The sequence below is a fragment of the Jiangella sp. DSM 45060 genome (genome assembly GCF_900105175.1).
Lineage (GTDB): Bacteria > Actinomycetota > Actinomycetes > Jiangellales > Jiangellaceae > Jiangella.
The window spans coordinates 7427800-7484245 of sequence record NZ_LT629771.1; the positions used below are offsets into that span (position 1 = coordinate 7427800).

At 73.0% G+C, this 56446-nt stretch carries 55 protein-coding genes (2 of these 55 running past the window's edge); 26 read left to right on the forward strand and 29 right to left on the reverse strand.

From position 1 onward, the window contains the following. From pstB to BLU82_RS33635, 9 genes are all read right to left on the reverse strand, one after another. Positions 1-290 carry the beginning of a phosphate ABC transporter ATP-binding protein PstB gene (gene pstB, locus BLU82_RS33595; RefSeq protein WP_092625142.1) on the reverse strand. 490 nt of this gene lie to the left of the window's left edge, so 290 of the gene's 780 nt are visible here — the first part of the coding sequence; its start codon is at positions 288-290; its stop codon lies beyond the left edge, outside the window. A gap of 18 nt (positions 291-308) precedes the next feature. Further along, complete coding sequence (pstA, locus tag BLU82_RS33600) at positions 309-1421, reverse strand: phosphate ABC transporter permease PstA (protein ID WP_092625144.1); 1113 nt, start codon at positions 1419-1421, stop codon at positions 309-311. Next, positions 1421-2374, reverse strand: a complete 954-nt coding sequence (gene pstC / locus BLU82_RS33605) for a phosphate ABC transporter permease subunit PstC (protein ID WP_069109700.1) — start codon at positions 2372-2374, stop codon at positions 1421-1423. The genes pstA and pstC overlap by 1 nt, the downstream gene beginning before the upstream one ends. 123 nt (positions 2375-2497) lie before the next feature. Next, positions 2498-3643: a phosphate ABC transporter substrate-binding protein PstS gene (pstS, locus tag BLU82_RS33610; RefSeq protein WP_197682639.1), complete on the reverse strand. Its 1146-nt coding sequence runs from the start codon at positions 3641-3643 to the stop codon at positions 2498-2500. A 1102-nt stretch (positions 3644-4745) separates the two neighbouring features. Next, entirely contained in the window at positions 4746-5642 is an 897-nt protein-coding gene (locus BLU82_RS33615; RefSeq protein ID WP_172885757.1) for an NUDIX domain-containing protein, read from the reverse strand. Next, positions 5639-7183 (reverse strand): CYTH and CHAD domain-containing protein, encoded by a 1545-nt coding sequence (locus tag BLU82_RS33620; RefSeq protein ID WP_172885758.1) that lies wholly within the window; start codon positions 7181-7183, stop codon positions 5639-5641. Before BLU82_RS33620 ends, BLU82_RS33615 begins: the two co-directional genes overlap by 4 nt. Then, entirely contained in the window at positions 7180-9255 is a 2076-nt protein-coding gene (locus tag BLU82_RS33625; protein ID WP_092625150.1) for an RNA degradosome polyphosphate kinase, read from the reverse strand. Before BLU82_RS33625 ends, BLU82_RS33620 begins: the two co-directional genes overlap by 4 nt. Before the next feature lie 46 nt (positions 9256-9301). Next, entirely contained in the window at positions 9302-9946 is a 645-nt protein-coding gene (locus BLU82_RS33630; protein ID WP_092625152.1) for a response regulator transcription factor, read from the reverse strand. Further along, a complete protein-coding gene (locus BLU82_RS33635; RefSeq protein WP_092625154.1) occupies positions 9934-11244 on the reverse strand; it encodes a sensor histidine kinase in 1311 nt (436 codons plus the stop codon). The genes BLU82_RS33630 and BLU82_RS33635 overlap by 13 nt, the downstream gene beginning before the upstream one ends. A 141-nt stretch (positions 11245-11385) precedes the next feature. Here BLU82_RS33635 and BLU82_RS33640 point away from each other — a divergent pair, with 141 nt between their 5' ends. From BLU82_RS33640 to BLU82_RS33650, 3 genes are all read left to right on the forward strand, one after another. Further along, complete coding sequence (locus BLU82_RS33640; RefSeq protein WP_092626744.1) at positions 11386-12117, forward strand: ABC transporter ATP-binding protein; 732 nt, start codon at positions 11386-11388, stop codon at positions 12115-12117. A 2-nt stretch (positions 12118-12119) separates the two neighbouring features. Next, positions 12120-14639 carry an FtsX-like permease family protein gene (locus BLU82_RS33645; RefSeq protein ID WP_092626745.1) on the forward strand — a complete coding sequence of 840 codons (2520 nt, stop codon included), beginning with the start codon at positions 12120-12122 and terminating at the stop codon, positions 14637-14639. Between the two features lie 460 nt (positions 14640-15099). Beyond that, positions 15100-16329: an IS256 family transposase gene (locus BLU82_RS33650; RefSeq protein ID WP_092622249.1), complete on the forward strand. Its 1230-nt coding sequence runs from the start codon at positions 15100-15102 to the stop codon at positions 16327-16329. Positions 16330-16713: 384 nt separating this feature from the next. On the opposite strand, the gene mshD is transcribed toward BLU82_RS33650, so the two are convergent. Continuing rightward, positions 16714-17652, reverse strand: a complete 939-nt coding sequence (mshD, locus tag BLU82_RS33655; RefSeq protein ID WP_231947653.1) for a mycothiol synthase — start codon at positions 17650-17652, stop codon at positions 16714-16716. Between the two features lie 93 nt (positions 17653-17745). After that, the gene (locus BLU82_RS33660; protein ID WP_092625158.1) at positions 17746-18510 is read right to left on the reverse strand and encodes a response regulator transcription factor; all 765 of its coding nucleotides are present in this window, start codon (positions 18508-18510) and stop codon (positions 17746-17748) included. A 91-nt stretch (positions 18511-18601) separates the two neighbouring features. Here BLU82_RS33660 and BLU82_RS33665 point away from each other — a divergent pair, with 91 nt between their 5' ends. Then, positions 18602-19435 (forward strand): alpha/beta hydrolase, encoded by an 834-nt coding sequence (locus tag BLU82_RS33665; RefSeq protein WP_197682641.1) that lies wholly within the window; start codon positions 18602-18604, stop codon positions 19433-19435. Positions 19436-19483: 48 nt separating this feature from the next. Continuing rightward, positions 19484-19759, forward strand: a complete 276-nt coding sequence (locus BLU82_RS33670; RefSeq protein ID WP_092625160.1) for a MoaD/ThiS family protein — start codon at positions 19484-19486, stop codon at positions 19757-19759. 13 nt (positions 19760-19772) lie between these two features. On the opposite strand, the gene BLU82_RS33675 is transcribed toward BLU82_RS33670, so the two are convergent. Next, a complete protein-coding gene (locus tag BLU82_RS33675) occupies positions 19773-21185 on the reverse strand; it encodes a PQQ-binding-like beta-propeller repeat protein (protein WP_092625162.1) in 1413 nt (470 codons plus the stop codon). 194 nt (positions 21186-21379) lie between these two features. On the opposite strand from BLU82_RS33675, the gene BLU82_RS33680 reads away from it, so the two are divergent. From BLU82_RS33680 to BLU82_RS33700, 5 genes are all read left to right on the forward strand, one after another. Next, a complete protein-coding gene (locus BLU82_RS33680; RefSeq protein WP_092625164.1) occupies positions 21380-22222 on the forward strand; it encodes a hypothetical protein in 843 nt (280 codons plus the stop codon). Between the two features lie 42 nt (positions 22223-22264). Then, positions 22265-22669, forward strand: a complete 405-nt coding sequence (locus BLU82_RS33685; RefSeq protein WP_092625166.1) for a thioredoxin family protein — start codon at positions 22265-22267, stop codon at positions 22667-22669. A gap of 250 nt (positions 22670-22919) precedes the next feature. Further along, positions 22920-23363 carry a DUF4395 domain-containing protein gene (locus tag BLU82_RS33690; RefSeq protein WP_092625168.1) on the forward strand — a complete coding sequence of 148 codons (444 nt, stop codon included), beginning with the start codon at positions 22920-22922 and terminating at the stop codon, positions 23361-23363. Further along, the gene (locus tag BLU82_RS33695; RefSeq protein WP_092625170.1) at positions 23360-24208 is read left to right on the forward strand and encodes a sulfurtransferase; all 849 of its coding nucleotides are present in this window, start codon (positions 23360-23362) and stop codon (positions 24206-24208) included. The genes BLU82_RS33690 and BLU82_RS33695 overlap by 4 nt, the downstream gene beginning before the upstream one ends. Position 24209: 1 nt before the next feature. Then, positions 24210-24506: a DUF1416 domain-containing protein gene (locus BLU82_RS33700; protein ID WP_092625172.1), complete on the forward strand. Its 297-nt coding sequence runs from the start codon at positions 24210-24212 to the stop codon at positions 24504-24506. Between the two features lie 72 nt (positions 24507-24578). Here BLU82_RS33700 and BLU82_RS33705 read toward each other — a convergent pair whose 3' ends face one another. Next, positions 24579-24941: a DsrE family protein gene (locus BLU82_RS33705; protein ID WP_092625174.1), complete on the reverse strand. Its 363-nt coding sequence runs from the start codon at positions 24939-24941 to the stop codon at positions 24579-24581. A gap of 44 nt (positions 24942-24985) precedes the next feature. On the opposite strand from BLU82_RS33705, the gene BLU82_RS33710 reads away from it, so the two are divergent. The 3 genes from BLU82_RS33710 (at position 24986) to BLU82_RS33720 (ending at position 27050) form a co-directional block, all read left to right on the forward strand. Next, positions 24986-25414: a nuclear transport factor 2 family protein gene (locus tag BLU82_RS33710; protein ID WP_092625176.1), complete on the forward strand. Its 429-nt coding sequence runs from the start codon at positions 24986-24988 to the stop codon at positions 25412-25414. 107 nt (positions 25415-25521) lie between these two features. Continuing rightward, a complete protein-coding gene (locus BLU82_RS33715; RefSeq protein ID WP_092625178.1) occupies positions 25522-26040 on the forward strand; it encodes an FABP family protein in 519 nt (172 codons plus the stop codon). A gap of 29 nt (positions 26041-26069) precedes the next feature. Then, positions 26070-27050, forward strand: a complete 981-nt coding sequence (locus tag BLU82_RS33720) for a folate-binding protein YgfZ (RefSeq protein WP_092625180.1) — start codon at positions 26070-26072, stop codon at positions 27048-27050. On the opposite strand, the gene BLU82_RS33725 is transcribed toward BLU82_RS33720, so the two are convergent. Both BLU82_RS33725 and dtd read right to left on the reverse strand, forming a co-directional pair. After that, positions 27038-27883: an NAD(P)-dependent oxidoreductase gene (locus BLU82_RS33725; protein WP_092625182.1), complete on the reverse strand. Its 846-nt coding sequence runs from the start codon at positions 27881-27883 to the stop codon at positions 27038-27040. The two genes, BLU82_RS33720 and BLU82_RS33725, sit on opposite strands and share 13 nt — an antisense overlap. Positions 27884-27893: 10 nt before the next feature. Then, positions 27894-28325 carry a D-aminoacyl-tRNA deacylase gene (gene dtd, locus BLU82_RS33730; RefSeq protein ID WP_092625184.1) on the reverse strand — a complete coding sequence of 144 codons (432 nt, stop codon included), beginning with the start codon at positions 28323-28325 and terminating at the stop codon, positions 27894-27896. Positions 28326-28399: 74 nt separating this feature from the next. Here dtd and BLU82_RS33735 point away from each other — a divergent pair, with 74 nt between their 5' ends. The 4 genes from BLU82_RS33735 to BLU82_RS33750 are packed head-to-tail and all read left to right on the forward strand — an operon-like array spanning position 28400 to position 31197. Continuing rightward, positions 28400-29149 carry an SDR family NAD(P)-dependent oxidoreductase gene (locus BLU82_RS33735; RefSeq protein ID WP_092625186.1) on the forward strand — a complete coding sequence of 250 codons (750 nt, stop codon included), beginning with the start codon at positions 28400-28402 and terminating at the stop codon, positions 29147-29149. A gap of 55 nt (positions 29150-29204) precedes the next feature. Further along, positions 29205-30176, forward strand: coding sequence for an asparaginase (locus BLU82_RS33740; RefSeq protein WP_092625187.1), 972 nt, complete (start codon positions 29205-29207; stop codon positions 30174-30176). Then, entirely contained in the window at positions 30173-30751 is a 579-nt protein-coding gene (locus BLU82_RS34900; RefSeq protein WP_092625189.1) for a TetR/AcrR family transcriptional regulator, read from the forward strand. The genes BLU82_RS33740 and BLU82_RS34900 overlap by 4 nt, the downstream gene beginning before the upstream one ends. Positions 30752-30777: 26 nt before the next feature. Continuing rightward, positions 30778-31197: a DUF6463 family protein gene (locus tag BLU82_RS33750; RefSeq protein WP_092625191.1), complete on the forward strand. Its 420-nt coding sequence runs from the start codon at positions 30778-30780 to the stop codon at positions 31195-31197. Here BLU82_RS33750 and BLU82_RS33755 read toward each other — a convergent pair. Then, positions 31154-32401: an APC family permease gene (locus BLU82_RS33755; RefSeq protein ID WP_231947655.1), complete on the reverse strand. Its 1248-nt coding sequence runs from the start codon at positions 32399-32401 to the stop codon at positions 31154-31156. The two genes, BLU82_RS33750 and BLU82_RS33755, sit on opposite strands and share 44 nt — an antisense overlap. A gap of 104 nt (positions 32402-32505) precedes the next feature. Between BLU82_RS33755 and BLU82_RS33760 the strand changes: the two genes are divergently transcribed. Beyond that, entirely contained in the window at positions 32506-33825 is a 1320-nt protein-coding gene (locus BLU82_RS33760; RefSeq protein WP_157741426.1) for a hypothetical protein, read from the forward strand. 126 nt (positions 33826-33951) lie between these two features. Here the strand turns inward: BLU82_RS33760 and BLU82_RS34615 are convergent, their stop codons facing one another. Next, positions 33952-34230 carry a hypothetical protein gene (locus BLU82_RS34615; RefSeq protein WP_157741427.1) on the reverse strand — a complete coding sequence of 93 codons (279 nt, stop codon included), beginning with the start codon at positions 34228-34230 and terminating at the stop codon, positions 33952-33954. Positions 34231-34239: 9 nt separating this feature from the next. Here BLU82_RS34615 and BLU82_RS33765 point away from each other — a divergent pair, with 9 nt between their 5' ends. From BLU82_RS33765 to BLU82_RS33775, 3 genes are read left to right on the forward strand one after another with little or no spacing between them, the layout of a single operon-like run. Continuing rightward, positions 34240-34629, forward strand: a complete 390-nt coding sequence (locus BLU82_RS33765) for a helix-turn-helix transcriptional regulator (RefSeq protein ID WP_197682642.1) — start codon at positions 34240-34242, stop codon at positions 34627-34629. A 5-nt stretch (positions 34630-34634) separates the two neighbouring features. Then, positions 34635-35096: a hypothetical protein gene (locus BLU82_RS33770; RefSeq protein ID WP_092625197.1), complete on the forward strand. Its 462-nt coding sequence runs from the start codon at positions 34635-34637 to the stop codon at positions 35094-35096. A 37-nt stretch (positions 35097-35133) separates the two neighbouring features. After that, entirely contained in the window at positions 35134-35472 is a 339-nt protein-coding gene (locus BLU82_RS33775) for a DUF2516 family protein (protein WP_092625199.1), read from the forward strand. Here the strand turns inward: BLU82_RS33775 and BLU82_RS33780 are convergent. Next, positions 35457-36479, reverse strand: a complete 1023-nt coding sequence (locus tag BLU82_RS33780) for a serine hydrolase (RefSeq protein WP_092625201.1) — start codon at positions 36477-36479, stop codon at positions 35457-35459. The two genes, BLU82_RS33775 and BLU82_RS33780, sit on opposite strands and share 16 nt — an antisense overlap. A 237-nt stretch (positions 36480-36716) precedes the next feature. Between BLU82_RS33780 and BLU82_RS33785 the strand changes: the two genes are divergently transcribed. Then, positions 36717-39260 carry an ATP-dependent Clp protease ATP-binding subunit gene (locus BLU82_RS33785; protein ID WP_092625203.1) on the forward strand — a complete coding sequence of 848 codons (2544 nt, stop codon included), beginning with the start codon at positions 36717-36719 and terminating at the stop codon, positions 39258-39260. Between the two features lie 66 nt (positions 39261-39326). Here the strand turns inward: BLU82_RS33785 and BLU82_RS33790 are convergent, their stop codons facing one another. Beyond that, positions 39327-39695: a hypothetical protein gene (locus tag BLU82_RS33790; protein ID WP_092625205.1), complete on the reverse strand. Its 369-nt coding sequence runs from the start codon at positions 39693-39695 to the stop codon at positions 39327-39329. Between the two features lie 143 nt (positions 39696-39838). Here BLU82_RS33790 and BLU82_RS33795 point away from each other — a divergent pair, with 143 nt between their 5' ends. Further along, entirely contained in the window at positions 39839-40579 is a 741-nt protein-coding gene (locus tag BLU82_RS33795; protein ID WP_092626749.1) for an HAD-IIA family hydrolase, read from the forward strand. Here BLU82_RS33795 and BLU82_RS33800 read toward each other — a convergent pair. The 4 genes from BLU82_RS33800 to BLU82_RS33815 form a co-directional block, all read right to left on the reverse strand. Next, positions 40563-42299, reverse strand: coding sequence for a serine hydrolase domain-containing protein (locus BLU82_RS33800; protein WP_092625207.1), 1737 nt, complete (start codon positions 42297-42299; stop codon positions 40563-40565). The two genes, BLU82_RS33795 and BLU82_RS33800, sit on opposite strands and share 17 nt — an antisense overlap. Continuing rightward, positions 42296-43576, reverse strand: a complete 1281-nt coding sequence (locus BLU82_RS33805) for an exo-beta-N-acetylmuramidase NamZ domain-containing protein (protein ID WP_092625209.1) — start codon at positions 43574-43576, stop codon at positions 42296-42298. Before BLU82_RS33805 ends, BLU82_RS33800 begins: the two co-directional genes overlap by 4 nt. Positions 43577-43605: 29 nt before the next feature. Then, positions 43606-45411, reverse strand: a complete 1806-nt coding sequence (locus tag BLU82_RS33810) for a glycoside hydrolase family 3 protein (protein ID WP_197682643.1) — start codon at positions 45409-45411, stop codon at positions 43606-43608. 267 nt (positions 45412-45678) lie between these two features. Continuing rightward, positions 45679-46551 (reverse strand): A/G-specific adenine glycosylase, encoded by an 873-nt coding sequence (locus BLU82_RS33815; protein WP_092625212.1) that lies wholly within the window; start codon positions 46549-46551, stop codon positions 45679-45681. Between the two features lie 212 nt (positions 46552-46763). On the opposite strand from BLU82_RS33815, the gene BLU82_RS33820 reads away from it, so the two are divergent. Both BLU82_RS33820 and BLU82_RS33825 read left to right on the forward strand, forming a co-directional pair. Further along, positions 46764-47990 (forward strand): hypothetical protein, encoded by a 1227-nt coding sequence (locus tag BLU82_RS33820; protein WP_157740439.1) that lies wholly within the window; start codon positions 46764-46766, stop codon positions 47988-47990. Between the two features lie 120 nt (positions 47991-48110). Further along, on the forward strand, positions 48111-48725 hold the full coding sequence (locus tag BLU82_RS33825) for an alpha/beta fold hydrolase (protein WP_092625214.1): 615 nt from the start codon (positions 48111-48113) through the stop codon (positions 48723-48725). A gap of 174 nt (positions 48726-48899) precedes the next feature. Here BLU82_RS33825 and BLU82_RS33830 read toward each other — a convergent pair whose 3' ends face one another. The 5 genes from BLU82_RS33830 to BLU82_RS36490 form a co-directional block, all read right to left on the reverse strand. Next, on the reverse strand, positions 48900-50132 hold the full coding sequence (locus BLU82_RS33830; RefSeq protein WP_092619626.1) for an IS256 family transposase: 1233 nt from the start codon (positions 50130-50132) through the stop codon (positions 48900-48902). A gap of 888 nt (positions 50133-51020) precedes the next feature. Continuing rightward, a complete protein-coding gene (gene disA / locus BLU82_RS33835) occupies positions 51021-52151 on the reverse strand; it encodes a DNA integrity scanning diadenylate cyclase DisA (RefSeq protein ID WP_370246347.1) in 1131 nt (376 codons plus the stop codon). A gap of 120 nt (positions 52152-52271) precedes the next feature. Further along, positions 52272-53663 (reverse strand): DNA repair protein RadA, encoded by a 1392-nt coding sequence (gene radA / locus BLU82_RS33840; protein ID WP_092614061.1) that lies wholly within the window; start codon positions 53661-53663, stop codon positions 52272-52274. A gap of 92 nt (positions 53664-53755) precedes the next feature. Next, the gene (locus tag BLU82_RS33845) at positions 53756-54460 is read right to left on the reverse strand and encodes a class I SAM-dependent methyltransferase (protein ID WP_197682644.1); all 705 of its coding nucleotides are present in this window, start codon (positions 54458-54460) and stop codon (positions 53756-53758) included. Between the two features lie 125 nt (positions 54461-54585). Further along, entirely contained in the window at positions 54586-56106 is a 1521-nt protein-coding gene (locus tag BLU82_RS36490; protein WP_370246348.1) for a pentapeptide repeat-containing protein, read from the reverse strand. Between BLU82_RS36490 and BLU82_RS36495 the strand changes: the two genes are divergently transcribed. Next, positions 56080-56187, forward strand: a complete 108-nt coding sequence (locus tag BLU82_RS36495; protein ID WP_370246349.1) for an LPXTG cell wall anchor domain-containing protein — start codon at positions 56080-56082, stop codon at positions 56185-56187. The two genes, BLU82_RS36490 and BLU82_RS36495, sit on opposite strands and share 27 nt — an antisense overlap. 116 nt (positions 56188-56303) lie before the next feature. Here BLU82_RS36495 and BLU82_RS33855 read toward each other — a convergent pair whose 3' ends face one another. Beyond that, positions 56304-56446 carry the 3' end of a hypothetical protein gene (locus tag BLU82_RS33855; protein ID WP_092614066.1) on the reverse strand. The gene runs 577 nt beyond the window's last position, so only the last 143 of its 720 coding nucleotides appear in the window; its start codon lies off the right edge, out of view; its stop codon occupies positions 56304-56306.

A 56446-nucleotide genomic window follows, 5' to 3' on the forward strand; every position in this document is an offset into this window, starting at 1 on the left:
AACGGGTTGGGCCGCTGGAACACCATGCCGACCTGGCGCCGGACGGTGACGGGGTCGACGGTGGGGCCGTAGAGGTCCTCGCCGTCGAGCAGCACCTTGCCCTGCACGCGCGCGCCCGGAATGACCTCGTGCATGCGGTTGAGGGTGCGGATGAAGGTCGACTTCCCGCAGCCGGACGGGCCGATGAAGGCCGTGACCGAACGGGGCTCGATGGCCATCGACACCCCCTCGACCGCGAGGAAGTTGCCGTAGTAGACGTTGAGATCGCCGACGTCGATGCGCTTGGACATAAGGGCGGTTTCCTTGCTCTAGCGGCCGGTCTTCGGGGCGAACAGGCGGGCGATGAGTCGGGCGACCAGGTTCAGCAGCATGACGATCAGGATGAGCGTCAGCGCCGCGGCCCAGGCCCGGTCGAAGCTCGGCTGCGGCGACGAGCCCGACAGCGGCCGCATGGCCTGACTGTAGACGTACGCCGGCAGCGACATCATCCAGTCGGAGAACGGGTTGCTGTTGATCGACGAGGTGAAGCCGGCGGTGACGATCAGTGGCGCGGTCTCGCCGACGACGCGGGCGATGGCCAGCGTCACGCCCGACGCGATGCCGGAGATCGCCGTCGGGATGACCACCCGGACGATGGTGCGCCACTTCGGCACGCCCAGCGCGTACGCCGCCTCGCGCAGCTCGTTCGGGACGATCCGCAGCATCTCCTCGCTGGAGCGCACGACCACCGGGATCATCAGCACCGACAGCGCGACGGCGCCGGCGAAGCCGTTGCGGGTGCCGACGCCGAACAGCACCGCGAACAGCGCGGCGGCGAACAGGCCGGCCACGATCGACGGGATGCCGGTCATGACGTCGACGAAGAACGTGATCGCCTTGGCCAGCCGGCCGCGTCCGTACTCGACCAGGTAGACCGAGGTGAGCAGGCCGATCGGCACCGAGATGACGGTGGCCAGGCCGGTGATGAGGAAGGTGCCGAGGATGGCGTGGTACGCGCCGCCGATGTACGGCGCGGCGCCCTCCAGCGCCTGCTGGTCGTTCAGGCCGGTGACGTTGCGCATCGACGTCGTCAGGAAGTCGATGCTGAACCGCGCCATGCCGTTGTCGATCACCGACCAGATGACCGAGACAAGCGGCACCAGCGCGATGCCGAACGCGGTGTAGACGAGCCCGGTGACCAGCTTGTCGGTGGCCTTGCGCCGGCCCTCGACCACTGCCGAGAGGACGGTGTTGACGACCAGGAAGGCCAGTACCGAGAGCACGGCGAAGGAGACGACGGAGAACCCGCCGAAGATCGCGGACAGTCCGGCGCCGGCCGCGATCGACAGCACCAGGACGATCTGCGTGGTGTAGCGGGGCAGCTGGTTCTGGGCCAGCGAGCTGCTCCCGGCCGGCGGCGCGGGCTTCGTGACGACGGACATCAGTTGGCCCCCGAGAACTCACTGCGGCGCGACACGATCCACCGCGCGAACATGTTCACGGCCAGCGTGATGGCGAACAGCACCAGGCCGGCGGCGATGAGCGTGTTGGTCTTGAGCCCCGACGACTCGGGGAAGTCCAGGGCGATCTCGGCGGCGATGGTGTTGTTGCCGGCGGTGACCATGGACCACGTGAAGCCGCCGGTCGAGAGCACCATCGCGACGGCCATCGTCTCGCCGAGCGCACGGCCCAGGCCGAGCATGATGCCGGAGATGATGCCCGGCCGGCCGAACGGGATGACGGCCATGCGGATCATCTCCCAGCGGGTGGCGCCCAGCGCCAGCGCGGCCTCCTCGTGCAGCGTCGGCGTCTGCAGGAACACCTCGCGCGAGATGGCGGTGATGATCGGCAGGATCATCACCGCGAGCACCAGGCCGGCCGTCATCATCGTGCGGCCGGTGGCCGAGGCCGGGCCGGAGAAGAACGGGATGAAGCCGAGGTTGTCGGCCAGCCAGCCCCAGGCCGGCTGCACCTGCGGCGCCAGCCACTGGATGCCCCATAGGCCGAACACGACGCTCGGGATGGCGGCGAGCAGGTCGACGATGTAGCCGAGGCCCTGCGCGAGCCGCCGCGGTGCGTAGTGCGAGATGAACAGCGCGATGCCCAGCGCCAGCGGCGTCGCCACGATCAGCGCGATGACCGCCGCGGCGAGCGTGCCGAAGACCAGCGGCCAGACGTAGGAGAAGAAGCCCTCGCCACCGTCGATCTCCGACGGGTCGGCCGTGAACGTGGGCAGCGCCTCCCGGACCAGGAAGGCGGCCACGCCGGCGAGGATGACCAGGATCAGGATGCCCGCGACCTGCGCGGACCGGGAGAAGATGCGGTCGCCGGGGCGCGTCTTCGCCCGCCGGGCTACGACGGGCCGCTCGGTCGGCGGTGGTTCGGTGGTGGTCACGGCGTCAGCTCCGGGTCGTGGAGGTCTCGCGGTTCATGCCGGTGTCGTGCGGACGCCGGGCGGTCCGTCCCGCATGGGAACGAGCCGCCCGGCGACGTGGAACTCCGTGGCACAGGATAGGACTCAGCCGACCTCGATCGACTCGACGACGGCCTGCACCTCGGCCTGCAGCTCCGGCGAGATCGGAGCCGAGCCCGCGGCGGCGGCCGCGGCCTGCTGGCCCTCGTCGCTCGCGACGTAGCCGACGTACGCCTTCACCAGGTCACCGACCGCCGGGTCGGCGTACGAGGTGCAGACGACGGTGTACGAGACCAGCACGATCGGGTAGGCGCCGGACTCCGTGGTGTCGCGGGCCAGCTCCAGCACGATGTCGTTCTCGGCCCGGCCCTCGGCGCGCGGCGACGCGTCGACGACGGCGGCAGCGGCCTCGGCCGAGTACTCGACGAACTCCGCGCCGACGCCGATGGCGGCGGTCTGCAGGTCGCCGACGGCGGCGGCGCTGGCGTAGCCGATGGTGCCCTCGGCGGCCTGGACGGCGGCGATGACGCCCGGGGTCTGTGCGCCCGCCTCACCCGGCAGGTCGCCCGGCCACTCGCCGCTGACCTCGTACGTCCACGCCTCCGGCGCGGCCGCGGCCAGGTACTCGACGAAGTTCTCGGTGGTGCCCGACTCGTCCGAGCGGTGCACCGGCGTGATGGTGGTGTCCGGCAGCGTGGCGTCCGGGTTGTCCGCGACGATGGCCGGGTCGTTCCAGGTGGTGATGGTGCCGTTGAAGATGTTCGCCAGCGTCACCGGGCCCAGCTGCAGGTTGTCGACACCCGGCAGGTTGTACGGCACGGCGATCGGGTCGATGAACAGCGGCAGGTCGACGGCCGGGGCGCCACAGGCGGTCTCGGCGGCCGCCAGCTCCTCCTCGTCGAGGGCGGCGTCGGAGCCCGCGAACGCAACCGCGCCGGAGGTGAACTGCTCGCGGCCGGCGCCGGAGCCCTCGGGAGCGTAGTTGACGGTGACGTCGGGGTACTGGCCCTGGAAACCGGCGATCCAGGCCTGGACCGCGGACTCCTGCGAGCTGGCGCCGGCGCCGTTCAGCGTGCCGGACAGGTCGCCGCCGGCGTCGCCGTTGGGCTCCTCACTGCTCCCGCCGCCGGGGCTCTCTTCGTTCGACGAGTTGTCGGTGTCGGGGTCCGAGCCGCAGGCTGCCAGCACGAGGGCGGCCGCGCTGGCGACGGCTACGGGTGCCAGCGTGCGGCGCACGATGCTGAGGTTCACGTCTGGTGTCCTTCCTGGACCTATTCGTCCTTGCGTATCGCCTAGAAACGTAGATTTCGGAGGTGACGCCGTTCCCCGCTGAGAGTGAACGGGGCATGAACGCCTGGCGCAGAGCAGACGACGGATCGCTGTCCGTGTGATGGCTGTCACGTGAACAGGCCGCGTGGTCGGTTGCGAGACGGTCACGACCTGCCGATGAGAGGGGTCACAGGTCGGTAACCAGCGGCGGGGCAGCTTCGCGCACTCGGCGGTCGGCGGGCGCCGGCTTCGCGGCTTGGGCGCGAGGCGGGCGGCTTCGCGTAGGCGGCGGGCGCTGGCTTCGTGCGGGAGACCGTCGGCTTCGTCCGGGCGGTGGGGCCGGCTTCGTGCGGGAGACCGTCGGCTTCGTCCGGGCGGTGGGGCCGGCTTCGTGCGGGAGACCGTCGGCTTCGTCCGGGCGGTGGGGCCGGCTTCGCGCGGCTCGGGCGCGAAGCGGGGCCGCTTCTCGCGGCGCGGCGAGGTTGTCGGTGCCCGCCCGTAGGGTGGGCCCCACCCGGGCCGGGAGGGTCATGCCTACCACGCCGCCACTCGCTCGGCTCCCGTCCACCACCACTCCCGCTCGCGCGCCGGCGGTGAACGGTCAGCGGCTAGATGTACCCGGCCGTGAGGTTGGTTGCGGGCGGCGCGACAGCTTCGCGCGGGAGGGCGTCGGCTTCGCACTGGCGGCCCGGGACAGACTCGCGCGGGCGGACCGGCGGCCCGCCGGCTTCGGGCGCGAGGCGGGGCTGCTTCGCGCGGGCGGACGGGCGGCCCGCCGGCTTTGGGCGTGAGGCGGGGCTGCTTCGCGCGGGCGGACGGGCGGCCCGCCGGCTTTGGGCGTGAGGCGGGGCTGCTTCGCGCGGGCGGACGGGCGGCCGCCGGCTTCGGGCGCGAAGCGGGGCAGCTGCGCACGGCGCGGCGAGGTTGTCGGTGCCCGCCCGTAGGGTGGGCCCCACCCGGGCCGGGAGGGGCCTACCTACCACGGCGCAACTCGCGCGGCCCGCATCCACCGCCCGTCCAGGCGCCCGGCCGGGACGCAACGCCCAGCCAGGACAATGCGCCCAGCCGGGCCACAGCGCTCTCCCTAAGTCCCGCCCGAACCAGGCGGAGCGTGCCGTTCCACCGCGACGACCTGGCCGTGGTCGTGGTGGACCACAGCGAACGCGGCCGGCTCGAGGCCGCCATCGGCGTCGGCGCCGGCGGCCTCGAAGAGCAGCGGCAGCACCGGGCGGTGCGAGCACACGACGGCCGCGCCGTTGCGTAGCAGCGACGTGATGAGCTCCGCGGCCGGGTGCTGGCCGGCGGTCACCCGCAGACTCTCCTCCGACAGATGCGGCTCCAACTCGACGACCAGACCCAGCTTGCGGGCGAACGGGCGCACCGTCTCGGCGCACCGTACGGCGTCGCTGGACAGCACGCGCCGCGGGCTGAGCGTCGCGAGCGCCTCGCCGAGCGGCTCGACATCGGCGAGGCCGTCCGGCGCCAGCGGCCGTTCGAGGTCCGGGCCGGACCACGATGACCGGGACACCGCCTTGGCGTGGCGCAGCAGCACCAGCGCGGTGGTGCGCAGCGGCCCGGCCAGCGCGGCCTCGACGAGGTCCGCGTCACGCTCGTGGGTCAGCCGCCGGACCGCCTCGTCGGCGGGCAGGAACACCACCTCGTCGACCTCGTGGTCGGGCAGCCGCGGCGCCGCGTGCGGGTCGGCCTCGGCCAGCCAGTAGTGCACCGTCTTCGGCCGGCCGGCGACGGGATAGTGCTGCTGCGGCAGCGGCCGGCCCAGCGTCACCCGGTGCCCCGTCTCCTCGAACACCTCGCGGACTGCGCACACCAGCAGCGACTCGCCCGGCTCCCGTTTCCCCTTGGGCAGCGACCAGTCGTCGTACCGGGGACGGTGGACGAGGCACAGCTCGACCCCGCCGTCGGGCCGCGCGCGCCAGAGCACGGCCCCGGCGGCGAGCACCGGGCCGCGCCTGGACGTCACGGTTCCATCCATCGGCGCCACTTCGCCCGTCGCACGTGCCGCCAGGTGTCCGCGAACGCCGCGCGCGCGGCGTGCACGTGGGCCCGCTCGTTCGAGGCCAGCACGCCGAGCGCGAACGCGACGTCGGCGGAGGCGTGCTCGGAGTTGGCCAGCTCGCGGGCACGGGCGGCGGCCAGCGCGGCGTCTTGGTGCTCGCCCAGGACCTCGGTGACCTTCTCGAGCTGCTTGGCGAACGCCTTCGCGCCGGAACCGAGCACGGGCGCGACGGCCTCGGCGGCGTAGCGGGCGCGCTTCGCGGCCAGCCGGGCGACGTGCCAATCGTCGTCGGGAGAGGCGTCGGTGAGGTCGTCGGCCGCGCCCGCGAGCTTCGCCCACGCCTTCGCGACCAGCCCCGGCAGGACGTCGCGGGCGGGACGCTCGGCGTCGGCGCGGGTCAGTGGCTGGGCGACGGCGCGGACCAGGCTGTCGTGCAGGGCGAGGTAGCGGTGGTCGTCGAGCAGCTCGCCGACCCGGATGCGAGCGTCGGCCACCGAGCCGCCCAGCACCTCGGCCAGCAGCTGCTTCACCTCGGTGGCGGGAAGGTCCGGCGGGAGGTCGCCGCAGTGGCGCTCCAGCCGCTCGCGCAGCACGTCACCCTCGCGCAGCTCACCCAGCGAGCGGGCGAACCACGCCAGCTCGGCGCGCAGCTCCTCGGCCCACGGCCGGTCCAGGAGCGGCCGGAACGTGCGCAGCCCGCTGCGCAACCGGCGCGCGGCCACCCGCAGCTGGTGGACGGCCTCGGGATCGGCCGGCTCGCGGCGGAACGCGACGTCGGCCGCGCGCAGCGCCCGCACGTGCAGCGCGAGGTACGCGACGAGCGCGTCGTGGGCCGGGTCCTTGGGCCGCGGCACCGGCAGCTCCGGCACCTCCGGCGGCGCCGCAGCGTTGGGACCGAGCGCCCGGACCACCTTGGCGACGAACTCGCCGCCGACCGCGCCGGCCTCCGTCAGCGCCGCCGCGACGGTCGCGATGAGCGGGCCGCCGCGGCGCTCTTCCAGCTCCAGCTCGCGGAACCGGGCGGCGACGGCGCCGTCGGCCCCGACCACGTGGACGGTGTCGTCGACCAGCTCGCCGGCGTCGCCGTCGCCGTCGGCGGCGCGGATCAACTGCCGCGCCCGCGTCGTGCGCAGCGTCGAGACCAGCCGCAGCGGCTCCGTCCGCGTGATCACCCGGACCAGCGCGGTCAGCGCTAGCGGCGGGACGTCACCGGCGTCGAGCGGCAGCCGCACCTCGTCGCGGGCGCCGACGCCACCGGCCGGCAGCTTCAGGTGCCAGCCTTCGTCGTCGCCGCCGCGACGGCGCAAGGTGATGCCCTCGCGGGCCAGCCGGAGGTCGTCGGTGTCGTAGTAGGCCGATTCCAGCTCGACGACGCCGAGGTCGTCGACGCCGCCCACGCCGGGCAGGGTGGAGAGGTCGGGGATGCGGAACAGTCCGTGCACGCGGAACTTCTGCTCGACCTCACGCGCGGTGTGCGGCCGGGCGGTCTGCTCCGCACGGTTCACGTGGTGGACCTCCGGCGCTGTTTGCGTTCGATGAGCACCTGTTGCATGTCGGACAGCGGTTGGCCGTCGGGGTCGGTGTGCACGCGGTCCCACGTCCCGTCGGGGCGCAGGTGCCAGGACGCCGTCCCGGGATCGAAGGCGAGGTCGAACAGGCCCTCGACCTCGTGACGGTGCTCCGTCCGGCTCAGCCGCACCAGCGCCTCGACGCGGCGGTCGAGGTTGCGGTGCATGAGGTCGCCCGAGCCGATCCAGTGCTCGGCGTCGCCGCCGTTCTCGAACGAGTAGACGCGCGAGTGCTCGAGGAACCGGCCGAGGATGCTGCGCACCCGCACGTTCTCGGACAGCCCGGGCACGCCGGCCCGGATGCTGCAGATGCCGCGCACCCAGATGTCGATGGGCACGCCCGCCTCGGACGCCTCGTACAGCGCGTCGATGATCGCCTCGTCGACGATGCTGTTCATCTTGAACCGGATGCGGGCCGGGAGTCCGGCGCGGTGGTGCTCGATCTCGCGCTGGATGCGGTCGACGATGCCGCCGCGCAGCGCGTGCGGCGCCACCAGCAGCCGCTTGTAGTCGGACTCCAGCGAATAGCCGGACAGCGTGTTGAACAGGTGGTTGAGGTCTTCGGCGACGTCGGCGTCGGCGGTGAGCAGGCCCATGTCCTCGTAGATGCGGGCCGTGCGCGGATGGTAGTTGCCGGTGCCGATGTGGCTGTAGCGCTGGATGCCGCCGGCTTCGTCGCGCACCACCAGGCACAGCTTGCAGTGCGTCTTCAGCCCGACCAGGCCGTACACGACGTGGACGCCGGCCTGCTCGAGCTTGCGCGCCCAGGTGATGTTGGCCTGCTCGTCGAAGCGCGCCTTGATCTCGACCACGGCGAGCACCTGCTTGCCCGCCTCGGCGGCGTCGATCAGCGCGTCGACGATGGGGGAGTCGCCGCTGGTGCGGTAGAGCGTCTGCTTGATCGCCAGCACCCGGGGGTCGGCGGCGGCCTGCTCGACGAAGCGCTGCACGCTGGTGGAGAACGAGTCGTACGGGTGGTGCACCAGCACGTCGGCCTTCGAGATGGCCGCGAACATGTCCGCCGGCGACGCCGACTCGACGTCGCGGAGATCGCGGTGGGTGGCCGGCAGGAACGGCCGGTAGCGCAACTCGGCGCGGTCGAGGTCGGCGATGGCGTTGAGGCCGGTGAGGTCGAGCGGGCCGGGCAGCATGAACGTCTCGCCGTCGCTGACGCCGAGCTCGCGTTGCAACAGGTCGAGGACGTGCGGGTCGACGGTCTCCTCGACCTCGAGCCGGACCGCCGGGCCGAACCGCCGCCGCATGAGCTCGCGCTCCATGGCGGTCAGCAGGTTCTCGGCGTCGTCCTCCTCGACCTCGACGTCCTCGTTGCGGGTGACCCGGAACATGTGGTGCTGCAGCACCTCCATGCCCGGGAACAGTTGCGCGAGGTGCGCGGCGATGACGTCCTCGAGCGGCACGAACCGCTGCTCGGCCACCGGCAGGAAGCGCGGGAAGTTCGGCGGCACCTTGACCCGGGCGAAGTGTTCGGTCGAGTTGCGCGGGTTGCGCACGACGACGGCGAGGTTCAGCGACAGCCCGGAGATGTACGGGAACGGATGGGCGGGGTCGACGGCCAGCGGGGTCAGCACGGGGAAGATCCGCTCGCTGAACAGCCGCCGCAGCCTGACGTGCTCGGCGTCGTCGAGGTCGTCCCACCGGGCGATGTCGATGCCCTCCTTGACCAGCGCCGGCAGCACGTCGCTGCGGAAGCACTTGGTCTGCCGGGCCATCAGCTCGCGGGTGCGTTCGAGCGTGCGCTCGTGCACCTCGCGCGGCATCATGCCGCTGACCGACGGGAACGCGACGCCGGCCGCCATGCGCCGCTTCAGCCCGGCCACGCGGATCATGTAGAACTCGTCGAGATTGCTGGAGAAGATGGCCAGGAACCGGGCGCGTTCCAGCAGCGGGACGTCGGGGTCCTCGGCCAGTTCGAGCACGCGGTGGTTGAAGGCGAGCCACGACAACTCGCGGTCGAGATAGCGCTCTTCCGGCTTGGTCGGTTCCGCCATGTCCCCATGCTGACACGGGCGAGTGAACACTGGGTAGCGGCGATGATCAGGACTTCAGATAGGCGAGGACGGCCAGCACGCGGCGGTGCCCGGTGTCGCCGTGCGCCAGGCCGAGTTTGGCGAAGATGTTGCGGATGTGTTTGCTCACCGCGGTCTCGGTGACCACCAGCCGCGCCGCGATGTCGGGGTTGGCCAGGCCCTCGGCCATCAGCGCCAGCACCTCGCGCTCGCGCGGGGTGAGGCTGCGGATGGGGTCGTCGGCGCGGCGGCGGACCATGAGTTGCGAGACCACCTCGGGGTCCATGACGGTGCCGCCGCGGGCCACCCGGTGCAGCGCGTCGAGGAACTGCTCGACCTTGCCGACCCGCTCCTTGAGCAGGTAGCCGACGCCGTCGGCGCCGTTGGCCAGCAACTCGGTGGCATAGCTGTCCTCGACGTAGGCGGACAGCACGAGGACGGGCAGCCCGGGCCGCTCGCGCCGGGCCGCTGCGGCCGCCTCGATGCCCTCGGCCTTGAAGTCGGGCGGCAGCCGCACGTCGACGACGGCGGCATCGGGCCGCTCGGCGCGCACCGCCGCGAGGAAGTCGACGGGGTTGTCGACGGCGGCGGCCACCTCGATGCCCTCGCCGGCCAGCAGCAGCACCAGACCCTCGCGCAGCAGGGTGTCGTCCTCGGCGATCACGACGCGCACGGGATCACCGCCTCGACCACCGTGGGGCCGCCGAGCGGGCTGGTCACCGAGGTGTGCCCGTCGAACGCGGCGACCCGGCGGCGGATGCCGGCCAGCCCGCTGCCGCCGGACTCGTCGGCGCCGCCGTGGCCGTCGTCGCGAACCTGGATCACCAGCGTCTCCTCGTCGCCCCGGACGGCCGGGGGCCGCAGTGTCAGCGTCACGTCGACGTGGTCGGCGCCGCTGTGCTTCGAGGCGTTCGTCAGCGCCTCGGCGACGACGAAGTACGCGGCCGCCTCGAGCGCGGCGGGCAGCCGGCGCAACCGGTCGACGCGCAGCGTGCACGGTATGGCGCAGCGGGCCGCCAGCGCCGCCAGCGCGCCGTCGAGGCCGCGCTCGGCCAGCACGGGCGGGTAGATGGTGCGGACGACATCGCGCAGCTCGGTGAGCGCGTCGCCGGCCTGGTTCTGCGCCTGGAGCAGCAACGGCAGGGCGGACGTGGGGTCGCGGCGCAGCGCCCGTTCGGCGATGCCGAGGTGCATGATGACGCCCATCAGACGGTTCTGGGTGCCGTCGTGGAGGTCGCGCTCGATGCGCCGCAGCTCGGCGCCGTGCGCCTCGAGCGCGGCCGCGCGGGTGGCCGTCAGCTCCGTGACGCGTTCGGACAGCCGCGCGTCCTTCGTCGGCCGTAGCAGCTGGCCGGCCACCCCTGCCTGCCACCTGGCCAGCAGCGGCACCAGCGTCAGCGTCAGCACCAGCCAGCCGAAGCCGAGCGGCAGCATGCCCAGCGCACCGGCCCAGGACGTCACCGGGTACGGCGACTGGACGGGGTCGTCCGCCGGCATCGCCGACCAGTAGATGGGCACCACGGCGGCGTTGACGACGCTCAACGGCAGCAGCACCGCCACGACGCCGACGACCAGCCCGGTGAGGCCGTGGAACAGCACCCAGGCGACGTCGCGCCAGGTGGCGGGGTCGGCGAGCAGCGTGCGGGTGGCGACCTTCGGCGCGGCGGCGCCGGGCCCGGGCGCGTCCGGGGTGGCCTCGTCGGTCGTGCGCGGAGGGTCGGGGGACGTGTAGGGCCGCGGGACCGGGCGGCCGGTGTAGGTCGCGACGCGGTGGCGCTCGTCGCCGGCCCAGCGGCGCACCGCCCGCACCGTGGACGGGATGGCCAGCCAGCCCACGCCGACGAGTGTGAACGCGGCCACCAGCAGCACGCGGATGAGCAGGACGAGCGCCACCGCCGAGCTGACGAGACCGCGCAGCAGGAACGGCAGCGCCCGCCGCGTCGCCCGGTACGCCGCTCGCACTCTGTCCATGTGTTCAGCATGCCCGAGCGAGCGCCGCCAGACGGTATACCCAGCACCACCATTGATCGGGGCGCCAGCGGGATCGTTCCCGCCGCCCTCGATCCATAACGTCGTGACCAGGCCCTACAAGGAGGACGCGACGTGCACACCATGACGGCACCGGCGGTCCGGCTCGACGCCGTGACCAAGATCTACGGCAGCGGCGAACAGCGGGTCACGGCGCTGCGCGAGGTCGGCGTCGACCTCGCCATCGGCACCTTCACCGCGGTCATGGGCCCGTCCGGGTCCGGCAAGAGCACGTTCCTGCACTGCGCGGCCGGGCTCGACCGGCCGACGTCGGGCTCGGTCCGGCTGGGCGACACCGAGCTGTCGACACTGTCCGACAACGAGCTGACGGTGGTCCGCCGCGACCGCATCGGCTTCGTGTTCCAGGCTTACAACCTGCTGTCGTCGCTGACGGTCGAAGACAACGTGTCGCTGCCGCTGCGGCTGGCCGGACGCGAGATCGACGCCGGCTGGATCGCCCGCGTGGCCGGGTCGGTCGGCCTCGGCGACCACCTCCAGCGCCGCCCGGCCCAGCTCTCCGGCGGCCAGCAGCAGCGGGTCGCCATCGCGCGGGCGCTGGTCACCCAGCCCGACGCGGTCTTCGCCGACGAACCCACCGGCGCGCTCGACACCCGCACCGGGCGGCAGGTGCTCGAGCTGCTGCGCCGCATCGTCGACGACAGCGGCCAGACGGTCGTCATGGTCACGCACGACCCTGTCGCGGCGTCGTTCGCCGACCGCGTGCTGTTCCTGGCCGACGGCCGGGTCACCGGGGTCATGGACGCGCCGACGGCCGAGCTGGTGGCCGAGCGCATGACGAAGCTCGGGGCGTGGTGACCATGCGCGACATCGCCCGCAAGACCATCAAGGGACGCAAGGCCGGGTTCATCGGCGCGTTCCTCGCCGTCCTCCTCGCGTCGGTGCTGGTCACGTCGCTCGGTGTGCTGGTCGAGTCCGGCATCCGCGGCGGTCTGCCGCCGCAGCGCTACGCCGGCGCCGACGTCGTGGTCAGCGGCGTGCAGGCGCTCCCGGTGGCCGAAGACACCGACATCGCACTGCCCGAGCGGGTGCGACTGCCGGCCGACGTGGTCGACGCCGTGGCCGACGTGCCGGGGGTGGCCGAGGCGGCCGGCGACGTCAATGTCCCGGTCGGCGTGGTGGCCGACGGCGCCGTGGCAGAGCTGTCCCGCCCGGTCGTCGGGCACGGCTGGTCGGCGGCCGCGCTCGCACCGTTCACGGTCGACGGCGGCGACGGTCCGCGCCGCGACGACGAGGTGGCGCTCGACGCCGACCTCGCGTCGTCCCTGGGCGTCGCGGCCGGCGACCACGTCGAGCTGGCGGTCGGCGGGGTCGCGTCCGGCTACACGGTGAGCGGCCTGGTGTCGCGGCCGGGCGACGCGCGGGAGTCGGCGGTGTTCCTCACCGACGAGCGGGCCGGCGAACTGGCCGGGTCGGGTGGGCGGTGGGACGCCGTCGTGGTGGTCGCCGACGGCGGGGTGTCCGCCGGCGAGCTGGCCGGCCGCATCGCCGACGCCGTGCCCGACGTGCGCACTCACACCGGCGACGCCCGCGGTCACGTCGAGTTCCTCGACATCGGCCAGGCCCGCGGCGAACTGACGGTCATGGCGATGTCGCTGGCCGGCACCACGGTGCTCATCGCGATGTTCGTGGTGGCGGGCACGCTGGCGCTGTCGATCCAGCAGCGACGGCGCGAGTTCGCGCTGCTGCGTGCGGTCGGCGCGACGCGCGGGCAGGTCCGGCGGCTGGTCGGCGCCGAGGTCATGCTGCTGGCGGTCACGGCCGCGGTGCTCGGCGCCCTGCCCGGGTACCTGGTGGCGGCCGGGCTCGGGCGGGCGTTCGCCGGCACCGGTCTGCTGCCGGCCGACTTCCAGCTCGCGATGAGCCCACTGCCGGGGTTCGCGGCCATCGTGCTGTGCCTGGTCACGGCGCGGCTGGCGGGGTGGGTGGCGGCCAGGCGACCGGCGCGGTTGAACCCCGTCGAGGCGCTGGGCGAGAGCGCTGTCGAGGAGCGGCGCCTCGGTGCGGGCCGGGTGGGTGCGGGGGCGCTGCTGGTCGTGCTCGGGCTGGCCGTGTCCGGCGTGCCCATGCTGGTGCCCGGCATGGTCGGCGTGGCCGCGGCGGCGGGTGGGGCGCTGCTGCTGGCCATCGGCGTGGCGCTGCTCGGGCCGCGGGTGCTGGGGGCGGCGGCCGGGCTGCTGGCCGCTCCGATCCGGCGGCTGTCGCCGGTGCACGGGTACCTGGCCACGGCGAACATGCGGGCCAACTCGCGCCGGCTGGCGGCGGCTGTCACGCCCATCGTGCTCGCGGTCGCGGTCGTGTCCGTCCAGCTGTTCAGCCAGAGCACGCTGGCGGCCGCGGCCGGACGGCAGACCGTCGACGGCGTCGTGGCCGACCACGTGATCACCGGGCGCGACGGCGGGGTGGGCGGGGCGGTCACCGACGAGCTGCGCCGCGAGCTGGGCGACGACGCCACCGTGACGCCGGTCGTGCACAGCCAGGTCATCGTCCGCTACACCGAGCTGGGCGACCCGGCCCAGGAGTCGTTCGCCGCGCAGGGGCTCGACCCCGCCGGACTCCACCGCACCCTCGACCTCGAGGTCCGCGACGGCGACCTCGGCGACCTCCGCGACGGCACGGTGGCGTTGAGCCGCAACGCCTCGGCCACGTTCGGCGCGTCCATCGGCGACACCGTCGAGATCGTGCTCGGCGACGGCACCGCCATCGAGCCCACGGTGGTCGCGGTCTACGGCCGTGGCCTCGGCTTCGGCGACGTCACCCTGCCGCATGACGAGCTGGCCGCGCACACGACGACCGGCCTCGACACCTGGGTACTCGTCGGCGGCGGCGACCCCGGCACCGTCGCGCAGGTAGCGGCCGAGCACCCCGGCCTGGCCGCCGGCACCGGGTCCGACCTGTCCGCCGCCGGTTCGTCCGAGCGGTCCGCCGAGTCGTCGTCCAGCCTGGTGGCCATCCTCGCGCTGCTCGCGTACCTGGCGGTGTCGGTGGTGAACACGCTGGTCATGGCCACGGCCGAGCGCACGCGCGAGTTCGCCCTGCTCCGCCTGGCCGGCGCCGCCCGGCGACACGTGCTGGCCATGATGCGGGTCGAGGCCGCGGTCATCGTCGCGGTGTCGGTGGTGGTCGGGCTGCTGGTGGCGCTGCCCCCGCTGGTCGGCGTCAGCATTGGGCTCACGGAGTCGCCGCTGCCGTCGATCTCACCGGCCGGCTTCGGTGGCATCGTCCTCGCGACCGCCCTGCTCGGCTTCCTCGCCATCGGCGTTCCTGCCCGCGCGGCGCTGCGCCTCCGCCCGGTCGACGCCATCGGCCTGCGGGAGTGACGGTCGCCGGCCGGGGGCCCGCCGGCCGGACCCCGGCGTGGGGTCATGGTGTGGAGCGTGGTGACAGGAACGCCAACTATTGGCGCTCCTGTCCCGCGCGCTGCTGCGGCCACCGCCCGTGCTGCAGCCGTGCCCGCCCCGCGCTGTGGCCACCCGCCACCGCGGTCGCCGGGTCCGACCTCGCGCTGTGGCCACCCGCCACCGCGGTCGCCGGGTCCGACCTCGCGCCGCCGCAGTGACCGGCCCCCGCGCTGCCGCCCCGCGCTGCCGCTGTGAGCGGCCCTGCGCTGCGGCCGTGTCCGGCCTCGCGCTGCCGCTGTGAGCGGCCGGTGACGTCCCTTGGCGTGGTGGAGTTCCCGGCCCGCTTGAGCGTCGTCGTGTCGACGGTGGCGTAGGGCGGCCATCGTGCGACGGTCAGTGAGACCTGACTAGGGATCTCACGAGAGGACACGAACGCACGATGGCCTTGGACCATGCTGCCCTACTTGAGGTGCTCGAGGCGATGCGGGCCGCTGACGTGGACGATCGGGTTCGCACCGCGGCGCAGGCGATGTATCAGGCGTTGATCGAGGCCGAGGCGACGGCGGTGATCGGCGCCGGTCCGTGGGAACGCAGCGCGGATCGGACCGCGCACCGCAACGGCTCGCGACCGCGGACCCTGTCGACCACGGCCGGGGATCTGGAGTTGCGCATTCCCAAGTTGCGCACCGGGTCGTTCTTCCCCTCCCTGTTGGAGCGGCGCCGCCGAGTCGACCAGGCGTTGTTCGCCGTGATCATGGAGGCCTACCTGCACGGGGTGTCGACCCGCAAGGTCGACGACCTGGTCAAGGCGCTGGGCGCGGACAGCGGGATCTCCAAGTCGGAGGTGTCGCGGATCTGCGCCGACCTCGACGCCGAGGTCTCCAGCTTCCGGGACCGGTCGCTGGCCGATCAGGCCTATCCGTACGTGTTCCTCGACGCCACCTACTGCAAGGCTCGGGTGAACCGCCGCGTGGTGTCCCAGGCGGTGGTCATCGCCACCGGCGTCACCGCCGACGGGCGCCGCGAGGTGCTCGGATTCGACGTCGGTGACAGCGAGGACGGCGCGTTCTGGACCGCGTTCCTGCGCTCGTTGAAGGCCCGCGGGCTGGGCGGTGTCCAGCTGGTCATCTCCGACGCCCACACCGGCCTCAAGCACGCCATCGCCTCGGTCCTGCTCGGGGCGGCCTGGCAGCGCTGCCGGGTGCACTTCCTACGCAACGTGCTCGCCCAGGTCCCCAAGGGCAACGCCGAGATGGTGGCCGCAGCGATCCGCACCATCTTCGCCCAGCCCGACGCCGAGCACGTGCACGAGCAGTTCGACGTCATCGCCACCATGCTCGGCCGGCAACTACCCAAGGTCGAACAGATGCTGCGCGACGCCAGTAACGATCTCCTCGCGTTCACCGCGTTCCCGATCAGTCACTGGAAGAAGATCTGGTCCACCAACCCGCTGGAACGGCTGAACAAGGAGGTCAAACGCCGCACCGACGTCGTCGGAGTGTTCCCCAACCCCGCCGCCCTGCTCCGCCTGGCCGGCGCTGTCCTGGTGGAGGCCCACGATGAATGGCAGGTCGCCGCCGAACGCCGCTACCTCTCCGAAGCCTCCATGGCGCTACTCACCACACCCACCACCAAGGAGGTGGCCAAACCCGAACTCATGACGGCATGATCTAACCCACTGACCCCGCACAGTGGTCGAAGAACTCCACCTCTCAGCGGGACGTCACCGACCGGCCCTGCGCTGCGGCCGTGTCCGGCCTCGCGCTGCCGCTGTGAGCGGCCCTGCGCTGCGGCCGTGTCCGGCCTCGCGCTGCCGCTGTGAGCGGCCCTGCGCTGCGGCCGTGTCCGGCCTCGCGCTGCCGCTGTGAGCGGCCCTGCGCTGCGGCCGTGTCCGGCCTCGCGCTGCCGCTGTGAGCGGCCCTGCGCTGCGGCCGTGTCCGGCCTCGCGCTGCCGCTGTGAGCGGCCCCGTGCTGCGGCCGTGCCCGGCCTAGCGTCGCGGCCACCCATTCCGCCCCGTCATGGCCGGGCGAGTGGTCCGGGGCCCCGGAGCACTCAGTCGCGGCGGTAGGCCACGTCGATGGCGTGGCGGGTGAAGCCCTCACGCTCGTACAGGCGCACGGCGGCGGTGTTGTCGCCCTCGACGTACAGGGTCACGGTGCGCACGCCGGCGACGTCGGCCAGGTGGCGCAGTCCGGCGATGGTCAGTGCGCCGCCCAGCCCGCGGCCGTGCGCCGACGGCGCGACACCGAGGACGTAGACCTCGCCGATCGGTTCGTCGACGCCGCCTGGATCACTCGACTCCGGCCCTCGACGGGAAAGCGTGTCTCGGCCCGGGTTGGGGTCGTGCGCGTGCACCTTCGTCCAGTGGAAGCCGAGCACCCGGTCGTCGGCGTCGACGGCGAGGAGGAAGCCGGCCGGGTCGAAGTCGGGCGCCGACTCGGCCGCCGCGATGTCGTCGAGGGTCTGGCCGCCCTGTTCCGGGTGCCAGTCGAACGCGGCGTTGTTGACCTCCAGCCAGGCGGCCTCGTCCTGGCCGACGACGAACGGGCGCAGCCGCACGCCGTCGGGCAGCACCGGTTCCGGCAGCTCGCCGGGCGCGATCCGGCGGCGCAGCTGCAGCAGCTCGCGGGCCCGCACGAGCCCGTGCCGCCGAGCCAGCGCCGCGGCCGCCGGGTGATCGCCGTGCGACCACAGCCACAGCTCACCGGGGATGAAGTCGAGGAGGTCGTTGAGCAGGGCGCCACCCACCCCGAGTCCTCGATGCTCGGGGTCGACGACCAGCTCGGCGGCCAGCCGGTCGCCTTGGACGGCGGCGTAGGCGGCGCCCATGAGGCGGTCGCCGGCGTGAACGGCCAGTGCCGCCGTTGTCGCACCGGAGCGGGCGGCCGGGAAGAGGTCGTCGGAGAAGGGGGACACGCCGTCGGCGGCGCGGGCCCGGTCGGCCAGCGCCGTGACCTCGGCCAGCTCCGCTGCCGTGAACGTCGTCGCCACGGCAGCGACCCTACCGGCCAGCCGAGCAGCCAGCCGGACCGGCGGCCGAACAGCAGCCGGCCGGTTGCCGCAGCCGAGCAGCGCAGCCGGGCGTCAGTCGGACAGGGTGATGCTCATGCCGCCACGGTCAGAGGCGATGTCGTCCTCAGGGAGCGGGACGTCCGCCGGGGGACGGCCGGAGCGGCCCTGCTGAGGTGGGACGAACCGGTAGCCGACGTTGCGGACGGTGCCAATGAGCGATTCGTAGTCGGCGCCGAGCTTCGCCCGCAACCGCCGCACATGGACGTCGACCGTGCGGGTACCACCGAAGTAGTCGTACCCCCATACCTCTTGGAGGAGCTGAGCGCGGGTGAAGACGCGGCCCGGATGCTGAGCGAGGAACTTGAGCAGCTCGAACTCCTTGTAGGTGAGGTCGAGCGTGCGGCGCGCCACCTTCGCGGTGTACGTGGCTTCGTCGATGAGGAGGTCGCCGGAGCGGATCTCGTCGGGCGCGTCGTCGCCGGCGGCGGCCAGCCGGCCCTGCGCGAGCCGAAGCCGCGCCTCGACCTCGGCCGGGCCCGCGGAGTCGAGCAGGACGTCGTCGATGCCCCATTCGGCGGTGACGGCGGCCAGCCCGCCCTCGGTGACGATGGCCATCAGCGGGACATCGACCCCGGTGGTGCGGATGAGGCGGGTGAGACCGCGCGCCTGGGAGAGGTCGCGGCGGGCGTCGACGGCGACGACGTCACCCGTGGGCGCGTCGACCAGCGCGGACGCCTCGGCGGGCAGCACCCGGACGTCGTGCAGAAGGAAGCCGAGGGCGGGCAGCACCTCGGCCGACGACTGCAGGGAATTGGTCAGCAGGACGATGGTTGCCATGTCGCGACCTCCAGTCGGCCGGGGCCGGTGAACGCAGAAGGGACCTGCCGGCGTCATCGCCCAGGTCCCTTGGTGAGAGAGAATAGCTGATATGCCGGACCTCGACACTCCCGGGGCAGCCGCCGCCGCACCCCGGCCGGACGCACGCCCGCAACGCACCGGACACTCGCGCCGCCTGCAGGCCGCCGACGGCACGTTGCTGCACGCCCGCTACTTCCCCCGCCGCGACGGCGTCGCCGGCGACCTCGCCGTGGTCGTCGCGCACGGCTTCACGCAGAGCTCGCACAGCCCGCAGATGAAACGCATCTCGAACTGGCTCAGCGAGCACGCCTCCGTCGTCCTGCTCGACCTGCGCGGGCACGGCCGGTCGCGCGGGCACTCGACGCTGGGCTGGCGCGAGGTCCTCGACATGGACGCCGCCGTCAGTTGGGCGCGCGCCCTCGGCTACCGGCGGGTGGCGACGCTCGGGTTCTCGCTCGGCTCGGCGGTCGCGGTGCGTCACGGCGCACTGCACCGCGGTGTCGGCGCCGTGGCCGCCGTCAGCGTCCCTGGTGAGTGGCATTACCGCGGCACCGCCGCCATGCGCACGCTGCTGCGGCTCATCCTCACCAAGCCGGGCCGCGGGTTGCTGCGGCTGCTGCGCCGCACTCGGGTCTCGCCGTCCGGCTGGTCCACACCCGACCCCATCGACGCGCGGGCGGCGGCCGCCGAGCTGGACGTCCCGCTGCTGGTCGTGCACGGCGACGAGGACGGCTACTTCCCGGTACACCACGCCTGGCAGGTGCACGCCGCCGCGCCGTCCGGCTCACTCTGGCTGGAACGCGGCTTCGGCCACGCCGAGGCCGGCGCCACCGAGTCGCTGGTGACGCGCATCGGCGCCTGGCTCGACGAGCACACCGTCGCGGTCGACCCCGTGCGGGCATGATGGTCTGATGGCGAACGTGACGCTGCGGTTCCCTGACGTGAGGTCCTCATGGCGAAGGTGACGCTGCGTTACTGGGCCGCTCTCCGCGCGGCGGCAGGCATCCCCGAGGAGGTCGTCGACGCCGGCACGCTCGCCGAGGCGCTGGCGGCGGCTCGGTCGGCGCACAGCGGGTCGCCGCGCTTCGCCGCCGTCCTCGACATCTGCGCCGTCGTCGTCGACGGCACCCCGGCCGGGTCGCGCGATCCGGCGGGCATCGTCCTGCACGACGGCTCAGCGGTCGAGCTGCTCCCACCCTTCGCCGGCGGGAGCAGCCCGGACCGCTGAGCGGCGACGCTCGTCAGCCGTCGGTGCGCGGGCCGCCGACCAGGTACGACGGGTCGCCCACGGCGCCCTCGATGGTCGCCAGGCCGAACTCGCCGTCGACGATGTCGAACGACTGGCGCGGCGGGTCGATCGCCTTCGCCGCCGCGCTGGCGAGGTCGACGGTCAGCGTGCCGTTCTCGGTGGCGCCGAAGACCGTCGAGTCGTCGATCGCGGACCCCTGGATCGCGAAGTCCGCCGCGACCGGGGTGACCGCGCCGGCCTCGACGTCGAGGACCAGCCCCCCTTGCGACCAGCCCGTGAACAGGCGCGCTCCGTCGGGGGAGAGCAGCGCGCCGGCGCCCTCCAGGCGGCCGGAGTCGGCGATGATCGGCTGCGCACCGGCGAGGTCGGCGGCCGAGGGCGTGGCCGGCTCGTGCGTGGCGGCGTCCAGCCAGGTGGCCTCGAAGGCCGTGGCATTCTCGTCCGTCGCGGCGATGGTCAGCAGGTACGAGCCGACCAGCATCGTCATGTGGTTCGGTCCCTCGGCGAACAGGAGGTCCTCCTCGTTCGGCGTCGACGTGACGGTGTTCCACGCCTCGGCGCCGTCGAACGTGCGGGCCAGCCAGCCGACGTAGGTGTCGCCGTTCTCCGAGATCTCATAGGCGATGCCGCGGACGTAGGAGATCATCAGGTCACCGGAGACGCCGGCGAAGTACTCGTCCAGGTCGTACGCGCCGACGACCATCGGCTCGGGGTCGCGGTTGACCGGGACGAATTCGGTGGCGCCCGGCTTCAGGAGGAAGTCGCCGGCCAGCACGCCCTGATCGGTCCAGAACACCTCGGTGTGCGGGTTCTCGCCCTGCGGGACGGTGATGTGCACCTCGGCCGGGAAGGACGGGTCGGCGCTGCCGGCGTCGCCACCCTCGTCACCACCGGCGTCGGCCGGCCAGGCGAGGTAGCCCCACGCCGTCGACGCCTCGGTGACCGCGTCGCCGGCGTTGTCCTCGGTGACGATGACGGCGACGCCGGGGCCGCCGTCGACCTCGGTCGCCCGCAGCGCCGACACCTGGCCCGGCAGCACCTCCGACTTCCATAGCCGCTCGCCCGTCTCGGCGTCCAGCGCGAGGATGTGGCGGTCCGTCGTCGGGTCCGACGCGTCGGGCTCGAGGGCGAACACGGTGCCGTCGATCAACGTCGGGCGCTCCAGGCCCTCGTGCGACCAGCAGTTGTCCGGGTCCAGGCCCTCGGGCAGTTCAGCGCCGATCTCCGGCGGGCAGCTGAACTCGGGTGTGGTCTCCTCCGGCGTGGACGGTTCGTCCGACGGCTCCTCGCTCGGCGCCTCGGTGCTGGTCTCCTCGGCCGACGGCTCCGAGTCGTCGCCGCACGCCGTCAGGGCGACCGCGGCGACGGCCAGGAGCGCTGTGACCCGGCCGCGAATGTTCCTCATGTCCAGTGGATCCTCTCGAACGAGCTGCGCGGTGTGCCCGGTGACGTAAAACGATGTGCCAAATACCGTAGAGGACCGGGTCGCGTCCAGTGGGCGAGACCGAGATCACGCCGTGCCTCGGGGGCAGCCGGACTGTTGTGGAGTTGTTGTCATTTCGGCGCGGGTGGGCGGTCCGCGTCTGCAAGCATTCAAAGGTGCCCTCCGTTCATGCCTCGCTGGCCGTCGCCGCCCTCGCCGGCGTCCTGGCCCTCGCGTCGGCATCCGGGAGCTCGCTGCTGGCCGGCGGCCTCGCCCTGGTCATCCTGATCTTCACGCTCGGCGGCGTGGCCGCGGCCCGGGCCGGCGCGGCGCGCTGGTCGGCCGGCATCGCGCTGGCCGCGGGGCTCGGCGCGCTCGGGTGGACGTGGACCGAGGGCGGCTCCGACCTCACCCCCATGGCGGCGGTCCTGGGCCCGACGCTCGTGGCGTCGATCGTGGTCCAACTCCTGCGGCGCGACGGCCGGGCCGGGCTCACCACGTCGCTGGCCCTGTCCGTCACCGCGTGCGTGCTGGCGGTGCTGCCGGTGGCCTGGCTGGCGCTGCGCGAGTCCGGCGACGGCGAGTACCCGGTCGGGCTGGCGCTGCTGGGCGTCGGCGCCGTCGGGCTGGCCGAGTCGCTGCCGGTGTCGCGTGCGGTGCGCCGGCTCATCGGCGTGCTACTGGCTGCGCTCGGCGCCGGGGCGCTGGTGCTCACCACCGACTGGGTGGGCGACGCCGTGCCCGCCGTCAGCGCCGTCGTCGTCGCCACGTTCGCCGGCCTGCTGGCCGCCGTCGCGTTCGCCGCCGTCGACCGCCTGGCCGACGAGTTCACGCCGCAGCCGCAGCCGGTCGCGGTGCAGGTGGGCGCCGCCGCGCCGGCCGAGACGGGCACCGGCGACGGCGCCGAGGTGGCGGCCGTGCCGCGGGGCGCCGGCGCTTTCCTGCCGCTGCGGGTCAGCCTGCCGTTCATCGCGGCGGCACCGGTCGCCTACGTGCTGGGCCGCATCTTCGTCGGGTAGCGGCCGGGAATCGTCAGCCGCGGCGGGTGTGTTGTGCCCGGTGTGACAGGACTGGTGGTCGTCGTCGCCGTGCTCGCGGCCGCCACGGCGTTCGGGCTGTGGCGGCGTGCCCGCGACGGCCGGGTGGTGGAGGCGAGGGTGGACGAGCAGCTACTGGGCCCCGACGAGCTGGGCGCGCCGCTGGGCGAGCGGGCCACGCTGGTGCAGTTCTCGACGGCGTTCTGCCAGCCGTGCCGGGCCGCCCGCGCCACGCTGTCGCACGTCGCCGCCGACACCGAGGGCGTCGTGCACGTCGAGATCGACGCCGAGCACCATCTCGACCTCGTCCGGCGGCTGAACATCCTGCGTACGCCCACCACGCTGGTGCTCGATGGCAGTGGCCGCATCGTCCGCCGGGCGACCGGCGCGCCGCGGCTGGCGGAGGTGAGAGCCGCGCTCCCTGCCTAGTTTGGCCGGATTCCGAGACGACAAATCTCGTTATTTGATACGGACGGTGACGACGGCGTGCCGTCGCCGTACGCTCGTCCCATGTTCCGCACCGAGCTCTGGAAGCGCCGCGCCATCGACTTCGGTCGCGCCGCGTCCATGCTCTGTCTGCCCTGACGGGGAACGGCCCCGCCACGCGGCCACGCATTCGCGTCCACGGCCTCTGCCGTTCCTGACGATCGTCTCCCGTTCCGTCCACGTCAGGAGGACCATGCCGACTCGCATCGACCCACGCGGTCCCCGGTTCGCGGCCACGCTCACCACCGTCGTCCTCGCGGTCGTCCTGGTCACGGGCAGCGCCTGGCTGCTGGCCGTCCAGGGTCTGGTGTTCGCGGCCGGAGCGCTGTTCGGGCTGCCGCGGGCGCCGTACGGGCAGCTGTACGCGAAGCTCGTCCGGCCCCGGCTCGGTCCGCCCGGCGAGCTCGAGGACGCCGCGCCGCCGCGGTTCGCCCAGGCCGTCGGGCTGGTGTTCGCCGTCGCCGGCGTCATCGCCTTCGCGGCCGGGCTGACCACGGTCGCGTACGTCGCCGTCGCGGCCGCACTGGCGGCGGCGTTCCTCAACGCGGCCTTCGGCTTCTGCCTGGGCTGCGAGTTCTACCTCGCCTTCCGGCGTCTGTTCCCATCCCAACCCAACACCACGGAGGTCGCGTCATGAGCCGCGAGTCCAGCCTCGTCTCGGCCGACTGGGTCGAGCAGAACCTCGACAACCCGAAGGTGGTGCTCGTCGAGGTCGACGAGGACACCGCCGCCTACGACAAGAACCACATCCGCGGCGCCGTGAAGGTCAACTGGTCCACCGACCTGCGCGACCCGCTGCGTCGTGACTTCGTGAACAAGGAGCAGTTCGAGGCGCTGCTCGGCGGTCTCGGCATCGGCAACGACGACACCGTCGTGCTGTACGGCGGCAACAACAACTGGTTCGCCGCCTACGCGTACTGGTACTTCAAGGTCTACGGGCACGGCGACGTGCGGCTGCTCGACGGCGGCCGGAAGATCTGGGAGCTGGAGAGCCGCGAGCTGGTCGACACCGTCCCGTCGCGCGAGGCCACCAGCTACACCGCGCAGGACCCGGACAACTCGATCCGCGCCTTCCGCGACGAGGTCGTCGCCGCCATCGGCGCGCAGAACCTGGTCGACGTCCGCTCGCCCGACGAGTACGCCGGCCGGCTGCTGGCCCCGGCCCACCTGCCGCAGGAGGTGTCGCAGGTCCCGGGCCACATCCCGACTGCGGCGAACGTTCCGTGGAGCAAGGCGGCCAACGACGACGGCACCTTCCGCTCCGACGACGAGCTGCGCGCCCTCTACGGCGACGCCGGCGTCGACTTCGGCAAGGACACCATCGCCTACTGCCGCATCGGCGAGCGCTCGTCGCACACGTGGTTCGTGCTGCGCGAGATCCTCGGCGTCGAGAACGTCAAGAACTACGACGGCTCGTGGACCGAGTACGGCTCGCTGGTCGGCGTCCCCGTGGCCCTCGGCGACGAGCCCGGGACGGCCTGACATGTGCGGAGCCACGACCGGCGGCGTGTCGCTGGAAGGAGTCGACGTGACCAAGGAGACCGTCATCCAGGGTGTCGTCCACCGTGACGACGCGCCCCTGTCCGGCGCGTACGTGCGGCTGCTCGACGCGACCGGCGAGTTCACCGCCGAGGTCCCGACCAGCGCGACCGGCCAGTTCCGGTTCTTCGCCGCGCCCGGCACCTGGACGCTGCGCACGCTGGCCCCCGGCGCCGACACCGTCGACCGCTCGGTCGTCGCCGACATCGGCGTCACCGACGTCGACGTCCACGTCGGCTGACGCACGGACGCACGAACGGGGCCGGTTCTCACCGGCCCCGTTCCGCTGCCCCGGGGTTTCTGCCGTCCGGCCTCAGTAGACGAGGGCCTGGACGCCGTCGGCCATGATCTCTTCGACGAAGGTCGGTGCGCCGGCGATGCGGACGCCGTCGAGGACGTCGTCGGGGCCGATGCCGCGGCGGGCGGCGCACTGGGTGCACAGCGTCACCGTGCCGCCGGCCAGCAGCGCGTCGAGCAGGTCGGGCAGCGGCGCGGCGTGCGGCAGGTCGAACTCGGCGGCCCGGCCGGGCAGCGCGAACCACGACGACTCACCGGTCAGCCACAGCGACACCGACGCGCCCGCCGCGAGCGCCGTCGTCGCGACGGTGAAGGCCTGCGAGCACCGCTCCGGCGCGTCGGACCCGGCGGTGACCTTGACGACGAGGGTGCGCTCCATGACCGCAAGCCTCACACACCGCCGCGCTGCCTCGTCGTAGGGGCATGGACACCACCGAGATCACGACCCTGCTGGACGCCCGGTCCGCCGCCATCCACGCGAAGGACCTCGACCGGCTGATGTCGTTCTACGCCGACGACATCGTGTACTTCGACGTCGTCCCGCCGCTGTTCTACGCAGGCGCGGACGCCATGCGCGACCGGTTCGCCGACTGGTTCGCCCGCTGGTCCGGCCCGATCGGCCAGGAAACCGATGACGTGCACGTCGAGGCCGGCGGCGACGTCGCGATCGTGCGGATGCTGATCCGGACCAGCGGCACGCTGGTGACCGGCCGCGAGGTCGGCTACTGGGTCCGCGCCACCGACGGGCTGCGGCGCGGCCCCGGCGGCTGGACGATCGCGCACGAGCACGTGTCGCTGCCGGTCGAGTTCCCGCAGGGGACCGCGGCGATGGACCTCGTGCCGGGCGGCTAGACTGCGGGCGTGCTCGAACTCGTCTTCACCAGCATCCTCGTCCTGGTCACCATCGCCGCCGGGATGATGGGCGTGCTCGTGGTCTACAAGCTGTTCAAGGGCCAGGCTTGATCGAGATCCCCGAAGACCTCCACCCGGCCTGCCTGCCGATCGCCTGGCTGCTCGGCCGCTGGGAGGGCGCGGGACTCGGCGACTACCCGACCATCGAGGCGTTCCGGTTCGGCCAGGAGGTCGAGTTCGGCTACGTCCCGGACAAGCCGTTCCTGTCCTACCGCAGCCGCAGCTGGATCCTCGACGACGACGGCAACCTCGTGCGGCCCGCGGCCCGCGAGACCGGCTACTGGCGGCCGCAGGAGAACGACGAGATCGAGGTGCTGCTCACGCACCCGACCGGGTTCGTCGAGATCTACCTCGGGCAGACCGAGCCGGCCCGGGTCGAGCTGGCCACGCGCGGCGTCCTGAAGACCGAGACCGCCAAGGACTACCGCACCGGCCACCGGCTGTACGGGCTGGTCGAGGGCGCGCTGATGTACGTGTACGAGATGTCGGCCATGGGCCACGAGCTGCAGCCGCACCTGTCGGCCGAGCTCAAGCGGGTCACCGGGGCCACCGAAGCCCGGGACTGATTCCGGCCCTCCCGGCGTTGGGAAGAGATATGGACGCCTACCGCAGCCCGCTGCTCGCCACCCCGGGGGCCGTCGCGGCCACCGCGCCCGACGACGGCGTCGCCGCGCACTACGGCGACCCGTTCCGCGAGCAGCGCCGCCTCGTCGACGGCGAGGGCGCGGTCGACCTCTCCCACCGCGGCGTCCTGCGGGTCAGCGGCCCCGACCGCCTGACGTGGCTGCACCAGCTCCTCACCCAGCACGTCGAGCACCTCGAGCCGCACCGCGCCACGTCCGCGCTGGTCCTCGACGCGCACGGCCGGGTCGAACACGCGCTCTACGGCGTCGACGACGGCGAGGCGTTCTGGTTCCACACCGAGCCGACGTCGGCCGAGCCGCTGCGCGACTACCTGGAGAAGATGAAGTTCTGGTCCCAGGTCGAGGTCGCCGACGTGACCGACGAGTTCGCCGTCGTCTGGGAGCCCCGGCCCGAACCGGCCGAGCGGCACCTGAGCCGGGTCACCGAGCGCGGCCGCGACGTGTTCGTCCCGCGGGCCGAACTGGCGGCGTACGTGGGCGGAACCGAGCCGGCCGGCGTGTGGGCGTACGAGGCGCTGCGCATCGAGGCGCGCGAGCCGCGTCAAGGCCTCGACACCGACGACCGCACCATCCCGCACGAGGTCGGCTGGATCGGCACCGCCGTCCACCTCGACAAGGGCTGCTACCGCGGCCAGGAGACCGTCGCCCGGGTGCACACGCTGGGCCGGCCGCCGCGCCGCCTCGTCCTGCTGCACCTCGACGGCTCCGTCGACACCCTGCCCGAGCACGGCGCCCCCGTCGAGCTCGACGGCCGCGCCGTCGGCACCGTCGGCTCGGCCGCCCGCCACCACGAGCTGGGCCCCGTCGCGCTCGCCGTCGTCAAGCGGAACACTCCCGTCGACGCCGAGCTGCTGGCCGGTGGCGTGGCCGCCGCCCAGGAGGTCGTCGTCGACCCCGAGGCCGGCCTGCACGTGCGGCCTCAGCTGCGCTGACGCCACCCGTACCGCGGCTCGTAGCCGAGCACCCGGCGGGCCTTCTCGATCGACAGCAGCGTGTCGTGCTCGCCGACGTCGCGCCGCTGCACACCCGGGAAGACCTCGTCCAGCAACTCGCCGTTGGGACGCTCCATGACGGTGTCGGCGTTGGCGATGACGAACACGTCGGCGCCGGTCAGCGGCGCCTCGAGGGCCAGCCGGACGGCTTGCGCGGCGTCGCGGGCGTCGATGTAGCCCCACAGGTTCCACTTGCGCAGCAGCGCGTCGTCCTGGAACGACGCGAACCGCGCGTAGTCATCGGGGTCCATGACGTTCGACAGCCGCAGCCCGATGATCTTGCGCTCCGGGTCCCATCGGCAGAACTGCTCGGCCATCGTCTCGCCGACCAGCTTGGACAGCGAGTACGCGGTCTCCGGCCGGCCCGGGTACTCCTCGTCGACGGGGACGTACGGCGGCGGCGTGTCGAACGGCAGCCCGAGCACGGTCTCGCTGGACGCCCACACGACGTTCTTGATGTCCAGCCGACGGGCCGCCTCGAACACGTTGTAGGTGCTCAGGGTGTTGACGGAGAACGTGACGGGGTTCGGCGCCAGCCCCGGCGCCCGGATGGCCGCCAGGTGCACGATGCCGGTGACCCCGCTGACGCGGTCGTCGATGCCGGCGAACGCCGCCACCGTCTGCCCGTAGTCGGTGAGGTCGACGCGGCTGTGCCGGACGGACGGGTCGGCCGGCGGCGCGAGGTCCACCGAGACGACGTCGTAGCCGTGCGCCGTCAGGTCCGCGACGCAGGCCCGGCCGGCCTGGCCGCTGCCACCGGTCACGATGATCATGGGCTGCCCTTCAGGTCTCGAGGAGGAGTGTCACCGGGCCGTCGTTGACCAGGCTGACCCGCATGTCCGCGCCGAACACGCCGGTCTCGACGGCCGCGCCGAGCCCGCGCAGCGCGGTGACGAACTCGGCGACGAGCGGCTCGGACACCGGCCCCGGCGCCGCCGCGCCCCACGACGGGCGGCGGCCCTTCGCGGTGTCGGCGTAGAGCGTGAACTGGCTGACGACGAGGACCGGCGCGCCGACGTCGGACGCGGACCGCTCGTCGGCGAGGATGCGCAGGCCCCAGACCTTGCGGGCCAGCTTGGCGGCGTCGTCGGCGCTGTCGTCGTGGGTCACCCCGACCAGCACCAGCAGCCCCTGCCCGTCCGGTTCGATCGCGCCGACGATCTCGCCGTCCACCGAGACCGACGCCGACGTCACCCGCTGCACGACCGCTCGCATGCAGCGCATCGTCGCACGAACGCGGCGGCCGTTTGCCGCCAGCACCGCCCACCGGCCGCACGCAGGATCGAGGCATGAACACGAAACCTCCTCTGGACGGCCGTGCGGCCATGGTGATCGGCGGCAGCCGCGGCATCGGCGCGGCGGTGGTCCGCCGGCTGGCCCGCGACGGCGCCGACGTCGGCTTCACGTACGTCACCGCGGCCGCGGCCGCCGACGAGCTGGTCGCCGAGGTCGAGCGGACCGGACGGCGCGCGCTCGCGCTGCCCGTCGACAGCGCCGACGCCGCCGCGCTGTCCGCCGCCGTCGACATCGTCGCGGACCGGTTCGGCCGGCTGGACGTCCTGGTCAACAACGCCGCCCTCTACCCCGTCGGCCCGATCGACGAGCTCACCGTCGAGGAGTTCGACCGCACCGTCGCCGTCAACGTCCGTGCCCCGTTCGTCGCGGCGACGGCGGCCGCGCGGCACATGACCGGCGGCGGCAGCATCGTCACCATCGGAAGCCTGGTCGCCGAGCGGACGGTCTTCCCCGGCTACGGGCTGTACTCGATGAGCAAGACCGCGCTGGTCGGGCTGACGAAGGGGCTCGCGCGCGACCTCGGCGGACGGGGCATCCGGGCGACGCTGGTACATCCCGGGCCGACGGACACCGACCTCAACCCGGCCGACGGGCCGTACTCCGACACCATCCGGTCGCACACCGCGCTCGGCCGGTACGCCGGCACGGACGAGATCGCCGCCACCGTCGCGCACCTCGCCGGCGACGACGGCCGCTACATCACCGGGACGTCGGTGCTGGTGGACGGCGGTTTCACCATCTGAGCGCGCTCGTGACAGGATCGTCGCACCTGTTTGCGCCGACGATCCGAGGAGCGACATGCACGCGGGCGACGCCGTCCTGGTGGCTGAGGTGGTCCGGTCGGGGCTGGTCGAGTCACGGCACCATGGCTCGGTGGCCGCGCTGGCCGCAGACGGATCGGTGGCGTTCACCGCCGGCCGCGCCGACGAGCCGATGTACCCGCGGTCGTCGAACAAGCCGGCGCAGGCCGCGGCGATGCTGCGGCTGGGGCTGCCGCTGGACGACGCGCCGGAGCTGCTGGCGCTCGCGGCGGCCAGCCACTCCGGCGAGCCGATCCACCTCGACGGCGTGCGGCGCATCCTCGCGCTCGGCGACCTGGACGAGTCGGCGCTGCGCAACACGCCGGGCTTCCCGATCGACCACGACACGATGGTCGACTACGTCCGCAAGGGCGGTGAGCCGTCGTCACTGGCGGCCGACTGCTCCGGCAAGCATGCCGCGATGCTGCTGACCTGCGTCGTCAACTCCTGGCCGGTCGAGGACTATCTGGACCCGGCGCATCCGCTGCAGGCGGCGATCCACGACACCGTCGGCTCGCTGGCGGGTGCGCCGGTCGCGCACACCGGCGTCGACGGCTGCGGCGCGCCGCTGTTCGCGTTGCCGCTGACCGGGCTGGCGCGGCTGTTCCGGTCGCTCGCGCTGGCGCCGCCCGGGACGCCGGAGCGGCGGGTGGTCGACGCCATCCAGGCGCACCCTGAGCACACCAGCGGCACGACGCGCGACGAGGCACGGCTGATCCGCGGCGTGCCCGGTCTGTTCGCCAAGGCCGGCGCCGAAGCCGTCCTCGCCGCCGCCCTCGACGACGGCCGCGCGGTCGCTGTCAAGATCGACGACGGGGGAGCGCGGGCGCGCATGCCGGTCCTGGTCGCAGCACTTCGCCGGCTGGGGGTCGAGGCGCCGGTGCTCGACGCCCTCTCCGACACCCCCGTCCTGGGCGGCGGTCACCCCGTCGGCACCCTCCGCCCCGCCGTGGACTGGCCGGAGCGGTGAGCGACCTCCGCGCCCGCCGGCGCCGCACGACCCGCGGTGAGATCGTCGAGGCGGGGCTGCGGCTGTTCGACGAGCGCGGCTACGACGCGGTGACGATGGAGCAGATCGCGGCCGCCGCCGGGGTGTCGCGGCGGACGCTGTATCGGCACTTCCCGACGAAGGACCGGATCCTGCTCGACCTCCCGGTCGAGTGGATGGCGATGTGGGACGAGGTGGTCGCGGGCGTCCCGGCCGACCTCCCGCCGCGCGAGGTGGTCGAGCAGGCCGCGCGTGCCATCGGGGCGCGGCTGGACGACGAGGGCGCGCGCATCCGCACCGCCTGGCGCATCAGCGACGCCGTCCCCGCCCTGCAGGCGGCGTTCCTCGCGAACCCGGCCTGGACGGCGCGCGTCGTGACGGTGCTGGAGGACCCGGCCCGCGGGGCGCCGCTCGACCACGCGACCGCCGTGGTGATCGCGGGCGCCTATCTGGGTGCGCTGGACGCGGCGATGCTGCGGTGGGCGGCCGAGGGCGGCGGCACCGTCGCCGAGGCCGTCGAGCTGATCCTCGACCGGCTGGCCGCGATCTGGCCGTAGGTGGCACATTGTGCCATCATGGCATCATGACGCACACCGCGCGCCGTCCACTCGTCGGCTGGTCCCTGCTGATCATCGCCGGCCTGCACGTCCTGAGCGCCCCGATGATCTACCCCGACTCACTGCGCTCGACGTGGGAGGCCGGCGTCGTGCTGGCGGTCGAGGCCGACCCCGCCCTGATCGCCGAGCGCGGCGTCGGTTTCTGGTACGTCACGGCCGGTCTCGGCGTCGGCCTGCTCGGCGGCGTCGTGCGGTCCATGGAGCGACGGGGCGACGCGCCGCCGCGCGGGCTGGGCTGGGGGCTGCTGGCGGTGACCGTGTGGGGCGTCGCGCTCATGCCGGCCTCGGGGTTCTGGGCGCTCCTCGTCCCGGCCGTCCTGACGTTGCGGCAGCCGCGGCCGGTCACGGCCGGGCACGTCGCCGCAGGAGCGCGCGGACGGCCATGACGACGGCGAGCCCGGCGGCGCCCGCCACGACCGTCCGCCACGGCAGCGACACCGCGAGCAGCACGCACGACGCCAGGCCGGCGGCGGACAGCCAGCGCGGCCACCGGCGCTCGTCCGGGCCCAGCCGCCACGCCGCCGTGTTGGCGACCGCGTAGTACACCAGCACGGCGAACGCGCTCGCCGCGAGCGTCGTCGCGAGGTCGCCGACCAGCACGAACAGGACCGTCACGACGGCGGAGGCCAGCTCGGCGACGTGCGGGACGCGACGGCGGGCGTGGACGGCCGCGAGCCGGGCCGGGAGGTCGCCGGCCGACGCCATCGCGAACGCCGTCCGTCCGACTCCGGCCTGCAGCGACAGCAGCGCGCCCAGCGCCGCCACCGCCGCGCCCGCCGCCACGACCGGCTCGAGCCAGGACGCCCCGGCGGCGGCCGCGACCGCCCGCAGCGGCCGCGCCGACTCCGCCGTCCCGTGCGCGCCGAGCACCAGCAGCACCGTCAGCCCGACCGCCGCGTAGAGCACGAGCGTCGCCGTCAGCGAGACGACGACGGCGCGGGGGATCGCCGCCGGATCGCGGACCTCCTCGCCCAGGGTCGTGATGCGCGCGTACCCGGCGAACGCGTAGAACAGAACGGCGGCCGAGCCGAGCACCCCCAGGACGCCGCCCGAAGGCCCGGACGACCAGTCCGGCGCCACCCCGGCGCCGCCCAGCCCCGTCACGACGACGGCCGCCAGCACCGCGACCACCACCGCCACGAGCACCGCGCCGACCCGCGCCGTCCGCGTCACCCCGGCCAGGTTCACCGCCGTCACGGCCACGACGGCGGCCAGCGCCACCAAGACGTCCTGCGACGGCCACAGGTACGCGCCGACCGCCAGCGCCGCCGTCGCGCACGACGCCGACTTGCCCAGCACGAACGCGTACCCCGCCAGCGCGCCCCACGCGTCGCCCAGCCGCAGCCGCCCGTAGTGGTAGGCGCCGCCGGCCTCCGGATGGACGGCGGCCAGCTGGGCGGTCGACGTCGCGTTGCAGAAGGCGACGAACGCCGCGACCGCCAGCCCGGCCAGCAGCCACGCGCCGGCCGCGTCCGCCGCCGGCTGCCAGGCGACGAACACGCCGGTGCCGATCATCGCGGCCAGCCCGACCGCGACCGCGTCGCCGGTGCCGAGCCGTCTGACCAGCCGGGACTCTGGGGGTGGGGTCACGGCACCATCCTGGACCCTCGAACCAACTCCCGGAGAACGGACGGCGGCCGAACCGTGACCGGGCGGAGAACGTCGCAATGGTCTGGACCACGTACGCTGGTGAGGTGCGATCGTCCCGCCGCCTCGGGTGGCGCATCGGGCTGCCGGCGGTGATCCTCGTCATCGCCGCACTCAGCATGGCCCCGTCGCGCGGCACGGTCCTCCCGCTGCGGGCCGACGGCGTCATGGTCGAGCCCGGTGGCGCGGTGGCCACGGTGCCGGCCGGATCCGACGCGGCGTTCGTGCCGGGCAGCAGCGTGCTCAGCTCCGCGAACCGGTCCGATCCCGCCGTCTCCGCCCAGATCGACGACGACCGCCGCTGGCTGTCCGACGGCGACATCCCCGGCCACGGCACGCGGTACCACGCGATGTCCGAGCGGGCGCTGCTCGACCTCCGCGCGCTGACGTCGCCGACCGGCGCGCTGATCGCCGCCCCCGTCACCGCCTGGCGGCACGTCTGGCCACGCGACGCGTCGTTCGCGGCCGCCGCCTACGCCGTCACCGGACACGACGACGAAGCGGCCGACGTGCTCGGCTTCCTCGCCCGGGTGGCCCCGGCCGACGGCGAGTGGGAGGCGCGCTACCTCGCCGACGGCTCCGGCCCGCCCGACGACCGGCCCAAGCAGCTCGACAGCGCCGGCTGGGTGCTGTGGGCGGTGTGGCTGGTGTCGCGGACGGTCGAGCCCGTGGTCGCGTCCGAGGTGCTCGAAGAGATGCGCCCGGCCGTCATCGCGTCGGCGAACGCCATCGTCGGCTCCCTCGAGGACGACGGCCTGCCCGAGCCGTCGTCGGACTACTGGGAGAAGGAGGAGTCGGAGCTGACGCTCGGGGTGGCGGCGCCGCTGTCGCTCGGGCTGCGCTCGGCGCTCGCGCTGGCCCCGCAGCTCGGCGTCGACGACCCGTTCGTCTGGAGCAACGCGGCCCGGCGTCTCGACGAGGCGATCGCGCGCGAGTTCGGGCCGCACGGGTACCCGCGGACCCTGCCCGACGGTGGCGCCGACGCCGCCGTGACGTTCCTCGCCCCGCCCTTCGCGCCGTCGACGCCCGACGTCAGCGCGGCCGTGCGCGACACCGAGGTGGCGCTGCGCGTCCCCAACGGCGGCCACCGCCCCGGCGAGGCCTGGCGCAAGGACGTCGACGTCGCGTGGACGCCCGAGACGGCGCTGCTGGCGCTCGCCCTGGCCGGCAACGGCGATCGCGACGACGCCGACCGCCTGCTCACCTTCCTCGACGACTACCGCACGCCGCTCGGCTCCCTGCCCGAGAAGGTCGACTCCGAGGCGACGCCCGCCTCCGTCGCGCCCCTCGCCTGGACGTCGTCGCTGGTGCTGCTCACGCTGGCGGAGCTGGAAGACGGGCTTCCGGTCGTGCCCGCCGCCGACTGAGGCTGCTCTACCGGCCAGCCGTTCGGTCGCCGCGGACCTGCCGGTCGCCGCGCGAACGTTGTCGGTGCCCGCCCGTAGGGTGGGTGCCCTCCCAGCCGGGCGGGGACCGTGCTCCGGCTGAACCGCTCAGGTGGCCGCCGCCCGCTGCCTCGCTGCCGACCCGCCACTCGCCGCACAGCCGACTCGCCGTCCCGCCGTCCCGCCGGCCAGCCGTCCCGCCGTCCCGCCGGCCAGCCGTCCCGCCGGCCCGCCGGCCAGCCGTCCCGCCGGCCAGCCGTCCCGCCGGCCCGCCGTCCCGCCGGCCCGCCGGCCAGCCGTCCCGCCGGCCAGCCGTCCCGCCGGCCCGCCGTCCCGTTGCCCGGCCGGCCCCTCCAGCCCAGGCCCGTTCACCTCCGCGCTAGCCACCGTTTGCAGATGCTTGCAAAAGTTAGCTACAGTCGAAGCATGACGAAGGTCGGCATCGGCGAGTTCCTCCGCGACCAGCGGCGCACCGCGCAGCTGTCGCTCCGGCAGCTGTCCGACCTCGCCGGCGTCAGCAACCCGTACCTCAGCCAGATCGAGCGCGGCCTGCGCAAACCGTCGGCCGAGGTGTTGCAGCAGATCGCGAAGGCGCTGCGCATCTCCTCCGAGGCGCTCTACGTCCGGGCCGGGCTGCTGGACGAACCCAGCGGCGACCACAGCGTCGAGGACGCCGTCCTGGCCGACCCGGGCCTCGACGAGCAGCAGAAGCGGGCGCTGCTCGACGTCTACGCGTCGTTCCGCGCGGCCAACGCCGCCCGCACGAGCACAGAGAAAGAAGGATGAGACCCATGCCTGCCACCACCGAGAACACCGACCGCAAGCCGCTCTACGCCGCCGCCGGAGCCGCCGAGGCCGCCGTCCAGGCGCTGCGAGAGCTGCCGGCGAAGGTCGCCGAGGCCGTCAACGACGAGAAGCTGCGCGACGAGTTCCGCACGCGGTTCGCCGAGCTGCCGGCCGACGTGAAGGCGTTCCGCGAGGGCCTGCCCGACCTCCTGCTGTCGGCGCAGGCGAAGGCCGCCGACCTGCCGCAGAAGGTGCGCGAGCTGCTGGCCGACGCCGGTCGCGAGGCCGGCAAGGCCTACGAGCAGTTCGCCACCCGCGGCGAGGGCGTCGTCACGAAGCTGCGCGCCGAGTACGGGCCGGCCGTCGAGCACGCCGTCGCGAACGTGCGCGACCGGGTGGCCGACGCCGCCGACGAGGTGGCCGAGATCACCGAGAAGGCGGCCGACGACCTGAAGACCAAGCGCTGACCTCGGCGCACACCGCTAGATCACGTAGAGTTGCGCCATGGGCCCCAACGCTTTCGGTGACTTCCAGTCCTGGATCCTGGTGCTGCTGGGTGTCGGCGCGCTGGGGCTGAAGGGGTACGCGTTCGTCGACGCGCTCCGCGTGCCGCAGCAGGCGTTCCCCGCCGCCGGCAAATGGAGCAAGACCATCTGGCTGTCCATCCTGGGCGTCGCCACCCTCATCGAGATCGCGCTGTTCCCGTCGCCGCTGTTCTTCGTGAACCTGCTCGGCGTGGTCGGCGCGGCCGTGTACCTGGTCGACGTCCGGCCGGCGGTGCGGCAGTACGGCGGCGGCCGGCGCGGCGGCAACACCCACGACGGCCCCTACGGCCCCTGGTGACCGGCCAGTAGCGCGAACGCGTCCGCGCCCAGCGCGAAGAACGCGTCGGGGTCGGCCAGCGCGCTCGCGGACGTCGCCGCGGCCTGCATGACGAACACGTACCGCTGCCCGTCGGCGCGCTCGCCGTACCACGACGCCGTCAGTACGCCGGGTGCGCTGCCGCCCTTGTAGCTGACGTAGGGCCAGTGGCCCTCGTCGATCGTCACCCCGCGGTTCTGCCCCAGCACCTCGCGCAGGACGGGGTCCGGCGACGCGTGCAGCGCCGCGTGGGCCGCGCACACGTCCAGGGCGGAGCCGAACCAGTCGACGCCGGAGTTCCAGACCGGGCCGGTGACGTCCGGCCCGGAGACCCGCAGCGGGCCGCCGGGCAGCGCCGCCAGCATCCGCGTCCGCGCCGCCGCCCCGGCCTCGGCCCAGTCGTCACGCAGGTCCAGCGGCCCCCAGCCGATGGTGAAGAACTCGCGCGTGGTGAGGAACGGACGGTTCAGCCGCGGCCGCGCGTGTCCCATCGCCGTCATCGCGTCCTCGACGGCGGACCGGCCCACGCGGTCCATCAGCAGCTCGGCGCCGGTGTTGTCGCTGACCGCGATCATCGCCGCGGCCGCCCGTTCCACGGAGACCGCGGTGCCGTCGGGCAGATCCTGCAGCTCGCCTGACGGCAGGCTGCGCAGCCCGCCGTTGACGGTGAGCTGGTCGGCCCAGGACAGTGAGCCGGCGTCGACGGCGGCCGCGACGGCGCCCAGCACATACAGCTTGAAGATCGAGGCCATCGGCCGAGGCGTGGCAGGGTCGAGTTCCGCCACCGGCTCACAGCGCCCCGACTCGTCGACGCGGGCCGCCACCATGCCGACGTCGGCGTCGAGGGCCTCCAGCCGGCCGCTCAGGTCGTCCCAGGAGGTCGCGGCGGCGGGGGACGGGGTGACGGGCGTCAGCGCCGGCTCGTCGCCGGCCGCGCAGCCCGCGCACAGAGCCACGAACGCCGCGAGAGTGACGGCGGCGCGGCGCATCGGGCTACTCTACGGAACTTCGCCCGCAGCGAACTCCGGGGTCAACAGGCTCATCGAGTGGAACATCGGGTACCCGGCGTGGTGTTCTTGCAGGCACAGTAAGTACGAAGGATCCGTCGCCGCCGTCTCGTTCCGGGACCACCGCGGAGAGAGCGGCGGCCGGCGGATATAGCATCGAATGGTCAGATGTGGAGTCCCCCGTCTCCACAGCCGACCGCTCGGCAAGGAGCGCCACTGATGTTCGAGAGGTTTACCGACCGCGCGAGGCGTGTTGTCGTCCTGGCCCAAGAAGAGGCCCGGATGCTCAACCACAACTACATCGGCACCGAGCACATCCTCCTGGGCCTCATCCACGAGGGCGAGGGTGTGGCGGCGAAGGCGCTCGAGAGTCTCGGCATCTCGCTCGAGGCCGTGCGCCAACAGGTCGAGGAGATCATCGGCCAGGGCCAGCAGGCGCCGAGCGGGCACATCCCGTTCACGCCGCGGGCCAAGAAGGTGCTGGAACTGAGCCTGCGCGAGGCGCTGCAGCTCGGCCACAACTACATCGGCACCGAGCACATCCTGCTCGGCCTCATCCGTGAGGGCGAGGGCGTCGCCGCCCAGGTGCTGGTGAAGCTCGGCGCCGACCTCAACCGCGTCCGCCAGCAGGTCATCCAGCTGCTGTCGGGTTACCAGGGCGGCAAGGAGGCAGCTACCGCCGGTGCCGGCCCGCAGGGCGAGGCGCCGTCCAGCTCGCTCGTTCTCGACCAGTTCGGCCGCAACCTGACCCAGGCCGCCCGCGAGGGCAAGCTCGACCCGGTCATCGGCCGCGAGAAAGAGATCGAGCGGGTCATGCAGGTGCTGTCCCGCCGCACCAAGAACAACCCCGTCCTCATCGGCGAGCCCGGCGTCGGCAAGACCGCCGTCGTCGAGGGTCTGTCGCAGGCCATCGTCAAGGGCGAGGTGCCCGAGACGCTGAAGGACCGGCACGTCTACACGCTCGACCTCGGTGCCCTGGTGGCGGGCTCCCGCTACCGCGGTGACTTCGAGGAGCGGCTGAAGAAGGTCCTGAAGGAGATCCGCACCCGCGGCGACATCATCCTGTTCATCGACGAGATCCACACCCTCGTCGGGGCGGGCGCCGCCGAGGGCGCCATCGACGCCGCGTCCATCCTGAAGCCCATGCTGGCCCGGGGTGAGCTGCAGACCATCGGCGCCACCACGCTCGACGAGTACCGCAAGTACGTCGAGAAGGACGCCGCTCTCGAGCGCCGGTTCCAGCCCATCCAGGTGCAGGAGCCGACCCTCGCCCACACCATCGAGATCCTCAAGGGTCTGCGCGACCGCTACGAGGCGCACCACCGGGTGTCCATCACCGACGGCGCGCTGGTCGCGGCGGCGCAGCTGGCCGACCGCTACATCTCCGACCGGTACCTGCCCGACAAGGCCATCGACCTCATCGACGAGGCCGGGGCGCGGCTGCGTATCCGTCGCATGACGGCTCCGCCGGACCTGCGCGAGTTCGACGAGCGCATCGCCGACGTCCGTCGCGAGAAGGAGTCGGCCATCGACTCGCAGGACTTCGAGAAGGCGGCGTCGCTGCGCGACAAGGAGAAGCAGCTCATCGCGCAGAAGATCGAGCGCGAGAAGCAGTGGAAGGCCGGCGACCTCGACGTCGTGGCCGAGGTCGACGACGAGCTGATCGCGGAGGTGCTGGCGTTCTCCACCGGCATCCCGGTGTTCAAGCTCACCGAGGAGGAGACCTCGCGGCTGCTGCACATGGAGGACGAGCTGCACAAGCGGATCATCGGCCAGGAGGACGCCATCTCGGCGCTGTCCAAGTCGATCCGCCGTACCCGCGCCGGCCTGAAGGACCCCAAGCGTCCCGGTGGCTCGTTCATCTTCGCCGGCCCGTCCGGTGTCGGTAAGACCGAGCTGTCCAAGACGCTGGCCGAGTTCCTGTTCGGCGACGAGTCCGCGCTCATCCAGCTCGACATGAGCGAGTTCTCCGAGAAGCACACCGTCTCGCGGCTGTTCGGCTCGCCGCCCGGCTACGTCGGGTACGAAGAGGGCGGCCAGCTGACCGAGAAGGTGCGCCGGCGTCCGTTCTCCGTCGTGCTCTTCGACGAGGTCGAGAAGGCCCACCCCGACATCTTCAACTCGCTGTTGCAGGTGCTCGAGGACGGCCGGCTCACCGACGCGCAGGGCCGCGTCGTGGACTTCAAGAACACCGTCATCATCATGACGACGAACCTGGGGACCCGCGACATCGCCAAGGGCGTCAACCTCGGCTTCTCGGCCGGCGACGACACCACCGGCAGCTACGAGCGCATGAAGGCCAAGGTCACCGACGACCTCAAGCAGCACTTCCGGCCCGAGTTCCTCAACCGTGTCGACGACATCGTCGTGTTCCACCAGCTGACCCGCGACGAGGTGCTGCGCATCGTCGACCTCCGCATCGCCGAGCTCGACGAGCGGTTGCGCGACAAGGACATGGGGCTCGAGCTCACGCAGCCGGCGAAGGAGCTGCTGGCCAAGCACGGCTTCGACCCCGTGCTGGGCGCCCGGCCGCTGCGCCGGACCATCCAGCGCGAGATCGAGGACACCCTGTCCGAGAAGATCCTGTTCGGCGAGCTCAAGGCCGGCGAGCTGGTTCTGGTCGACGTCGAGGGCGAGGGCGCCGAGGCGGCGTTCACGTTCGCCGGCAGCCCGAAGTCCGAGCTGGCCGACGTCGCGACGCCGGTCGGCGCCGGCGCCGCCAGCGGCACGGCCGCGGCGACGAAGCGCGAGAAGACGTCGTAACGGCGTCACACGACAACGGCCCCGGAGCATCCGCTCCGGGGCCGTTTCGCGTTGCTGGGGGAGTGCTCAGCTCATGTCGATGTCGCACTCGTCCTGGACGTTCTGGGTGATGTTCTCGAGCGCCGTCATGGTCTCGGTCATGGCGTCCTCGTCGACCGACTCGGGGTCGGAGGCGGCCTCGAGCGAGGAGGCGAACGTCTCCCAGTCGCCCTTGATGTCGTCGGGAGCGGCGTCGACGATCTCCTGGATGCGGTTGGAGAACTCCTCCATCGCCTCCGGGTCGGTGGGGTCGGCGTCGGCCAGCGACGAGTCGTCCTCGGCGGCGCTCAGCAGGTCGCAGTACTCCCCGCCGTCGTCGCTGCTACACGCGGTGAGGCCGAGGACGAGAGCGGCCGCGGCGCCGAGCAGCGAAGCGGACCGGGTGGATCGGGACATCGTGGAACTCCTATGCAAGGGGGTGCGTGATTGGTCAAACCCCGGCGACCCTACCCGATCCATCTGACAGTGAGGGAACGAACGCGCCACGTCCTAGAGTGGTGCGCGTGAGCGACCGCGAGATCGAGTGCTGGCTGACCGACATGGACGGCGTCCTCGTGCACGAGGACCGCGCCATTCCGGGGGCGGCGGACTTCCTGCGCCGCCTCGTCGACCGCGAGCGCCGCTTCCTGGTGCTCACCAACAACTCCATCTACACGCCGCGCGACCTCGCCGCCCGGCTGGTGCGCAGCGGCCTCGACCTCCCCGAGCAGTCCATCTGGACGTCGGCGCTGGCGACGGCGCAGTTCCTCGACGACCAGCACCCCGGTGGCACGGCCTACGTCATCGGCGAGGCCGGGCTGACGACGGCGCTGCACGAGATCGGCTACGTGCTCACCGACACCAAGCCCGACTATGTCGTGCTGGGCGAGACCCGCACGTACTCGTTCGAGGCGATCACCAAGGCGATCCGGCTGATCGGCGAGGGCGCCCGGTTCATCGCCACCAACCCCGACTCCACCGGTCCGTCGCAGGACGGGCCGCTGCCGGCCACCGGCGCCGTCGCCGCCATGATCACCCGGGCCACCGGGCGCGACCCGTACTACGTGGGCAAGCCGAACCCGATGATGTTCCGCAGCGCGATGAACGCCATCGAGGCGCACTCCGAGATGACGGCCATGGTCGGCGACCGCATGGACACCGACGTCGTCGCGGGCATGGAAGCCGGCCTGCGCACCTACCTGGTGCTGACCGGCTCCACCGCCCGCGCCGACATCGGCCGGTTCCCGTTCCAGCCGAACCACGTGGTCAACTCGGTGGCCGACCTCATCGACCTGATCTGACCCAGCCGTCGGCCACGAACCGGTCCGGGTGCCGCTCGCCGTCGAACACCGGCTTGCCACGGGTGCGCACCTTGACGTCGTCGACGTAGACGCCGCGGCCCTGGTAGAGCGCGTCGGTGACGTAGCGCCAGCGCAGGATCGTGGCGCCGTCGCCGGGCAGCCCGGCCCGCACCGTCCACCACTGCCGGCCCTGGTAGCCGCTGACGACGCCGTCGGCGGCGTCGATCGTGTCGCCTCCGGCCCGAGCCGAGAACGGCACCGGCGTCCAGGTGGCGCCGTCGTCGGTTGAGCGCTCCAGTGTGAGGGTGTCGGTCGACTCGGTGTCGACGAACAGGTCGAACAGCAGCGTCGAGCTGCCGGACACGTCGACCGGCAGGCTGAGCGTCGACGTCGTCGCGTCGCCCTCGTGTGCCCGCCAGGCGTCGTCGCCGGCCCGCGGCTCGACGGCCAGCGCGTAGGCCAGTTCGTGCGCGACCGCCCGCCGGGCCGGGTTGATGCTGCCCCAGTTGCGCGAGGGGTGCACGCGGTTGGTCAGCAGGATCACGAACGAGCGCGACTGCGGATCGACGACCATGCTCGTTCCGGTGAAGCCGGTGTGCCCGGCCGACGACGGCGACGCCAGCGCGTCCATGTACCAGCGCTGGTCCAGCTCGAAGCCGAGGCCGTGCGCGTCGCCGGGGAAAGCGGCGTTCTCGTCGGTGAGCATCGCCTCGACGGTGTCCGGGCGCAGGATCCGCTCGCCGCCGTAAGCACCCCCGTTGAGGATGGCCTGCGCCAGCCGGGCGAGATCCTGCGCCGTGCCGAACACGCCGGCGTGCCCCGCGACGCCGTTCAATGACCACGCGTTCTCGTCGTGCACCTCGCCGCGGACCATGCCGCGCGGCGGCGCCGCCTGGAACTCCGTCGCGGCGATGCGGTGCAGTTCGGACGCGGGCGGGTTGTAGCCGGTGTCGGTCATGCCGAGCGGCTCGGTGATGCCGCCGGCGACCAGCTCGTCCAGCGGCTCACCGGTGACGGCCTCGGCGATCAGCCCGGCGGTGATCATGTTGAGGTCGGAGTAGAGGTACGTCGTGCCGGGCGGGTTCGCCGGGGTGGTGTTCAGGACGGCGGCGATGCGCGCCTCCGGCGTCGGCCAGTCCCGCCACAGCGGCAGCCACGCGACCAGCCCGCTGGTGTGCGTCAACAACTGCCGGACGGTGATGGCCTCCTTGCCGTTGGCGGCGAACGCGGGCAGGTACCGGGCGACCGGCGCGTCGAGGTCCACCCGGCCGGCCTCCACCTGCTGCAGCACGACGATCGTCGTGAACAGCTTCGACACCGAGGCGAGGTCGTAGATGGTGTCCTCGCCGGCCGCGACCCACTCGTCCTGCGGCAGCTCGCCGCCGGCGTTGTCGGTGAACCGCAGCGCCCAGCCGGCGGCGTCCTCGGCCACGACGCGGCCGTCGTGCGCGGCCAGCACCGTCATGCCTGAGTACAGCGGGTGGGCCGTGCCGGGCGGCGTCTGCGTGTACGACGCGGCGGCCTCGACCAGCGCGTCGACGCGGTCCTCGTCGAGGCCGACGTCGGACGGCGCCGCCGCGCGCAGCGTGGTGCGCGGCGACATGAAGCCGTCGTGCGGACGGTCGAACCGGGCGTCGTCGCTGCCCGCGCCCGCGGGGATGCCCGCGCCCAGCAGGGCTGTCGCGAGCGCCGTCACCAGGACGACGCGGCGCGCCGTCATCGCCGGCCCCGGTAGAGCAGGTAGGGCTGGCGGCGCCGGTCGAACTCGGCCAGCTCGTCCTGCCACGAGGCGACGATATCGTCCGCCGACGCCCCCGCGTCGACCATCACCCGCAGCCGTTCCGACCCGTGCAGCTTGTGGATGAAGCCGTCGCTGGTGCCGCCGCCGCGCCATGCGAACGCGTCCGGATACCGGCCCTTCGCCGCGACCAGCATCGCGACGCCGGTGCGGACCGGGTCGAACGCGGCCGGGTCGGTGACGTGCAGCTGGACGCCGCCGTTCACCACGCCGACGTTCTTGCTGATCCACGGCACGAAGTACGCCTCGCGGAAGTCGACGCCGGGCAGCCCGGCCGCGTTGAGGTCGTCGGCCCAGTGGTAGGTGCCGTAGGGCGCGCCGATCAGCTCGAACGGCCGCGTCGTGCCGCGGCCCTCCGACGCCGTCGTCCCCTCGAACACGCAGGTGCCCACGTAGACCTGCGCGGTCTCGGGGGTCGGCATGTTCGGGCTGGGCAGCACCCACGGCAGACCGGTGTCCGCGTAGCGGGAATCCGGCCGCCAGCGGCGCATCGTCACGACCTCGAGATCCTCGACGGAGGCGCCGGCGTCGTCGGGCAGGAACTCGGTGTTGAAGAACCGGGCCAGCTCGCCGACCGTCATGCCGTGCTGCTGGACGATGTAGCGCTGCCCGATGCCCGACTCGAACCCGGGGAACAGCATCGGTCCGCGGGCCGAGCCGCCGACGGGGTTGGGCCGGTCCAGCACGACGAACTTCAGCCCCATGCGGGCGGCCGCGCGCATCGCCGACCACATGGTCCAGATGTAGGTGTAGAACCGGGCACCGACGTCCTGGATGTCGAAGACGACGACCTCGACGCCGGCCTCGGCGAACATCCGCATGAAGCCGGCCTCCTGCGCGCCGTACGCGTCGTACACCGTCACGCCGGTGCGCGGGTCGATCGTCGTCTCCTCCGCCTCGCCGGCCTGCGCCGAGCCGCGGAAGCCGTGCTCGGGGCCGAACACGCCGACGATGTTCACGGCGCCGGAGGCGACCATGCTGTCGACGATGTGCGAGGCGTCGGGCAGGATCCCGGTCGGGTTCGAGATGACGCCGACGCGGTGGCCGGACAACGCCGTCCAGCCGTCGTCGGCCAGCCGCTGCGCGCCCGTCAGCACCGCCCTCGCCGGGTCGTTGCCGGCGGCGAAGGCGACTGACGGGGCGGCGACGACGGCGGCGCCTGCGGCACCGGCCGATGCGATGAACGTACGGCGGTCCATGGGGGCTCCTCGGTGTGTGCGGGCGGGGGTCACCAGGTGAGGCCGTGGCCGATCGGGTAGAGCACGCTGCCGTCGGCCGCCGGGACGACGACGGGCAGTCGTCCCGCGGGGGAGATGGCGCCGGTCAGGACCTTCGCGACGCTGCGCATCGACACCGTCGTCGACGAGTAGGCGGCGAGGAACCCGGCGGACTCGGGCAGGTAGGCGACGTCGTAGGTGTTGCGGACGGCGACCGCGACGACCGGGTGCCCGGTGGCGGCCAGCTCGGCGACCAGGCGGCGCTGCCGGCCCTGCGGGTCCGTCGTCATCGTGTCCCAGGCGTTCGACGTGACGACGACGGTGAGGTCGTGGGCGGGCGCGGCCTGGACGGCGGCGGCGATCGCGGCGTCGCTGGGCCGGGTGCCGACCGCCTGGGTCGTCGCCGTCGCGCCTTGCGCCGTCAGGGCGGCCGCGAGGTCGTTGCCGGCCGCCGTGTTCGTCGTGACGACGTTGACGCTGCTGGTGGGTGCCACGGGCAGGAGGGCCGCGCCGTCGGCGCCGGTGTTGCGCAGCGCGGTGACCGTCGGGTCGGTGATGCGCTGGGCGGCGGCCTGGTGCGCGCGGACGCCGACGGTCCGGTCGACGCGGTCGAGGTCGACCTGCTCGTCGCCGGTGATGCCGCGCTTCCACTTCAGCTCCAGGATCCGCTCGACGCTCTCGTCCAGCCGGTCCTCGCTGAGCTCGCCGTCGCGGACCGCCGTCAGCACCGCCTGGTACATGACGTCCATGTCGCCGTCCTTCGGCACCAGCAGCTGGTCGACGCCGGCCCGCAGCGCGAGCACCGGGACGCGGTCCGGGCCGAAGCCCTGGCGCACGCCCTCCATGTTCAGCGCGTCCGTGATGACGACGCCGTCGTAGCCGAGCTCGCCGCGCAGCAGCCCGGTGATGATCGGCTCGGACAGCGTCGCCGGGACGCCGGTCGGGTCCAGGCTGTCGACGACGATGTGTGCCGTCATGATCACGTCGATCCCGGCCTCGACCGCCGCCTCGAACGGCGGCGCGTCGATGGCCTCCCACTCCGCGCGTGTGTGGTCGATCTCCGGGACGCCGTAGTGGCTGTCCGTGCTGGTGTCGCCGTGGCCCGGGAAGTGCTTCGCGGCGGCCGCGACGCCCTGGCCGTTCTGGTAGCCGGCCACCTGTGCGGCGACGTACTCGGACGCCATCGCCGGGTCCGAACTGAAGCTGCGGACGCCGATGACCGGGTTCTCCGCGTTCACGTTGACGTCGGCGACCGGCGCGAAGTTCTGGTTGATGCCGACGGCGCGCAGTTCCCTCGCGGTGATCTTCGCGGCCTCGCGGGCGGCGTTCGTGCTTCCGGCGGCGGCGAGCGCCTGGGCGCCGGGGAACTGCGTCGCCGGGGCCGGCATGCGGGCGACGATGCCGGTCTCCTGGTCGGTGCTGATGATCAGTGGCGGCCCGCCGTCCTCCGTCGCCGTCTGCTGGAGGCCGTTGGAGAGCTGCGCGACCTGCCGCGGGTTGGCGACGTTGCCTGACCAGGCGAAGTAGATGACGCCGCCGAGGTGGTACTTCTCCACCACGTCAGCGGGGGTGTCGACGCCGTAGGCGGCCTGGTTACTGGTCCGCTGCGCGTCGGTGACGGTGTGCGCGTCGGCCCCGTACACCTGCACCACGAACAGCTGGCCGACCTTCTCCTCCAGCGTCATGCCGTCCAACTGGGCGGCCACCCACTCCTCTCCCTCGTCGTCCGCGGCCGCCGGCGCGGCCAGCGTCGGGGCGGCGATCAGCGCGGCGGCGGTCGTGGCCGCGGCGACACGTAACAGGCTGCGACGGTGCATCCGGGGCATGCGGGCCTCCCGAGTGGGATGGGCGGTTGCCGTTTTCAGCGAGCCGGCTTGTGGCGGAACGTAGCGAAATGATTACCGCCGGTCAAGAGTGGTCACGCCCCGACGTCGTCCCGTTCGTCGTGCGGCGGGTGCTGCGCCGGCTCCGCTTCGCGGCGGTGAAGCATGACGCGCGCGCTCCTGACACCGGCTCCGCACCCGCCGCCGCCTTCTCATGGCGCGCTCGTGGCGCCGGCTCCGCGTCCCTTCCCTCGCGCCCGCTCAGTCCGTCGGGCTGGAGGCGGGGAGGCGGTAGCGGTTGCCCGCCAAGGGCTCGACGAGGCCGTCGGAGACCAGGGCGTCGAGGGCGCGTTCGCGCTGCACCGGCTCGGCCCACGCCGCGTCCAGCAGGCGCTTGGGCACCGGGCCGTCCGAGTCGCGCAGGATCGCCATCAGCCGGCCGCGGACCTGGCGGTCGGTGCCGTGCCATGCCTGGCCGCGGCGCGGGGGGCCGTCGTCCGGAGGAGAGCCGGCGAGGCGCCATGCGCAGGAGGCGGCCAGGGGGCACGAGGAGCATCGCGGCGAGCGCGCCGTGCAGACCAGCGCCCCGAGCTCCATGACGGCGACGGCCCAGCGCGGCGCGGTCTCGGCGTCCGGGACGAGGTCCAGCGCCATGCGCCGCTCGGCCGCCGTGGGCGCGGCCGGCGGGTACTGGGTCCCGGCGACGGCGCGGGCGAACACGCGCCGGACGTTGGTGTCGAGGACGGCGTGCCGGGCGCCGAACGCGAACGATGCGACGGCGGCGGCCGTGTAGTCGCCGATGCCGGGCAGGGCGATGAGCTCGTCGTAGCTGGACGGCACCGCGCCACCGTGCCGGTCGACGATCGCGGCGGAGGCCGCGTGCAACCGCAGCGCCCGCCGCGGATACCCGAGCCGCCCCCAGGCGCGGATCGCCTCGCCCGGCTCCTCGGCGGCGAGGTCGGCCGGCCGGGGCCACCGTCGCATCCAGGCCTGCCACACCGGCTCGACCCGGACGACCGGCGTCTGCTGGAGCATGATCTCGCTCACGAGCACGCCCCACGGCGTCCGGTCCGGCGCGCGCCACGGAAGGTCGCGGGCGTGCGCGGAGTACCAGGAGAGGACGGCGGCGTGCATCAGCGCCGAGTCTAAACGCCTCCGGCCGGCCGGTCGTAAAGGGTCGAAAAGGACATTCGAAAAATCATCCGATGACGTTCCGTCATTGGTCGTTGACTCATGATCACTCTCGTAGTTAGCGTCTCTCGCGCGTGATCATCTCATTGCGCACGGATAAATCCGGACTCTGTTCTCATCGAGGCCGGAATTGGGTAAGTGGAGAAGGAGCAAGCATGACTCTGGAAGCGACTGACCGGCGGCGTGTGCGTCGTGGTGCGGTCAAGGTGGCAGCGGGTGTGGCCGGCGCTGCGCTGGCCTGCTCGGCCGCCGGACTGCAGGCACAGGCCGCCGAGTCCGGCCAGGCCTCCGGGCCGGACCAGCGCTCCGGCGAGTTCAGGATCGCGGCGGACGGCTACTACGCCACCGCTCAGGTGCGGACCGGCGCGCAGGCGCCGATCCCGGTGCAGGTGCCGGAGCTCGACGCGCACGTGACCGTCGGGCAGATCGAGTCCGAGGCCAACTCGGCCGGCGTCGAGGGCGAGGACGAGGGCGTCTTCTCCCGGGCGTTCGGCACCATCGCCAGCATCGGCGGCGCGGGCGCCGAGTTCGACGTCCCGTACCTGGTCGAGCAGGTCGCGCTGCCGGAGGAGGCCGAGTCGGCGACGTACGGCCTGCACGAGCTCGAGGTCCCGATCCTCGGCAACCTCGACGCGATCTCCGGCGAGGTCAAGGCCAACTGGAACGACGACCTCGTCACCGAGGGCGGCGAGGGCGGCGTGCTGACGTCGCTGTACTCCGGCGTCGGCGAGGTCGACCTGATCGACGTCGCGGACCTGGGCGCGGTGACGGAGCTGCTGCCGATCGAGCTGCCGGCCGGCAGCCCGGTCGTCACGGTCGGCGCCGGCCAGCTGCTGCAGGAGACCGGCACCTTCCCGAAGGAGGACGGTTCCCTGGGTGCGTACGCCGAGGTCAGCGGCCGGTTCGCCGACCTGAGCGTGCTGGGTGGTGCGGCCAACGGCGGCATCTCGCTCGGCTTCGCGGGCTCCGACGACGGCGAGACGCCGAACGCGTGGGGCCGGCTGGAGGCGACCGGCGAGCCGGGCGGCGCGGCGTTCGACTACGAGCTGCCGGCCCTCGAGCTGCACGTCGGCGACAACGACGTCGTCCACGTCGAGCCGGGCTTCGACGAGACGTTCGACCTGGGCGGCCTGTCGGTGAACCTGAACTTCGCCGACTACCGCGACTCCGACACCGTCCTCGCCGAGGACGGCACGGTCGCGTCCGCGTCGGGCGGCGGCCTGTCGGTGCGCGTGACGGTCAGCGTCCCGGTGCCGGTCGTCGGCGACGTCGAGGTGGCCAGCGCCGAGGTCGGCCTGCTGAGCTTCCCCGAGCTGAGCGTCGAGGTGCCGCAGGGCGGCATCACCGGCGGCGCCGCCGCGGAGGCCGCGCGCTCGCTGTGAGACCTGGCACGGCGGCTCCACCCGTCGCCGTGACTGGAGAATGAGAATGACCTCGTGGGTCCGGTCCCTTCGTGAGAGGGCGGCCGGGCCCACGAGTCCGTCTGCGGCAGAATGCGGCGGATGACGACGCTGCTGCTGGTCCACGGCGGGCTCTGGGAAGCGGGCATGGACGCCGACGCGTTCTGGCGGCGCCCCGGCGTCGTCGATGCGCTGGAGGACCGCGGGTTCGACGTCCTCGCGCCGGACCGGCCGGTGCACGCGGCGTCCTGGGCGGACGAGGCGGAGCACCTGGCCCGGGCGCTGCCGACGGGCCCATGCACCGTCGTCGCCGGGTCGAACGGCTGCTCAGCGGCGGTGCGGCTGGCGCTGGCCCGTCCGGACGCGGTCGCCCGGCTGCTGCTCGCCTGGCCCGCGACGGCGGGCGATCCCGCCGTCGACGCCCGGACGGCGGCCGCCCTCACGGCGTCGGGCGCCGCGCCGGAGGTCGTCGCGGGGCTGCTGGCCGGCGACACGCTGCGCGGCGTGACCGACGCCGCGCTCGCCGGGCTGACGGCGCCGCTCGGGTTGCTGCCGGCCGAGCCGGAGAACCCGTTCCACCAGCGGCGGACGGTGGACGCGCTGGCAGGACTGGTTCCGGGCGCGACCGTGCTGCCCGGGTGCACCGAGCCGCCCCGCCCGGACTTCGCCGCCGACCTCGGCCGGTGCGCCGACGCGATGGCGGCGTTCGCCCGCTGACGCGCCTGGCGCCGGGGTGGGCTGACGTGGTGGCGGTTGTTCGCGCGGAGTGCGGTCCCCGCCCGGCTGGGAGGGCTTCCCACCCTACGGGCGGGCACTGACAGTCGCCGTTCGACGGTGACGTCCCGCTGGGTGGTGGAGTTCTTCGACCACTGTGCGGGGTCAGTGTGCTGATCATGCCGTCATGAGTTCGGGTTTGGCCACCTCCTTGTTGGTTGCCGGCGCGTTGAGCAGGGCCATGGAGGTTTCGGAGAGGTAGCGGCGTTCGGCGGTGACTTGCCATTCGTCGTGGGCCTCCACGAGGACCGATCCGGCCAGGCGGAGCAGGGCGGCGGGGTTGGGGAACACTCCGACGACGTCGGTGCGGCGTTTGACCTCCTTGTTCAGCCGTTCCAGCGGGTTGGTGGACCAGATCTTCTTCCAGTGGCTGATCGGGAACGTGGTGAACGCGAGGAGATCGTCCTTGGCGTCGCGCAGCATCTGTTCGACCTTGGGTAGTTGCCGGCCGAGCATGGTGGCGATGACGTCGAACTGCTCGTGCACGTGCTCGGCGTCGGGCTGGGCGAAGATCGTGCGGATCGCCGCGGCCACCATCTCGGCGTTGCCCTTGGGGACCTGGGCGAGCACGTTGCGTAGGAAGTGCACCCGGCAGCGCTGCCAGGCCGCGCCGATCAGCACCGAGGCGATGGCGTGCTTGAGGCCGGTGTGGGCGTCGGAGATGACCAGCTGGACACCGCCCAGCCCGCGGGCCTTCAACGAGCGCAGGAACGCGGTCCAGAACGCGCCGTCCTCGCTGTCGCCGACGTCGAACCCGAGCACCTCGCGCCGCCCGTCGGCGGTGACGCCGGTAGCGATGACCACCGCCTGGGACACCACGCGGCGGTTCACCCGGGCCTTGCAGTAGGTCGCGTCGAGGAACACGTACGGATAGGTCGTCTCGCCCAGCGACCGGTCCCGGAACGCACCCACTTCTTCGTCGAGATCGGCGCAGATCCGCGACACCTCCGACTTGGAGATCCCGCTGTCCGCGCCCAGCGCCTTGACCAGGTCATCGACCTTGCGGGTCGACACCCCATGCAGATACGCCTCCATGATCACCGCGAACAGGGCCTGGTCCACCCGCCGGCGCCGCTCCAACAGCGACGGGAAGAACGACCCCGTGCGCAGCTTCGGGATCCGCAACTCCAGATCCCCCGCGGTCGTGGTCAGGACCCTGGGTCGCGAGCCGTTGCGCTGCGCGGTCCGCTCCGCGCTGCGCTCCCACGGGCCAGCACCGATCACCGCCGTCGCCTCGGCATCGATCAACGCCTGATACATCCCCTGCGCCGCGGTACGGACCCGATCATCCACATCAGCGGCCCGCATCACCTCGAGCACCTCAAGTAGGGCAGCATGGTCCAAGGCCATCGTGCGTCGTGTCCTTCCGTGAGTTCCATCGCTAGGTCTCACTGACCGTCGCACGATGGCCGCCCAACACCACCGTCGACACGACGACGCTCAAGCGGGCCACGAACTCCACCACTCCACGGGACGCCACCCGTTCGACCAGCGCCAGGGCGGCCGGAGGCGCGAGGCGAGGGGCGGCGACGGGTGGTGGCGCGTGGGCCACCCGAACGACGGCGTGCGCTGAAGTGCTGGCGGCGGTTCGCGCTGAGTGCGGTCCCCGCCCGGCTGGGAGGGCTTCCCACCCTATGGGCGGGCACTGACAGTCGCGGTTCGCGTGGCGCCCGGACGGCCGGCGGCGCGAGGTGGCGGGCGGTGACGGCGCGGCCCGCTGTTCGCGCGGTGTTCGGTCCCCGCCCGGCTGGGAGGGCTTCCCACCCTATGGGCGGGCGCTGACAGTCGCGGTTCGCGTGGCGCCTGGACGGCCGGCGGCGCGAGGTGGCGGGCGGTGACGGCGCGGCCCGCTGTTCGCGCGGTGTTCGGTTCCCGCCCGGCTGGGAGGGCTTCCCACCCTATGGGCGGGCGCTGACAGTCGCGGTTCGCGTGGCGCCTGGACGGCCGGCGGCGCGAGGTGGCGGGCGGTGACGGCGCGGCCCGCTGTTCGCGCGGAGTGCGGTTCCCGCCCGGCTGGGAGGGCTTCCCACCCTATGGGCGGGCGCTGACAGTCGCGGTTCGCGTGGCGCCTGGACGGCCGGCGGCGCGAGGTGGCGGGCGGTGACGGCACGGCCCGCTGTTCGCGCGGTGTTCGGTCCCCGCCCGGCTGGGAGGGCTTCCCACCCTACGGGCGGGCACTGACAGTCGCCGTTCGGCAGGCGCCGGGAGCGGCGGGCGGCGACCCGACGCGACCGCGCGTCAGACGTAGCGTTCGAGGATGCTGGACTCGGCCAGCCGGGACAGTCCCTCGCGGACGCTGCGGGCGCGGGACTCGCCCACGCCCTCGACGGCTTGGAGGTCGTCGACGCTGGCGGCGAGCAGTTTCTGCAGGCCGCCGAAGTGCTCGACCAGGCGGTCGATGACGCTGTCGGGGAGCCGCGGCACGCGCGCCAGCAGCCGGAACCCGCGTGGGCTCACCGCGGCGTCGAGCTGCTCGCCACCGCCGGGGAAGCCGAGCGCCCGGGCCACCGCGCCGAGGTCGAGCAGCTCGGTGCCGGACAGGGTGTCGAGCGCGCTGATGGCCTCGCCGAGGCTGCGCTTGCGGCGTCCGGACGGTGCCGGCAGGTAGTCGCGGATGACCAGCTCGCGGTCGGAGTCGACGCCGGCGACCAGTTCGTCGAGCTGCAGGCTGAGCAGCCGGCCGTCGGTGCCCAACTCGACGACGTAGCCGTCGATCTCGACCGAGATGCGCCGCACCATCTCGAGTCGCTGCGCCACCGAGACGACGTCGCGGACGGTGACGAGGTCCTCGATCTCCAGCGCCGACAGCGTGCCGGACACTTCGTCGAGGCGCAGCTTGTACCGCTCGAGCGTGGCCGGCGCCTGGTTGGCGCGCGACAGGATCTGCCCGGCGTCCTCGAGCACGTAACGGATGTCGTCGACGTAGATGGCGACGATGCGCATGGACTGGCTGACCGAGATGACCGGGAAGCCGGTCTGCTTGGCCACCCGCTCCGCGGTGCGGTGCCGGGTGCCGGACTCCGTCGTCGGGATGGACGGGTCGGGCACCAGCTGGGTGGCGCACTTGAGGATCTTCGTGCAGTCGCGGTCGACGACGATGGCGCCGTCCATCTTCGCCAGCTCGCGCAGCCGGGTGGCGCTGAACTCGACGTCGAGGCTGAAACCGCCGGTGGACATGGCCTCGATGGTCTTGTCGTAGCCGAGCACGACCAGGGCGCCGGTGCGGCCGCGCAGGATGCGCTCGAGGCCCTCGCGCAGGTTGGTGCCGGGCGCGACGGCTGCGAGAGCCAGGCGCAGTTTCGCGTCGGCGCCGGCTCGATCGATGCCTTGCACGTGACCCCTGTCGTGACCCGGACGGCTTGTCGTGATGAACAGTGTACGGTCGCGCGGCGCCGGCCCGGGGAGGGTGCGGCAACGACGCTGGATAGAACAGTCTAGGGCGTGATGTGCCGGTGCGCGGCGACGTTCACGTCAATACCACGCAACGATTCAGGTGCGCTGGGGCGAATCCGCAGCCAACCGGGCATCGCGGCCCGTCGCCGCCAGCGCCTGCCCGACGTCGGTGACCTCGACGACGCGGATGCCGCCGGGCACCGGGCCGGGGTCGGCGGGCACCAGGGCTGTGGTGAATCCCATGCGCTCGGCCTCGGCCAGCCGGCGGTTCAGGCCGGACACACGGCGGATCTCGCCGGCCAGCCCGACCTCGCCGAGCGCCGTGAGCCCGGCCGGCAACGGCGTGCCGATGGCGGCGCTGGCGACGGCGAGCAGCAGCGCGAGGTCGGTGGACGGCTCGGACAGCTTCGCGCCGCCGACGGTGGACGTGTAGACGTCGCTGTTGCTGAGCTTCACCTGGCCACGGCGCTCCAGGACGGCCAGCACCATGGCCACCCGGGAGGAGTCGAGCCCGCTGTTCGCCCGCCGGGGCGAGGCCAGCGCCGACGTGGCCACCAGTGCCTGCACCTCGCCCAGCAGCGGCCGCCGGCCCTCCAGCGTCACCGTGATGCAGGTGCCGGGGACGGGCGTGGCGTGCCGGCTCAGGAACAGCCCGGTGGGGTCGGCCAGCGACGAGATGCCGGTGTCGGTGAGGTCGAAGCAGCCGACCTCGTCGGCCGGGCCGAACCGGTTCTTCACCGTGCGCACCAGCCGCAGCCGCGAGTGCCGGTCGCCCTCGAACTGCAGCACGACGTCGACCAGGTGCTCCAGCACCCGCGGCCCCGCGATGCTGCCGTCCTTGGTGACATGGCCGACCAGGATCGTCGCGATGCCGCGGTCCTTCGCCACCCGGATCAGCGACGCCGCCACCTCGCGGACCTGCGTGACGCCGCCCGCCGCACCGTCGACGGCCGGGCTGGACACCGTCTGCACCGAGTCGAGCACCAGCAGCGTCGGCTGCACCTCGTCGATGTGCCCGAGCACGGCTGACAGGTCGGTCTCGGCGGCCAGGTACAGGTGGTCGGCGACCGCGCCGATGCGCTCGGCCCGCAGCCGCACCTGCGCCGCGGACTCCTCGCCGGTGACGTAGAGCGCCTGGCCCGCCTCGTGCGCCCACCGCGCCGTGACGTCGAGCAGCAGCGTCGACTTGCCGACACCCGGCTCGCCGGCCAGCAGGATGACGGCGCCCTGGACCAGCCCGCCGCCCAGCGCGCGGTCGAACTCGCCGACGCCGGTGGGCCGGGACCGGGCCGCCTCGATGGCGACGGAGCCGATGGGCCGGGCCGCCTCGGTGACCGGGCCGGCCGCCGTGACCCCGGCCTTCGCCGCGCCCGCCTGCTCGACCGTGCCCCACGCCTGGCACTCACCGCACCGGCCGACCCACTTCGCGGTGGTCCAGCCGCACTCGGAGCACCGGAACGCCGGGGCCGTCGCTTTCGCCTTCGCCATGTGATGAACCGTAGACGGCGCCACCGACAACGCTGTGGAGCTGGGGGCGTGAGGAGGGGCGGGGTGCTGCGCCGGCTCCGCCTCCGCCGCTGTCAGAAGCGGCGCCAGAAGAGGTTGACGGCGTAGTCGACGGAGGCGCCGTCGTGCTCGGCGAGGATGGCGTCGGCGTTCGCCGGGTCGAACTCGATCCGCACGACGGCCTCGAACGCCGCGCGGTCGGGCAGCTCCCAGCGCATCGTCAGCGGCTCGCGGTGCCAGCCCTGCCGGGCCCAGAACCGCTCGACCGCCTGTGCGTCGTACTTCGGCAGCGCGGTGCGGAACCAGCGGCCGAACGTCGAGCGCGTCGCGTCGTTGTCGATGACGAACGCGGTGCCGCCGCGCCGCACGACCCGGGCCAGCTCGGCCAGGCCCGGCTCGCAGCCCGGGCCGAAGAAGTAGGCCCAGCGGGCGTGCACGACGTCGACGGAGGCGGTCGGGAGCGGCAGCTGCTGGGCCGTGCCGCGCCGGACGGTGATGCGGGAGCGCACCGCTGCCGGCAGCGCCGCGACGCGCTGCTGGGCCCGGCGCACCAGCGGCGGGTGCGGCTCGACGCCGACGACGCGGCGGGCGGACGCGGCGAAGCGCGGGAGGTGGTACCCGGCACCGCAGCCGACGTCGAGCAGTTCCAGCCCGGCCCAGTCGTGCAGGCGCAGCATGGCGGCCTCGATGACACCGCCGGGATCGACGCCGCGGTTCTCGATCTCGTAGACGTCGGGATGGTGCCAGATGTTCGGACTCGGGATCACGTCGCGGCGCACAGATCAATCATTGCAGACGCTCAGGTCGAATTCGGACAGAAAGGGATTTAAGAAAGCACTGTCACCGGTATGTCACCTAGAAGATTGACCTTTTGTAGAGTACCTTGACACCCCTGGCCAGGGCGTCAAATGTACTCCCTGGCGGGCACCCAGAAAACAGGTTGCCTGGGAAACACCTTTCGAATGATTTGAGGAGAATTGTGTTGAAGACAGTGCTGCGTGGCGCCGTTGTGGCCGGCGCTGCGCTCGCCGCCTGTTTCGCCCTGAGCGTGCCGGCGGCCACGGCCGAGGAGGGCAAGGGGGTTGAGCTCCCCAACGAGATCACCAGTGTCGAAGAGGCCGACGGCCTGCTCGACAACCTCGGCCTCGGTGACATCGAGGTGGGCAACAGCATCTGCGCGCTGCCCTGGCTCTGGCAGGGCCCGTTCAACATCTTCGTGGGCGGCCAGGAGGCCTACTACGAGGCCTGCAACGGCAACACCGGCATCGCCATCGGTGACGGGATCAACGTCCTGAACCACGGCGCCGACTCGTACGGCGATGGCATCAACGTCCTCAATAACGCCTGCGCGGCGCCCTGGCTCTGGCAGGGTCCGGCGAACGGCGCGACGGAGGACCAGGCCGCCTACTACGTGGTCTGCAACACCGAGGAGACCACGTACGGCGACGGCATCAACGTGCTCAACGGCGCGTGCGCGCTGCCGTGGCTGTGGCAGGGCCCGGCGAACGTGTTCGTCGAGGGCCAGGAGGCCACCTACGTCGCGTGCAACAGCGACGGCACCACCTACGGTGACGGCCTCAACGTCGGCAACAACGTCTGTGCGCTGCCGTGGCTGTGGCAGGGCCCGGTCAACGGGTTCAGCGACGGCCAGTCCGCGCACTACGCCGCCTGCAACAACGACGGCACGCTGACCGGCGACGGTGTCAACCTGCTGAACAACGCCTGCGCCGCGCCGTGGCTGTGGCAGGGTCCGATCAACGCGGTGCTGGGCTCGCAGTCGGCCCACTACACCGCCTGCAGCGGCGCCGACGCGCCGTCGACGGACCTCCTCAGCAGCCTCGTCTCGGGCGAGGGTGACGGTGGCAGCATCGACATCCTCAACGACGCGTGCGGCGCGCCGTGGCTGTGGCAGGGCCCGCTGAACGCGCTGATCGGCAGCCAGGAGGCCTACTACCAGGCCTGCGACTACCGCGCAGAGGCGGAGACCGAGGTCGACGGCACTGAGGTCGACGGGACCGAGGTCGACGGGACCGAGGTCGACGGGACCGAGGTCGACGGCACTGAGGTCGACGGCACTGAGGTCGACGGCACTGAGGTCGACGGCACTGAGGTCGACGGCACTGAGGTCGACGGCACTGAGGTCGACGGGACCGAGGTCGACGGCACTGAGGTCGACGGCACTGAGGTCGACGGCACTGAGGTCGACGGGACCGAGGTCGACGGGACCGAGGTCGACGGGACCGAGGTCGACGGCACTGAGGTCGACGGCACTGAGGTCGACGGCACTGAGGTCGACGGCACTGAGGTCGACGGCACCGAGACCGACGGCACCGAGACCGACGGCTCGGAGGACGGTGCCGCTGACGGTGCCGCCGACGGCTCCGGCGACGGCGAGGCGCTGCCGGACACCGGCGCGTCGAGCCAGCTGCTGGTCGTCGGCGCCGGCCTGCTGCTCGCCGGTGCGGCCGCCGCGTTCGCGGTGAACCGCCGCCAGGTCCAGCAGTAGCGGCAACTCCCCTGCAGAGGCCGCCGGCCCGGATGACGACGTCCGGGCTCGGCGGCCTCTTGCTGTACGGCGTCAGCGCGCCGCGATGGCCGGGTGCAGCACCAGCGCGGTCCCTGTCAGGGTGTCGCGCGCGCCGCTGTCGCAGGGTGGGTCAGCAGCGGTAGCTGGGCGGCGAGGAACGCCTCGCAGTGCTCGGCCAGTTGCTCGTACGCCTTGTCACCGATGAGCGCCCGCAGCTCCGGCTCGTTCGACCGGTACA

Bases quoted from the DNA above. Each gene is read 5' to 3' on its own strand.
- BLU82_RS33830 (WP_092619626.1), bottom strand. From the start codon at position 50,132: ATGGCCTTGGACCATGCTGCCCTACTTGAGGTGCTCGAGGTGATGCGG.
- BLU82_RS33720 (WP_092625180.1), top strand. From the start codon at position 26,070: ATGGACGCCTACCGCAGCCCGCTGCTCGCCACCCCGGGGGCCGTCGCG.
- BLU82_RS33810 (WP_197682643.1), bottom strand. From the start codon at position 45,411: ATGCACCGTCGCAGCCTGTTACGTGTCGCCGCGGCCACGACCGCCGCC.
- BLU82_RS33780 (WP_092625201.1), bottom strand. From the start codon at position 36,479: ATGCGCCGCGCCGCCGTCACTCTCGCGGCGTTCGTGGCTCTGTGCGCG.
- BLU82_RS33785 (WP_092625203.1), top strand. From the start codon at position 36,717: ATGTTCGAGAGGTTTACCGACCGCGCGAGGCGTGTTGTCGTCCTGGCC.
- BLU82_RS33710 (WP_092625176.1), top strand. From the start codon at position 24,986: ATGGACACCACCGAGATCACGACCCTGCTGGACGCCCGGTCCGCCGCC.
- BLU82_RS33670 (WP_092625160.1), top strand. From the start codon at position 19,484: ATGGCGAAGGTGACGCTGCGTTACTGGGCCGCTCTCCGCGCGGCGGCA.
- dtd (WP_092625184.1), bottom strand. From the start codon at position 28,325: ATGCGAGCGGTCGTGCAGCGGGTGACGTCGGCGTCGGTCTCGGTGGAC.
- BLU82_RS33750 (WP_092625191.1), top strand. From the start codon at position 30,778: ATGACGCACACCGCGCGCCGTCCACTCGTCGGCTGGTCCCTGCTGATC.
- radA (WP_092614061.1), bottom strand. From the start codon at position 53,663: ATGGCGAAGGCGAAAGCGACGGCCCCGGCGTTCCGGTGCTCCGAGTGC.
- BLU82_RS33660 (WP_092625158.1), bottom strand. From the start codon at position 18,510: ATGGCAACCATCGTCCTGCTGACCAATTCCCTGCAGTCGTCGGCCGAG.
- BLU82_RS33650 (WP_092622249.1), top strand. From the start codon at position 15,100: ATGGCCTTGGACCATGCTGCCCTACTTGAGGTGCTCGAGGCGATGCGG.
- pstA (WP_092625144.1), bottom strand. From the start codon at position 1,421: ATGTCCGTCGTCACGAAGCCCGCGCCGCCGGCCGGGAGCAGCTCGCTG.
- BLU82_RS33690 (WP_092625168.1), top strand. From the start codon at position 22,920: ATGCCGACTCGCATCGACCCACGCGGTCCCCGGTTCGCGGCCACGCTC.
- BLU82_RS33645 (WP_092626745.1), top strand. From the start codon at position 12,120: ATGCGCGACATCGCCCGCAAGACCATCAAGGGACGCAAGGCCGGGTTC.
- BLU82_RS33765 (WP_197682642.1), top strand. From the start codon at position 34,240: ATGCTTGCAAAAGTTAGCTACAGTCGAAGCATGACGAAGGTCGGCATC.
- BLU82_RS33695 (WP_092625170.1), top strand. From the start codon at position 23,360: ATGAGCCGCGAGTCCAGCCTCGTCTCGGCCGACTGGGTCGAGCAGAAC.
- BLU82_RS33800 (WP_092625207.1), bottom strand. From the start codon at position 42,299: ATGACGGCGCGCCGCGTCGTCCTGGTGACGGCGCTCGCGACAGCCCTG.
- BLU82_RS33705 (WP_092625174.1), bottom strand. From the start codon at position 24,941: ATGGAGCGCACCCTCGTCGTCAAGGTCACCGCCGGGTCCGACGCGCCG.
- BLU82_RS33735 (WP_092625186.1), top strand. From the start codon at position 28,400: ATGAACACGAAACCTCCTCTGGACGGCCGTGCGGCCATGGTGATCGGC.
- BLU82_RS33675 (WP_092625162.1), bottom strand. From the start codon at position 21,185: ATGAGGAACATTCGCGGCCGGGTCACAGCGCTCCTGGCCGTCGCCGCG.
- BLU82_RS33640 (WP_092626744.1), top strand. From the start codon at position 11,386: ATGACGGCACCGGCGGTCCGGCTCGACGCCGTGACCAAGATCTACGGC.
- BLU82_RS33825 (WP_092625214.1), top strand. From the start codon at position 48,111: ATGACGACGCTGCTGCTGGTCCACGGCGGGCTCTGGGAAGCGGGCATG.
- BLU82_RS33665 (WP_197682641.1), top strand. From the start codon at position 18,602: ATGCCGGACCTCGACACTCCCGGGGCAGCCGCCGCCGCACCCCGGCCG.
- BLU82_RS33775 (WP_092625199.1), top strand. From the start codon at position 35,134: ATGGGCCCCAACGCTTTCGGTGACTTCCAGTCCTGGATCCTGGTGCTG.
- BLU82_RS33805 (WP_092625209.1), bottom strand. From the start codon at position 43,576: ATGGACCGCCGTACGTTCATCGCATCGGCCGGTGCCGCAGGCGCCGCC.
- BLU82_RS33625 (WP_092625150.1), bottom strand. From the start codon at position 9,255: ATGGCGGAACCGACCAAGCCGGAAGAGCGCTATCTCGACCGCGAGTTG.
- BLU82_RS33770 (WP_092625197.1), top strand. From the start codon at position 34,635: ATGCCTGCCACCACCGAGAACACCGACCGCAAGCCGCTCTACGCCGCC.
- BLU82_RS33820 (WP_157740439.1), top strand. From the start codon at position 46,764: ATGACTCTGGAAGCGACTGACCGGCGGCGTGTGCGTCGTGGTGCGGTC.
- BLU82_RS33795 (WP_092626749.1), top strand. From the start codon at position 39,839: ATGGACGGCGTCCTCGTGCACGAGGACCGCGCCATTCCGGGGGCGGCG.
- BLU82_RS33700 (WP_092625172.1), top strand. From the start codon at position 24,210: ATGTGCGGAGCCACGACCGGCGGCGTGTCGCTGGAAGGAGTCGACGTG.
- BLU82_RS33740 (WP_092625187.1), top strand. From the start codon at position 29,205: ATGCACGCGGGCGACGCCGTCCTGGTGGCTGAGGTGGTCCGGTCGGGG.
- BLU82_RS33790 (WP_092625205.1), bottom strand. From the start codon at position 39,695: ATGTCCCGATCCACCCGGTCCGCTTCGCTGCTCGGCGCCGCGGCCGCT.
- BLU82_RS33815 (WP_092625212.1), bottom strand. From the start codon at position 46,551: ATGCACGCCGCCGTCCTCTCCTGGTACTCCGCGCACGCCCGCGACCTT.
- BLU82_RS33725 (WP_092625182.1), bottom strand. From the start codon at position 27,883: ATGATCATCGTGACCGGTGGCAGCGGCCAGGCCGGCCGGGCCTGCGTC.
- BLU82_RS33635 (WP_092625154.1), bottom strand. From the start codon at position 11,244: ATGGACAGAGTGCGAGCGGCGTACCGGGCGACGCGGCGGGCGCTGCCG.